We start from the raw sequence: 56247 nt of genomic DNA on the forward strand, positions 1-56247 counted from the left end.
TCATCGCGTCTCATATGGTCGAAATGTCCATTCATGGACATGTAGGGCCAGGAAAAGACAAGGGACGACCGATGCCTGACACCTCCTCCCGGAAGCCCACCCGCATCCGCTTCCTGATGCTGTTTCTCGTGTTCGTCGGCACGGTCGTCAACTACGTCGATCGCGCGAACCTGTCGGTCGCGGCGCCGCTGCTCAAGCACGAATTCGGGCTCGACCCGGTGGCGATCGGCGTACTGTTCTCCGCGTACTCGTGGACCTACGTGCTGGCCAACCTGCCGGGCGGCTGGGTCGTCGACCGTTTCGGCTCGCGCGTGATGTACGCGGTGGCGCTGCTGACCTGGTCGAGCTTCACGCTGCTGCAGGGTTTCGCGGGCCGCTTCGCGACGCTGTTCGGGCTGCGCCTGGGCGTCGGCATCGCGGAGGCGCCGACCTTCCCGATCAACAACCGCGTCGTGTCGATCTGGTTTGCGCAGCGCGAACGCGGCATCGCGACCAGCGTGTATCTGGTCGGCCAGTACGTCGGCATGGCCGCGCTGACGCCGGTGCTGTTCTGGATCGCCGGCACGTTCGGTTGGCGCGAGATATTCTTCGCGACGGGCCTCGTCGGCGTCCTGTGGGCCGGCGTCTGGTATCTGCTGTATCGCGACCCCGAGCAGTGCAAGTGGGCGAACGATGCCGAACTCGAGCACATCCGCACCGGCGGCGCGGTGGTCGAGATCGGCAAGCCCGCGCGCGGCGAGCCGTTCCCGTGGCGCAAGCTCGCGATCGTGTTCCGCAACCGCCAGATCATCGCGATCTGCGCGGGCAAATTCGCGTCGCTATCGTCGTTGTATTTCTTCCTGACGTGGTTCCCGAGCTACCTGATCACCGAGCGTCACATGACCGTGCTGAAAGCGGGCGGCGCGGCGTCGGTCCCGTTCATCTCCGCATCGGTCGGCGTGCTTGCGGGCGGCGCATTGTCCGACTGGCTGCTGCGGCGCGGCGCGAGCGTCGGTGCCGCGCGCAAGACGCCGATCATCACCGGTCTGCTGCTGGTCCCGACGATGTCGTTGGCGGTGCTGACGGACACCAACTGGGTCGTGATCGCGATCATGTCGTTCGCGTTCTTTGCGCAGGGCGTCGCGTCGGCATCGTGGTCACTGATCGGCGACATCGCGCCGCGCAGCATGCTCGGGGTCACGGGCGGCGCGGTCAACTTCGTCGGCAACCTGTCTGGTATCGTTACGCCCATCGCCATCGGCTTCATCGTTCGCGAGACGGGTTCGTTCGGATGGGCGCTCGGGTTGATCAGCGTGTTCGCGGTGATCGGCGCGTTGTGCTACACGTTCCTGCTCGGCGAGGTCAAGCGCATCGAGCTCGATCCGCCGGCCACGGGCGGCAGCGCGCCCGAACCGCTGAAGTCGACGGTGCAGGACTGACGACGCAAGGCCACGATGAACCCAGATACGCCCGATACCACCGGCACGCTTTCCGACGACGACACCTATCTCGTTCCCGCGCTCGAGCGCGGCCTGCGGATCCTCGAACTGTTCAACGCACGCGATCCGGTTCTGACGCCGAACCTGATCGCGCAGCGGCTGGGCTTGCCGCGCACTACGGCGCTGCGACTCGTGCAGACGCTGCAGACGCTCGGCTATCTTGAACGCGCGAACCGCGATCGCGACGTGCGGCTCGGCGCGCGCGTCATGAAGCTCGGCTTCGATTACCTGAGCTCGCTCGCGTTGACCGACATCGGCACGCCGGTGATCGAGCGGCTGCGTGATGCGACCGGTTTCGCGAGTCATCTGGTGGTGCGCGACGGCCGCGACGTCGTGTTCGTCGCGAAGGCGTGGACGCACGATTCGGTGATGAGCGCGATCAAGGTCAACATCGGTACGCGCATTCCCGCACATGCTTCGGTGCACGGCCACGTGCTGCTTGGCGATCTCGACCAGGCGGAACTCGACGCGCTGTTCCCGGAGCCGATGCTGCCGACCTATACGCCGCACACGCCGCGTACCGCGACGGAAGTATATGCGCGCGCGCAGAAGTATGCGGCCGACGGCTACGCGCTCAGCGAATCGTCGTTCGAGCCCGGCATCTCGGTGATCAGCGCGCCGGTGCGCGACAGCAGCGGCTTGATCGTCGCCGCGGTCACGCTGACGGTCGCGCGGCCGTTCCTCGAGAAGTCGATGATCGACCAGGGGCTCGTCGGGCAGGTCCGGCAGGCGGCCGCCGATCTGTCGGCGCGGCTCAACTACCACGCTGCCGAGCACGGCGCCGACCACGACTGAGCCGGCGACCGGGCTGGTGCCCCGCGTCGCCCCGCGCTCACCGCCCCGTTTTCAACTGCGCCCACAACCGGTTCTGCAGCCGGCGAATCTCGGGCGGCATCGGCTTGAGCAACGTCATCCTGCTCAATACCTCGTCGGACGGATACACCGACGGATCGCGCGCGATCGCGGGCTTCACGTACTGACGCGCGGCCTTGTTCGCGGTCGGGTAGAACACCGCGTTGGTGATGCCCGCATTGACCTTCGGGTCCTGCAGGTAGTTGATCCACTTCAGCGCGGCATCGCGGTTCGGCGCGTCCTTCGGGATCACCATCATGTCGAACCACAGCAGGCCGCCTTCCTTCGGATTCGCGAAGCGGATCTCGTACGGGCGTTTCGCTTCGGCCGCGCGGCGGTGCGCGATGCCGACGTCGCCCGAGTAGCCGAACGACACGCACAGGTCGTTGTTCGCGAGATCGTTGATGTAGCCCGACGAGTTGAACTGCGTGATGTACGGGCGCACCTTCTTCAGCACGTCGTAGGCGGCGCGGTAGTCGGCCGGGTTCGTGCTGTTCGGGTCCTTGCCCATGTACTGCAGCGTCGCGGCGAACACATCGACGGCCTGGTCGAGGAACGACACGCCGCACCCCTTCAGCTTCGCCATGTTGGCCGGATCGAACACCAGCGCCCAACTGTCGACCGGCGCCTTGTCGCCGAGCGCCTTCTTCACGGCCCGCACGTTGTAGCCGATGCCGTCGGTGCCGTAGGCCCACGGCACGCCGTACTGGTTGCCCGGGTCGGCGTCGGCGACCATCTTCATCAGCAGCGGGTCGAGATTCGACAGGTTCGGCAGCTTCGATTTGTCGAGCGGCTGGTAGACGCTCGCCTGAATCTGCTTGGCCATGTAGTTCGACGTCGGCACGACGATGTCGTAGCCGGAGTTGCCGGACAGCAGCTTCGCCTGCAGCGTGTCGTCGCTGTCGTAGTTGTCGTAGCGAACGTGAAGGCCGGTCTGTTTCTGGAAGTTCGGGATCGTGTCCGGCGCGATGTAGTCGGACCAGTTGTAGATGTTCAGTTCGCCGGCTGCGTGGGCGGCAGTGCCGGCGGTGGCGATCGACAGGATGGCGGCGGCTGAAAGGGTACGGTGGAGCGGGCGGATTCGCATGACGAAGTCTTTCCTGGCGGAGCGCGTCGAGCCCGGCGTACGGGCCATCGCGCGACGGTTCATCGGATGGAACAGGCGTGCATGATCCGTGCTGTCGACGAGCACGGGCAGTGCAATGCAATCAGGAGTGCGTTCGATGTCGCGCGGGGCTTGCGGCCAAACGCGGCGCGAGCCGATCCCGTCGCCGCTCAGGCGACACGATGCGCAGGTCGAACGGACACGAAGAAGGGGAAAGGCGCGCTAAGGCAGCAGCGACGCCACGTCGTCGGTATGGATCGCGACGGACGCACGGGCGGCGACGGCGTTGTGACGGCGAACGGAACGGCGGGACAGGATGGTGTAGATCGACAGAGACAGGCGAGGACTTCGCCAGCCGTCACGGTCGTCGAGGGACGGCAGCGCGGCGCGCAGGTTTCGCGCATCGCCTCGTCTCCATCGCACCAGCGGGCCACGGATTCTCACGATTACTCTCGACCGGGTTGTTGAAAGTATTGAACACCCGACGCTTCGCCAACGGCTGCCGTTTCAGGCTGCGGTCATCGCGATTGCCGCGGGGCGGCATCGGCTGCATGGCGCGGACTGAAAGCTTGGCATTCAGCGAAATCGCCGAAACATGACGCTCCCGTGAATCATCGGATAAATCGCTGTAAGGATGTCTCCGGATTTTCCCTAGTGATGGGCAGGATGGCGACGCGGTGCGGCAGCGTGCACATCGCGCTTGCGAGCGTACTGGCGGCGGCCGGAATGCGGTCGAAGTGATGAGAATATTAGACGGCTGGATAGCCCGCGCCGTCTCGCGACGACGAAGCGGGCGCGGGTGTGGCGGCGCGTTATGCGACCCGAATCCCGAAGTTCTCGATCAGCATGGCCGCCTGATCGTAGGAGACGGTCGCGCCGCGTAGCACGCCGGACGCGAGCAGCCTGGGCGTGCCGCCCAGGTCCACGTCGCGCAGGTCGGCACCCTCGAAGCGAGCGTCGTTCAGATGTGCGTTGCGCAGGCTGCCGCCTTCGAACACGGCATCGCGGAAGTCCGCGCCGGCGAGATCGGCGTCCGAGAAATCGAGCGCCACGAGCCGGGTTTTACGGAACGAAAAGCGCCGCAGGCTCGCACCGACCAGCAGCGTGCTGGCGAATTCGAGTCCAAGCGATTTGCATTCCTCAAAATCGGCACCGGTCAGCCGGCATTCGTTGAAGCGGACCGATCCGAGCTTGCTGCGCCGCCAGCTCGTATTGTTGAGGTCGCACGACCGGAACGCGGCGTCCTCGAGATCCGACGACGCAAAGTCGGTTTGGCGGGCCCGGCAGCGAATCCACGTGGTGTGCGCGAGCGTGGCGCCGACGAACGACGCTTCCGCGAGCGCGCAGCGCTCGAATCGCGCGCCGCGCAGATCCAGGCGCGACAGATCGGCGCTTTCGAGGTCGCAATCCTCCAGGTGGAGGGGCGCAGGTGAGCCTTCGATGAGCTGCATCAATTTGGCGCGATCCAGCGTGCGGCCGGTCACGAGGACACCGGGAGTCATGAGCGGATCCATTGTCGGGCGAATGTTCGGGGCAGACATTATCCGGATTTCGCGCGCGTCGTGCATCGGGCGGCGTGCGACAGCTAACGCCGGGCTGCTGCCCCCCACGCACGGCGAAGCTGTCCGCCGATATCAATCGCCGGACGGCCCGGGCCGGCTGAAGCGCTGCTCGACGACCTCGGTTCCCCAGTGCGTGCCTGCCGACTCGTTCGTCAACGCAAAGCCGAACGACTCGTACAGATGGCGCGCCGCATCGAGCCCCTTGAAGGTCCACAGGTAGGTTTCGCGAAACCGGTGTTCGTCGACGAAACGCATCGCCAGCGTCATCAATTGACGCCCGACGCCCGAGCCGCGCAACGCGTCGTTGACGATGAACCAGCGCAGGTGCGCGACGCCCGTCGTCGGGTCGCCGTCGATCGCGAGCGACGCGAGTGTCCGGCCGTCTTCCTGGCACAGCCACAGCGCCTTGCCCGCGGCCGGCAGCGTGCCCGCGAAGGCGGCCAGCTCGGTCGCCACCCGCTGTTCGAAGAAGGCGCCGAAACCCCAGTGTTCCGCATAGAAGCGCGCATGCAGGCTCGCGATGTCGCCGATGCAGCCCGGCTGATAGCCTTCGCGAATCGACGGCGCGTCGGCGGGTGCGACGGGCGCGCGGGCCGCGTTGTCCTGGGCGAGTGCATCGGCATACAGCGCGAGCGAACGCAGCAGCGCCTGCTGGTCGGCCGGAATCATCCGGCGCAGCGCGTTCGACACCTGATCGGTCGCGAACGTATCGATTCTTTTTCGGAGCTTTTTGCCTTCGGCGGTCAGGTACAGCTCGATCGCCCGCGCGTCTTCGCTCGACACGCGCCGCTCCACGATACCGGCGGCTTCGAGCCGCGCGAGTTGCCGGCTCGTGTTCGATTTGTCGAGCCGCAGGATGGCGCCCAGATCCTTCGCGTTGATGCCGGGCGCCATCCCGATCTCGAGGATCGCGTGCACGGCCGACGGCGCCCAGTCGCTGTCGGCCAGCGTCGCGCGCATGAAGCCGAGCTCGCGTACCAGTTTGCGCGAGAAGTCGCGCAATTCGAGGATGGTCGCGTCGCGCGGCTTGGCCGGCGCGTCGATGAGGTCCATGGTCTGCCCCTGAAAGGTTGCGTATCGCAATCGATAATAGTTGCGGGTCGCAACTTGATCAAGGCGGATTTTCACGTAATCGATTGCTTCGGGGCGGCGCATCCGTGCGGCCGCCACCGCGACGGGTACTGAAGCGGATGGCCGGGCGCGGCGAAGTGGCTGCATACTGGGCGGCGTTGGCAGAGCTGCGAGCAGGGGCATCGGCCGACCCTCGATCGACGACCGCGGACCACGGAGATCACCATGAACAAGCTGTTGCCGATGACGATCGCGTTGCTGGCCGGGAGTGGCCTCGGCGCGGTGCCGCTCCATGCGGCCGGCGTGATGGATGCGGCGCCGTGCAGCGCCGCGCATGCGGCGGATCAGCGCGGCGGGAACGCCGCGATGCCGGGCACGTCGGTCCGCAGCTTCTCGACCGCCGGTTGTTCGGGTGCGGTTTTGCAGGGCGACCGGGCCACGGCGACCGTCAACGGCGACAGGGTGGAGTTGCGCGACGGCGTCGTCTATGTGAACGGCCGATCGTATGGTGCCGTCACGCCCGCGCAGACCGTCGAATACGAAGTCGCGCGCGATCGGCGCACATTGAAGGTCGACGGAAAAACGCGAGCGCCGCTGCGCTGATGCGTCTGGTTGCTTTCTGCAACGCGCGATGTCGATTCACTTCCCGAAGCCGGTGCAACGAAGCACCGGCCCGGGCGCGACTCAGGACGTGGCGACCGAGGCGACCGTCTCGGCCGGGCTGCCCGGCGGCTGGCCGGTTTGCCGGCGCGAGCGGCCCGAGCTGAGGTACGCGGCGATCGAGTCCTGCGTGATCTCGCCGAGCCACGCACCGTCGGGGTCGAGCACCGGCATCCACGACGCGCTGTACTGGTACATCTTCGACAGCACGATGCGCAGGTTGTCGTCCGCCGCGACGCCGGCCGGGAACGGCGTCACACGTTCGCCGCATACGCCGCCGTCGGTGCGTGCCGCGCGGCGCGTCACGTAGCCGAGCGCCCGGCCCGCGTCGTCGAGCACGGTCAGGTAGCGGCAGTCGGTTTCGTCCATCACCGCCAGTGCGTGTGCGAGCGGCGTATCGACGCGCGCGGTTTCGGGTTGCGTGGCGGCGTCGCCGGCCTTCACGAGCAGCAGGCGCTTGAGCGTGCTGTCCTGGCCGACGAACTGCGCGACGAACTCGTCGCGCGGGCGGGCGAGCAGCGTGTCGGGGTGATCGTACTGAACGAGCTGGCCGCGCCGGAACACGGCGATGCGATCGCCGAGCTTGATCGCTTCGTCGATGTCGTGGCTCACCATGATCACGGTCTTGTTCAGTTGCCGCTGCATCTGGAAGAACTCGTTCTGGATCGATTCGCGATTGATCGGATCGACCGCGCCGAACGGCTCGTCCATCAGCAGCACGGGCGGATCGGCGGCCAGCGCGCGAATCACGCCGATGCGCTGCTGCTGCCCGCCCGACAGCTCGCGCGGATAGCGCTTCAGGTACAGCTTCGGATCGAGCGCGACCATCGACATCAGGTCGCGCGCGCGTTCGGCGCAGCGCTTCTTGTCCCAGCCGAGCAGGCGCGGCACGACGGTGATGTTCTCCTCGATCGTCATGTTCGGGAACAGGCCGATCTGCTGGATCACGTAGCCGATGTGGCGCCGCAGGTCGACTTCGTTCAGCTGCGCCGTGTCCTCGCCGTTGATGAGCACGCGGCCCGACGTGGCGGCGATGAGCCGGTTGATCATCTTGAGCGTGGTGGTCTTGCCGCAGCCCGACGGGCCGAGGAACACGCAGATTTCCCCTTCGGGCACCGACAGGCTCACGGAGTCGACCGCGCGCACGGCCTGGCCGTCCTTGCGCGTGAAGGTCTTGGTCAGTTGGTCGAGTTCGATCATGTCTTCTGCACTCCCTTCGGTGTCAATGCACGTTGCAGCATCTGCAGCAGCCGGTCGGCGACGATCGCGAGCAGGCTCACGAGCACCGCGCCCACCAGCAGCTTCATCATGCTGCTCTGCCCGATCGCACGCAGGATCAGCGTGCCGAGGCCGCCCGCGCCGATCACGGCGGCGATCGTCATCACGCCGATGTTCATCACGACCGCGGTGCGCACGCCCGCGAGAATCACCGGCACCGCGAGCGGCAAGTCGACGAGACGCAGGCGCTGCCACGAGGTCATCCCGATGCCGGTGCCGGCTTCCTTGATCCCCGCATCCACGTTGTGCAAGGCCAGGTACGTGTTGCGCATGATCGGCAGCAGCGAGTAGAGGAATACGGCCGTGATCGCGGGCGCGGCGCCGATGCCCTGGCCGAAGCGCGAGAAGAACGGGATCATCAGGCCGAACAGCGCGATGGACGGCAGCGTGAGCACGAGCGTGGCGATGCCGAGCAGCGGCCCGGCGAGCCAGTCGTGGCGATTGATCAGGATGCCGAGCGGTACGCCGGCGACGATCGCGCAACCTACGGCGATCGCGACGAGCCACACGTGCTGCAGCGTGAGCTGCAGCAACTCGGGCCAGCTCGAAGCGAGATAGTCGAATACGTTCATCGGTTCTCCTTCAGGGCAGCGGGTGGGTGCGCAGGAACGCATCGGCGACGTCGCGCGGCGACTTGCCGTCGAGATCGACGGCCTTGGCCATCGCCTGCATCGCGTCGTTGTCGAGCGCGGCCGACAGCGCGTTGAGCTGCGTCGCGAGCTTCGGATTGCTTTCAAGCGTGCCCTTGCGGACCACGGGCGTCGCGTTGTACGGCGGGAAGAAGTGCTTGTCGTCCTCGAGCGGCACGATGCCGAAGCCCTTCACGCGGCCGTCGGTCGTGTAGACGAGGCCGATCTTCAACTGATTGTTGTGCAGGGCCGTATAGACGAGCCCCGGATCCATCTGCTTCAGTTGCGCGCGGCTGAACTGCATGCCGTAGGCGGCGAGCAGCGGCTTCAGGCCGTCGGGGCGATTCGCGAATTCCGCATCCATGCCGAATACGTAATGCTTCGCGGCGGGATCGTTCTTCAGGTGCTCGGCGAGCTGCGACACCGTGCGGATGCCGGTGGCCTGCGCGAGTTCGCTCGGCAGGCCGATCGCATAGGTGTCGTTGAGCGGCGACGCATCGAGCCACACGAGCCCGCGCGGCACGTCGAGCGCCTTGACGCGCCGGTACATCTCCTCGGGCGACAGCTTGTCCTGGATCTTGTTGTAGACGAGCGCCGCCGTGCCCGTGTAGTCCCACATCAGGTCGAACTGGCCGTTCTCCAGCGCGCTGCGCGCGAGCGTGCTGCCGAGCCCGGCGCGGACTTCGACGTCGTAGCCGCGCGAGCGCAGGTATTGCGATGTGAGTTCCGCCAGCACGTACTGCTCGGTGAAGTTCTTCGCGCCCAGCACGAGCTTCGCGGCGAACGCCGGCGTGCTCGCGGCGACGCACAGCGCGCCGACGGTGCACAGGCGTGCGAACGATCGAAGGATGCGATGAAGCGTCATGCGGCACCTCCGTGGCGTGCGAGCCAGTGACGGCTGCCGGCTGCGACGATGCCGTCCAGCACCAGTGCCAGGATCGCGGTGAGCGATGCGCCGAGCAGCAGCAGCGGCTGGTTGTCGAGGTAGATGCCGGGAAAGATCAGCGAGCCGAGACTGTCCGCGCCGATCAGGTACGCGAGCGGCGCCGTGCCGACGTTGATCGCGAGCGCGGTGCGCACGCCGCCGACGATGATCGGCAAGGCGTTGGGCAATTCCACGCGAACCAGCGATTGCCAGCCCGTCATGCCGATGCCCTTGGCGGCTTCGCGCAGCGCGGCCGGTACGTTCTTCATCCCTTCGTAGGCGTTACGCGTGACGGGCAGCAGCGAGGCGAGAAACAGCGCGACGATCGCCGGCACGTTGCCGATGCCGAAGATGCCGAGCGCGATGGCGAGCACCGCGAGCGACGGGATCGTATTGCCGATGTTGAAGACCTGCATGAAGCGCTCGGCCTGGCGCTGGAATCGCGGCCGGCTCAGCAGTACGCCGGCCGGCACGCCCACGGCGATGGCCAGTGTCATCGAATAGACGACCAGCAGCATGTGCTGGCCCGCGTAGTAGGCGAGATCGTCCGAGCGCTGCTTGAACGTCTCGGCGCCGATGCCGCGCGCCAATGCCCATCCCACGGCGATGATGGCCACCAGGCTGCCCACCAGCTGGACAGTGCGTCGAGTCATGAAGATACGCCTCCTCGATTCGGTGCGACGCGCGCAGGCGCACGCCGCGATGACGCCGCATGGCGTCGCGATGGAAGTTCGTGATCCCGGCATGGCCGCGATTGAACTGACGGAAACAGTGCTGCCGGCTGCACCGAGGTGCGGCTGGCGGTCGGTTGAACGCGACGACGCGTTCGTCTGATTGTCAGGTTCAGCCCGGCGGCGCCGTAACGGCGAGGCGCGTTCGAGCAGGGCACCGTCCTGTGAAGACGGCATGGATGCGGGCGGCTTGGCGACGACCGCTGGGGCCGGAGGCCCCTTTGACGTGGCGAAACGGATGCATGCGCAACGAAGTGCGAAATGACATCACGTTGCGCACGAGATCATGCGTTTTGTGATGAAGTTGAGGCGAGTATAGAACAATCGATCGAACGCGTCTACCGTGGGGAGCGATCGCGGCGATGCGTGGCCGGTCGTGCGAGGGCCACGAGCAGGGTGCGTGAAAATTGATTCGAAGCCCGAATCAGTGGACGAGACCGGCGTGGCGACGGGCGATGCGCGAGCGGTCTCGCCGCATGAAATCGTTACCGCGCGATGCGGCGCGCGGTGGTGCCGATCACGTTGGTCAGCAGCCGCACGATCGTCAGCGCGGTCATCTCGCGCACATCGAGCGCCGGGTGATATTCGACGACGTCGATTCCCGCGAGGCGCGTGTTCGCGCACAGGTGCCGCAGTACGCCGCGCGTCTGGTGGAACGTCAGGCCGCCCGGCATCGGCGCGACCACGCCCGGCGCGATGCTCGGGTCGAGGCCGTCGATGTCGACGGTCACGAACCACGGCGCGTCGTCCACGAGGTGCCGCGTGACGGCTTCGATGCCTTCATCGTGCACGACGTCGGCCGGCACGAGCACGTTGCCCGAGCGCAGCGCGTCCTCCACGTCGCTCGGGCGCGCGCTGCCGCTGCCGCGCAGGCCGACCTGGACGATCCGCCTGACGAACGGCATCTCGCGGATGCGCCGGATCGGGCTCGAATAGCCGTGCCGTTCGCCGTTCACCTCGTCGCGGAAGTCGAGATGCGCGTCGAACTGCAGCACGTTCAGCGGTCCGTACGCCTCGAACGCGCGCACGCACAGCGCCGGAATCGAATCGTCGCCGCCGAGCACCACCGGAATCGCGCCGCGCTCGAGCAGCGACGCGACGGCGGACGTCACGGCCGCCGCGTTGCGCGCGACGTCCAGCGTGCCGGGCAGGTTGCCGCAATCGACGCAGGTCGCGCCCGTGTCGCCGAACAGCGTGCCCTGCAGGTCGAAGTCATAGTGTCCGATCTGGCGCCCGTAGCGGAAGCTGCGCTCGCGCACTTTGTCGGGCGCGTTGGACGCGTCGCAGTGCAGCAGCGCCGGGCCGTACGGCACGCCGTACGGCGCGCCGAGGACGGCGAACGTGGCGGAGACTCGCTCCGTATCCGGCTCGCAACCCTGAGCAAGAAACGGCACCTTCGGTGAATCGCAAAGCATGTTTTCCTCGTTGAATAAGCGGGCCGAACGCGTGTGAACGTGTGACCGTCAGTCGGCGACCACGTGTTCGAGCACGTCGGAGCGGATCGGCCCGAGCATGAAGATGTAGATCAGGCATCCGATGATCGCCATGATCGACGCCGAGATCAGGCCGGGCGTGAACGAGCCGGTCGCGTCCTTCAGCAGGCCGATCACGGCCGGGCTCGCGATGCCCGCGAGATTGGAGATGCAGTTCTGGAACCCGGCGACCGTGCCGGCCACCGAGCGTTCGCCGCGTGCGGACACGTCGGCCGGCAGCGCGAGAATGCTCGACGTGGCGACCGACACGCCGAAGAACGCGATCGACAGGAGCAGCAGCGCGAGCCAAGCCTGCGACGCGAGCCCCGCCAGACCGATCGTCGCGCTCAGCGCCATCCCGACGACGATGCAGAACTTGCGCGCAAAGTTCAGGCCGTAGTGGCTTGCCGCGATGCGGTCGGAGATCCAGCCGCCGACCCACGAGCCGACCAGCCCCGCGAGGCCCGGCAGGATGCCGTAGAAACCGAGCTGCAGCAGGCTGAAACCGCGTTCCTTCACCAGGTAGGTCGGGTACCACGTGATGAAGAAGTAGACGACGTAGCCCTGGCAGGCGAAGCCGAGCGACATTGCCCACACCACACGCGACGTGAACAGCCGGCCCCACTTGATGCGGACCGGTGCGTGCTTTTCGGTGGGTGCGTCCTGGTCGACGTGCTTGGCTTCGGCCGCGTTGACGAAGCGGTTCTGCGACGGAAACTCGCTCGCGACCAGCAGCCAGACGACGACCCACACGAGGCCGATCGCGCCGGTGAAGATGAACGACGCGCGCCAGCCGTACGCGGTGATGATCGCGGTGCAGATCGGCAGCGCGATCAGTGTGCCGCCGCGCGCGCCGCAATCGTAGATGCCGGACGCGAGGCCGCGTTCGGTCGGCGGGAACCAGCGCTCGACGAATTTCGTCGCGGACGGGAACGCGCCGGCTTCGCCGACGCCGAGGAGGAAACGCAGGCCGAGCAGCGACGCGCCGCCGCGCGCGAGGCTCGTCGCCATCGTGAATGCCGACCACCACACGACCGCGCCCGCGAACACGAGTTTCGCGCCGAACCGGTCGACGAGCATGCCGGCCGGGATCTGGCAGGCAGCATAAGTCCAGAAGAACGCGCCGAGGATCAGGCCCGATTCGGCGGACGACAGGTGCAGCTCCGTATTCATGTACGGCAGCGCGACCGCCAGGTTGGCGCGGTCCATGTAGTTGGTGACGATCGCGAGAAACGCGAGGAACACCATGAACCAGCGGAATTTGGTGGGCTTGTGCGCCCGTGAGCTCGACATTGTCTGCATCGTTGTGTCCCCTGACCTGCCCGTTGCGGCCGCTTTTGTGTTCAAAGCCGTGATTTCATCGAATTCCGGCCTGTTCCGCCAATACATTGTCGGACCGCGACCTATAACCGTGGGTTATGCTCTCGCGATCGTGCGGCGTCGAAAGGAGGGGAACATGGCAAGGCGAACGCTGAACTATCACCAGGTCGAACTGCTGTACGAGGTGGTCCGGTGCCGGACGCTGACGGCGGCGGCGCGCAATCTGCACATCTCTCAGCCGGCGGTCACGAAGCAGTTGAAGGTGCTGGAAGAAAGCCTCGGCGTCGAGCTGTTCAAGCGCGAGAAAGGCCGGTTGCTGCCGACGGCCGAAGCGATCCTGCTGTTCGAGCAGACCGAGCGGACCAACGCGAGCCTGCATGCGCTCAACGAACTCGCGGACGGCTTGCGCGCGGGCACGCTCGGCCGCCTCGGCATCTGCGCGTATCCGGCGGTCACCGAACGGCTGCTGCCGGAAGCGATCACCGTGTTCCAGGCGAAGTACCCGAAGGTGTTCGTCGAAGTCGCGATCGAGAACGCGGAGCGGATGCTCGATCTCGTCGAGAGCCAGCAAGTGGATCTCGGCATCTGCGCGCCGTTTCGCGCGATGCGCAACGTCACCGAACAGCATCTGCTCGATTCGACGATCGTCTGCGCGATGCGCGCCGACGATCCGCTGGCCGTGCGGCAGACGGTGACGCTCGCCGATCTCGAAGCCGGCGGGCTGACGAGCGTCGATGCGCTGGAGGGCATCCCCGAACTGGAGGCGCTGCTGTCGGCGTCCGAGAACCGGCACACGATTCACGCGCGCGTGTCGAGTTCGGCGCTCGCGTGCCGGATGGTGCAACTGGCCGGGCGGCGCGCGATCGTCGACAGCCTGACCGCCGCGTCGATCGATGCGGCCGGCCTCGCGTTCGTGCCGATCGACACGATTCCGCCGCGCCGTATCGCGATGCTGCGCCCGTCGCTGCGGCCGGGTAGTGCGTTCACCGAAGCGTTCTGCCGGATCCTCGAAAGCCAGGCGAAGCGACTTCAGGTCGACATGACGCGCCGGTGCGCGAGCCGGCGGCGCGTCAGGGCGAAGGGGTAACGCATCCGCGTCACGCGTCGGTGTCCGACGCCGAGCGCGGCGTCTTGCCGGTCCAGCGCCGGTACGCGTGACGAAAGCTGCGCGGTTCGCTGTAACCGAGTCGCTCGGCGATCGCGGCGACGCTCAACGCATGATCGTCGAGCAACCGCACGGCTTCGTCGCGACGCACGTCGTCGAGCAACGACTGGAACGTGATGCCGTCCTTGTCGAGCCGCCGGCGCAACGTGCGTTCGGTCAGGTGCAGCGCGCCGGCGAGCGCCGTCATCGACTTGAACCGCACGAGGTCGCGCGCCATCAATTCCTTCGCGCGATCGGCGAAGCGCGTGCCGACCGACGCGGCCCACTGCCGTTCGAGCACCTCGCACTGGCCGTGCAGCGCATTGAAGCTGACTTCGTTCGCGAGGCGCGGCGCTTCCGTGCCGTTCACCGACGTGAACACGAGCCGGTTGTCTGCCGCATTGAAGACGACCGGGCAGCCGAAGTGGCGCGCGTAGTCGGCCGCGTTGCGCGGCGTGCGGCGCGCGAGCTGAACCTGCTCGGGCCACACCGGCTTGCCGACGAGGTCGGACACGATCAGGCGCAGGCTCGACAGGCACATGTCGACCTGGAACACCTCGAGATCGGGCTCGCCGTTGTAGCGGCCGATGGTCACGCTCATGCCGCCGGCATGCGCGTCGATACGCACGTCGAAATACAGCCCCATGAATAGCGGAAACTGGCCCATGCAGCGGAACGCCTGCATCACCGAGCCGCTGATCAGCATCGCGTAGCCGGCGAGACCCAGCGTCGACACATGCAGCCGCGCGCCGATCGACAGCCCGATCGACGGCACGCCGCTGCAGCGCAGCAGGTTGCGAAAGCAACGTTGCTCCTGGCCGCGATTCACGTGCAGGTTCGGCGATGCGACTTCGTCCGCGCCGAGCCCCGTGCCTTCGAGCAGTGCGGCGCCGTCGATGCGCCGCACGCGGCACTCGTCCAGCGCGACCGCGATCGCGTGAACCGTGGCGGGAATATCCTCCTGGCGTCCGGCCGGACGCGCGAGGCCGAGCGCCGAACGCAGGCTGCGTTCGGCCCGGCTCTGGTTTCGTTGGGAACGGCTGTCCATGGTGCCGATGCGGTGACGGGGTCGCACAGAACATAGCCGGAATGTCCGCAAAACGCCAGTGCCGCACAGCAGCATGCAGGGCGGCAGGGCACCATGCCCGACGATGTGTCCGGAAATATCCCTCGATTACGTCCGCTTTTCTCATTCGTCGTCGATTTTTTGGCGCACCACACTTTCTGCCAGTCGTGCCCCGCCGGCAGCGCCGGACGCACGCGTGTTGAAGTCATGGACGCCACCCACGTGAGGACAGCATGGACAACGACAGGCCAGGTCGAACCGCATCAGCCGCCGCGATGCACGAGTTCGAGGCGTACGCGCCGCGCGGCGACACCGACGCACGCAAGCCGCACCTGCTCGGACTCTCGACGCTGGTGATCTTCGGCCTCGCGTACATGCTGCCGATGACGGTGTTCACGACCTACGGCCTCGTCACGAGCGAGACGAACGGGCATCTGACGGCCGCTTACGCGGTCACGCTGATCGCGATGCTGTTTACCGCGCGCAGCTACGGCCACATGGCGCGGCTGATGCCGAGCGCCGGCTCGGCCTACACGTTCGCGAGCCGCAACTTCGGCACGTCGGCCGGTTTCATGGTCGGCTGGGCGTTGCTGATGGATTACCTGTTCATTCCGATGATCAGCTATCTCGCGATCGGCATCTACATGAAACAGATTTTTCCGACGGTGCCGGCCAGCGTGTGGATCATCGGCAGCATCGCGCTGATCACCGGGCTGAACATCGTCGGCATCCGGCTCGTCAATCGCGTGAACCTGATCCTGATCGCGAGCCAGCTCGTATTCATCGCGGTCTTCGTGATCGCGTCGGCGCACGTCGCGGCGGGCGAAGGGCTGTCGATGGCCGTCGCGTTGCCGTCGTCCGGCGATGCGCGCGCGATCTTCGCCGGCGCCGCGATCCTGTGCCTGTCGTTCCTCGGCTTCGATGCGGTCACCACGCTGTCGGAGGAAACGCGCGAGCCGCGGCGCACGGTGCCGCGCGCGATCCTGCTCTGCACGCTCGCGAGCGGCCTGCTGTTCATGCTGATCGCGTATGTCGGTCAAGTGGTGTTTCCCGACTGGCACGCGTTCAAGGATCTCGATTCGGCGAGCCTCGAACTGATGCGGCGGGTCGGCGGCCGCACGCTGTCGGCGTTCTTCGTCGCGGTGTACGTGGCCGGCTGCTTCGCGAGCGCGATGGCGGGCCAGGCGAGCGTGACGCGCGTGCTGTTCGCGATGGGCCGCGACCGCGTGCTGCCCGAATGCGTGTTCGGCCATCTGCATGCGCGGTTGCATACGCCGGTGCGGGCGACGCTCGCGGTCGGCGTCGTGTCGCTGTCCGCGCTGTTCATCACGCTCGATCTCGCGTCGACGATGATCAGTTTCGGCGCGCTCGTCGCGTTCGCGATCGTGAACCTGTGCGTGATGCGCAGCTATCTGGGCCGGCCCGAGCATCGCCACGCAGCGGGCTGGATCGCGTATGGCCTGATGCCGGCGATCGGCTTCGCGATGAACGTGTGGCTCTGGTCGGGGCTGTCGCGCCAGACGTTCTACGTCGGCATCGGCTGGCTCGTGGTCGGGCTCTGCCAGCTCGTCTGGCTGACGCGCGGTTTCACGCGGCCGGCGCCGACGCTGTCGATGAATTGAAGGACCGGCTGCGCGATGCCGGTTTTGAAACCCTGAAGGAGGAGTGATCCATGCACGCTGTTGACGTCAATCTCGATGCGGACCTGCAGGCGCTCGGCAAGCGCCATCTGCTGATGCACTTCACGCATGCCGATGCATACCGCGAGAACGCGCTGACCGTGTTCGACCGCGGCGAAGGCTGCTGGCTCGTCGACCGCAGCGGCAAGCGCTATTTCGACGGGCTGGCCGGGCTGTACTGCGTGCAGGTCGGCTATAGCCACGGCGCGGAGATCGGCGATGCGATTCGCGAGCAGATGGTGCGGCTGCCATTCGCGACCAACTGGGGCTACGGGCACGAACCGGCGATCCGGCTCGCGCACCGGCTCGCGGCGCTCGCGCCCGAGGGCCTGAACCGCGTGTTCTTCACGTCGAGCGGCTCGGAGTCGAACGAATCGGCGATCAAGCTGGTGCGCCAGTATCACCAGTCTCGCGGCGAGCCGCAGCGGCGCAAGTTCATCGCGCGGCGCGTCGCGTATCACGGCACGTCGTTCGGCGCGCTCGCGCTGAACGGGATGACGAACTTCCGCAAGCATTTCGAGCCGCTGATGTCCGGCGTGCGGCACGTGGGTAACACGAAACGCTACGGCCGCCCGGCGGGCGAGACGGAGGCGCAGTTCACGCGCCATCTGCTCGACGAAATCGAATCGCTGATCGTGCAGGAGGGGCCGGACACGGTCGCCGCGATCGTCGTCGAGCCGCTGCAGAACGCGGGCGGCAGCCTGACGCCGCCGGCCGGCTACGCGGCCGGGCTGCGCGACATCTGCGACCGGCACGGCGTGCTGCTCGTGGCCGACGAGGTGATCTGCGGGTTCGGCCGGCTCGGCGAGTATTTCGGGTCGGCGCGCTACGGGCTGAAGCCGGACATCATCACGTTCGCGAAGGGCATCGCGTCGGGCTACGTGCCGCTCGGCGGCGTGATCGCGAGCGACGCGGTCGTCGACACGGTGCTCGACGGGCCGCAGCAGATGTTCCTGCACGGCGCGACCTACGGCGGCCATCCGGTCGCGTGCACGGCCGCGCTCGCGAACCTCGCGATCATGGAGCGCGAAGGGGTGCTCGCGAACGTTCGCGACAACGAAGCGGTGTTTCGCCGGACGCTCGACGGGCTGCTCGAACTGCCGTGCGTCGGCGACGTGCGCGGCGACGGCTATCACTATTCGCTCGAACTCGTGACCGACAAGGTCGCGCGCCGCTGGGCGGCCGGCATCAGCGCGCAGGCGTTCGTGTCGACGCTGCTCGCGCCGGCGATCTTCGACGCGGGGCTGCTGTGCCGCGCGGGCGTGGATCACGAAGGCACGCCGATCGTGCAGTTTTCGCCGCCGCTGGTGATGTCGCGCGACGAGATCGCATGGTTCGTCGCGCAGATCCGCGACATCCTCGTCGAGACCTACGCGCGGGCGACGCGCTGAGCGCGGCATCCGTCATTCCGGGAGCATTCGATGCGAACCTCACAGCAGTCCTATATCGACGGCCAGTGGCGCGATCCGGCCGAGGCGCGATCGATCGACGTGATCGATCCGGCCACCGCGCGGCCGTATGCACGGCTCGCGATCGGCGACGCGGCCGAGGTCGACCGTGCGGTCGGCGCGGCGAAGCACGCGTTCGACACGTATTCGCGCTGGTCGGTGGACGAGCGCGTCGCGTTGCTGAAGCGCGTCCTCGAGATCTACCAGCGCCGCTACGAAGAAGTCGCGCAGACGATCAGCCAGGAGATGGGCGCACCGATCGCGTTCGCGCGGGCGATGCAGGCCGCGGTCGGCACCGCGCATCTCGAACAGACGATCCGCGCGCTGCAGTCGTTCCGCTTCAGCACGCAGACCGGCTCGCTGCTGGTGTCGCACGAGCCGATCGGCGTGTGCGCGCTGATCACGCCGTGGAACTGGCCGATCAACCAGATCGTGTGCAAGGTCGCGCCGGCGCTCGCGGCCGGCTGCACGATGGTGCTCAAGCCGAGCGAGATCGCGCCGTTCAGCGCGATCCTGTTCGCGGAGATCCTGCACGAAGCCGGTGTGCCGGCCGGCGTGTTCAACCTCGTGCACGGCTACGGACAGGAAGTGGGCGACGCGCTGTCGCGGCATCCGGACGTCGACATGGTGTCGTTCACGGGCTCGACGCGCGCGGGCGTCGAGGTCGCGAAGGCGGCGGCCGATACCGTGAAGCGCGTGCACCAGGAGCTCGGCAGCAAGAGCCCGAACCTGATCCTGCCCGATGCCGACATCGAGGATGCCGTCACGCGCGGCGCGCGCAGCTGCTTCAGCAACAGCGGCCAGTCGTGCAACGCGCCGACGCGCATGCTGGTGCACGTCGATCATCTGGCGCGGGCCGAGCAGGCGGCGCGCCGGGAAGCGGAACGCACCGTCGTCGGCGATCCGCGTTCGACGGAAACCGGCATCGGGCCGGTGGTCAGCCGCACGCAGTTCGAGCGCATCCGGCACTTCATCCGGCTCGGGATCGAAGAGGGCGCGACGCTCGTCGCCGGCGGCCCCGGCCGGCCGGAGGGGCTCGCGGACGGGTTCTACGTGCGGCCGACGGTGTTTTCGAACGTCACGCCGGGCATGACGATCGCCACGGAGGAAATCTTCGGACCGGTGCTGTCGATCATGACCTACCGGACCGAGGACGAGGCCGTCGCGCTCGCGAACGATTCGGTCTACGGGCTCGCGGCGTACGTGCAGTCGAAGGATCTCGAGCGCGCGCGCCGGATCGCCGCGCGGTTGCGCGTCGGCAACGTCCACATCAACTACCCGGCATGGAACCCGGCCGCGCCGTTCGGCGGCTACAAGCGCTCGGGGAACGGGCGCGAGTACGCGGAGTTCGGCCTCGTCGAGTATCTGGAAACGAAGGGCACGACCGGGTACACGGAAGGCGACGCGCGATGATGGCCTGAGCGCGCGGAAGAAGTCCGCGGGGTCGCCGCGCAGCGGCCGGCCCCGACGCCACGCCGCCGGTGCCGCCGCTCAGCGCTCTTCCGCGTCCGCCTCGGCCGCATCGGGTCCCGCAACCGGCGCGGCGGCGGCCCGCCGGCGAATCTCGGAATCGAGGATCAACCGCCCGCGCAGCTTCCCTTTCATCCGCTTCACATGCTTGGGCGCCTCGGTCATGTGCTCGACCATCAGCGCCCGGACGCGCTCGACGTCGCGCTCGCGCGCGGCCTGCAGGATCGCCTTGTGGATCGACACGTTCGCCTCGCCGAAGCGCTTGTGCTCGGCGAGCGGCGTATCGTTCCGGAACTCGATCAATTGCCGGATCATCTCGTTGATCAGTTCGCAGCTGAAGCGCAGGAACGGATTGGGATTCGCGGCCGCGAGGATGTCGTGGAACGTCGTGTCCTCCTGCCGCTGACGCAGCATGTGGCCGCGGTCGTGCACGCCCGACCCGCCGTCGCAGCACGCGATGTTGGATTCCAGCGCCGCGAAGTCGCGCTCGGTCAGGTGCGGCACGGCGCCGGCAGCGAGCTCGGGTTCGAGCAGCTTGCGCACCGTATAGATGTCGTCGATCGTCACGTCCTTGAAGAACAGGTAGTTCTGCAGCAGCTGAAGCGTGCGGTCGAGCGGCACCTCGACGACCATCCCGCCGCCCGACGGCCCTGTCGTGACCTTGATGAGCCCCTGCACCTCGAGCGATTTCAGCGCCTCCCGGATCGTGCTCTTGCTCACCGCATAGAGCTGCTGCAGTTCGGCCTCGCGCGGCAGGCGGTCGCCCGGCTTCAGGTCCTTCTCGGTGATCAGCCGCTTGATCTCCTCGGCGACGAGGTCGGCCCGCTTCGGCTGCTTGATTTCGACCGCGAGGCCCGCCCTGGCTCGGTCCATGACCATCTTCACGACTCCTTTGTCTGACCGCGCGCCCGCGTCATCGTCGACGATCGGTCCCGGCGCGGGTACGGAATTTTGCCTGATTGACACCAATTTTGATCAACTCTAGCATCAGGTTCATTCTATTTATCATGATAAATAGGATCAACCGGCGGCGCGCATCGAAGAGTGGCGTGGGCACGGTTTGGCAGTCGGTCGTATCGCGTGTGTCCCCCTCATGAGGAGCGTCAACTTGAATCGCCGAGAACTGTTGAAACTGGCCGCGCTGTCGGCCGTGCCGGGCGCGCTCGGCAGCATGTCGTCCCGGGTCGCGTTCGCGCAGGGCGCGTCCATCCAGCTTGCCTGCCCGGTGCCGATGTCCGGCCCGTTCGCCGCCAACGGCAAGTACGCCGATCTCGGCATGCAGCTCGCCGTCAAGCAGTACGGCAAGGTGCTCGGCGCGCCGCTCGCCTATACGGCGCTCGACACCGAGGGCAAGCCCGCGACGGCCGTGCGGCGCGTGCAGGAGATCGCGCAGCAGAAGGGCGTGCGTTTCTTCGCGGGCGGCATCCTGTCGTCCGAATCGCTGGCGATGGGCAAGGAAGTCCAGAAGGCGGACGGCGTGTTCATCACGACGGCCGGCGCGGACGAGATCACCGGCAAGGACTGCAACGCGGCGACGTTCCGTTGGTCCGTGCCGACCTTCGGCGCGATCGAGCAGACGGTGCGCCCGTTGATCCAGATGCTGCCGAAGGCGAAGCGCTGGTACACGATCACGCCGCAATACGTGTTCGGCGATGGCCTGCTGTCGGCCGCGAAGGCGGTCTTCAAGGAGAAGGGCATCGAGCACGTCGGCAACAGCTATCACTCGCTCGCCGAAAAGGAGTTCAGCGGCTACCTGACGAATGCGGCGGCCGCGCAGCCGGACGTGCTGCTGATCCTGAACTTCGGCTCGCAATCGTCGGACACGCTGCGCCAGGCCGTCAGCTTCGGGATGAAGCGCAACTGCACGATCCTGCTCGCGTGGGCATCGGGCCTCGAGCAGTTCGAGGCGCTCGGGCCGGACATCTGCGATGGCGTGTATTTCGGCGCGCAGTACTGGCACGGCATCGATTCGCCGCTGAACCGCGATCTCGTGAAGCGCGCGAACGCCGCGTTCAAGGCGAACCCGAACTACAGCCTCGCGGGCTCGTACATCTGCTCGAAGATCCTGATCGACGCGATGGTGAAGGCCGGCAGCGCCGATCCGAAGAAGGTCGTCGCGGCGATGGAAGGGATGAAGTACGACGGCCTCACGGGCCCGGAGGAAATCCGCAAGGGCGACCACCAGGTGCTGAAGAACTACTACCTGCTGAAGGGCAAGCCGAAGAGCCGGATGAAGAACGCGGACGACTATGCCGACATCGTCAGCTCCGGCCAGTCGTTCCTGCCGCTCGACAAGACGGGCTGCAAGCTCGCGTGACACCGTGCATGCGTTCGCGGCGCAGCGCGCGCCGCGGGCGTCCGTTACCTTCCTCTCCGACACGGAAGCCATGAACGTCTATCTGCTGCAGATCGTCAACGGCATCGGCGTGGGCATGCTGTATTTCCTGCTCGCCGTCGGCCTGTCGATCGTGTTCGGCCTGCTGCGCTTCGTGAATTTCGCTCACGGCGCGTTCTATCTGCTTGGCGCGTATCTCTGCTACCAGGCGCTGCAATGGTCGGCGAATTTCTGGGTCGCGCTCGCGCTCGTGCCGCTCGTCGTCGGCGTGTTCGCATGGATCGTCGAGAAGCTGGTGCTGCGCCATGTGTACGCGCAGCAGCACGAATTCCATATTCTTGCGACGGTCGGCCTCGCGCTCGTGCTGCAGGAGTGCGCGATCCTCGCGTGGGGGCCGCTCGGCGACAACGTGCCGCCGCCCGACGCGCTGAACGGCGTCGTGATCTGGGGCGGCTTCGTCTACCCGAAGTACCGGCTGTTCGTGATCGGCTTCACGGCCGTGCTCGCCGCGCTGCTGTGGTGGGTGCTCGAAGGCACGCGGCTCGGCAGTACGGTGCGCGCGGGCAGCGAGTCGACGGAGATGGTGTCGCTGCTCGGCATCAACGTGACGCGCGTGTTCAGCCTCGTGTTCGCGCTCGGCGCGGCGACGGCCGCGCTGGCCGGCGTGCTCGCCGCACCGATCCGCGGCGTCGATCCGTTCATGGGGATCGAGGCGCTCGGCGTCGCGTTCGTCGTGGTCGTCGTCGGCGGGATGGGGAATTTTCTCGGCGCGCTCGTCGGCGGGCTGCTGGTCGGCATCGTGCAGAGCCTGATGAGCACGCTGTGGCCGGAAGGCGCGCGATTGATGATCTACGTCGCGATGGCGGCCGTGCTGCTGCTGCGTCCGAACGGTTTGCTGGGGAGGGCCGCATGATCGATTCGTCGAAACCGTTGCCGCCGGGCGCGGCGGCGTCGCAACGCCCGCGGCCGTGGCGCGGCGTGCTGCAGCGGCCGGAAGGCTGGCTCGCGGTGGTCGCCGCGTGCGTGTTGCCGCTCGTGTTGGGTTCGGGCTCACTCGCGACCGAAGTGCTGGTGTTCGCGCTCGCCGCGCTCGGCTGCAACCTGCTGCTCGGGTACACGGGCCTGCTGTCGTTCGGGCAGGGCATCTTCTTCGGGCTCGGCAGCTACGCGGCGGGGCTGGTGCTGACGCGCGGTGTCGCATCGGTGAGCGTCGCGCTGCTGGCGGCGGCGGTGCTCGGCGCCGTCGCGGCCGCACTCGTCGGCTGGTTCTCGATCCGGCAGCGCGGCACCTATTTCGTGATGCTGACGCTCGCGTTCGGGCAGTTGTTCTACTTCCTCGCGTATACGACGCCGGATGTGACGGGCGGCGACAACGGGCTGCTCGACATCCCGCGCCCCGCGCTCGCCGCGTTCGGGCATCCGCTCGTCGCGCTGGATTCGCCGTGGCGCTACTACGGCTTCGTCGCGGTGCTGTTCGTCGCGGTGTTCTGGCTGCTGCTGCGCGTGTCGCGCTCGGTGTTCGGCCGCACGCTGCTCGCGATTCGCGACAACGAGGCGCGCGCGGCGGCGGCCGGCTACGACGTGAAGCGCTTCAAGCTCGCGGCGTTCGTGATCTCGGGCGCGGTCACGGGCCTGGCGGGCGCGCTGCACGCGCTGATGACGGGCATCGCGCCGCTGTCGAACATCGACTATCACACGAGCGAGATGATCCTCGTGATGACGGTGATCGGCGGCACGGGCAACCTGTTCGCGTCGGTGCTCGGCGCGGCGTTCTACGTGCTGTTCGCGGACTGGCTGTCGACGCTGTGGCCGCGCTGGCTGCTGCTGCTCGGCCTCGTGCTGATCGCGGTCAGCCTGTTCATGCAGCGCGGGTTGTGGGGGCTGGGCGAACGCGTCGTGGCGTCGCTGCGGCGTGGCGATCGCACGGTGGTCACGGTCAAGGAGCGGCAATGAGCGAAGCGATTCTCGAAGCGCGCGGCATCGTCAAGCGCTACGGCAAGTTCACCGCGCTGGGCGGCGTCGATCTGCGCATCATGCCGCGCACCGTGCATTCGGTGATCGGCCCGAACGGCGCGGGCAAGACGACGCTGTTCCATACGCTGACCGGCACGCTGCCGATCACGTCGGGCTCGATCCTGTTCGACGGGCACGACGTGTCGCACGAACCCGATCACAAGCGCGTGCGGCGCGGCATCGCCCGCTCGTTCCAGGTGACGAGCCTGTTTCCGAACCTGAGCGTGCGCGAAAACCTGCGCGTCGCCGCGCAGGGCGTCGAATCGCGGCGGGCGCTCAATCCGTGGACGCCGCCGCGCGGGGCGCTCGCGCACGACGGCATCATCGACGACGTACTCGAGCGGCTCGGCCTGCAGCGCTTCGCCGACACGGCGTCCGGCGTGCTGTCGCATGGGCAGCAGCGCCGGCTCGAGGTCGGCATGGCGCTGGCGGCGCGGCCGCGCGCGATCTTTCTCGACGAGCCGACGTCGGGCATGGGCATCGACGATCTCGACGACATGAAGGCGCTGATCCGCGGCCTGCGCGACGACTACACGGTCGTGCTGATCGAACACAACATGGGCATCGTGATGGACATCTCGGACACGATCACGGTGATGCAGCAGGGACGCGTGCTGGTCGAAGGCCGACCCGATGCGATTCGCGGCGACGCGCGCGTGCGCAGCGCCTATCTCGGCAACATGATCACCGGAGGCCGCGCATGATGCTCGACGTGAAGGAGGTGCATGCCTGCTACGGCAAGAGCCACGTGCTGCAGGGCATTTCGCTGAACGTGAACGAAGGCGAGACGGTGACGCTGCTCGGCCGCAACGGCGCGGGCAAGTCGACGACGCTCAAGACGATCGCCGGAGTCGTCGCGCCGACCGGCGGCACGGTGACGTTCGCGGGCCGGCCGGTGTCCGGGCAGCCGGCGCACCGGATCGCCGCGCGCGGCCTGTGCTTCGTGCCCGAGCATCGAGGGATTTTCCGGCTGCTGTCGGTCGAGGAAAACCTGCGGCTCGGCGCGCGTCGCGATTCGCCGTGGCAGCTCGACGACATCTACCGGATCTTTCCGCGGCTGAAGGAGCGTCGCCGCAACGGCGGCGCGCAGTTGTCGGGCGGCGAGCAGCAGATGCTCGCGATCGGCCGCGCGTTGATGAATCATCCGCGGCTGCTGATGCTCGACGAACCGGTCGAGGGGCTTGCGCCGGTGATCGTCGAGGAGATCGTCGCGCAGTTGAAGCAGATCAAGGCGGCCGGTGTCGCGATCCTGCTCGTCGAACAGAACCTCGAAGTGTGCACGCAGCTCGCGGATCGCCACTTCGTGATCGAACAGGGCGTGATCGTCTACGAAGGCAGCAACGCGGCGTTCGCGGCCGACCATGACGTGAAGGACCGCTACCTGGGCGTCGGTGTCGCATGAGCGCCGGGCCCTTTCAATGCGAGGAATGGCAACGATGCAAGTACAGGATGTGACTCCGGGCGTCGCGGCGTCCGGCTTGCGCGTCGATGGCGCGCGGCTGTGGGACAGTCTGATGCGGCTCGCGCGGATCGGCGCGACCGACAAGGGCGGCGTGTGCCGCCTCGCGCTCACGGACCTCGATCGCCAGGCGCGCGACCTGTTCGTCGCGTGGGCGAAGGACATCGGTTGCACGGTGCGCGTCGATGCGATCGGCAATATCTTCGCGCGGCGCGCGGGCGAGCGGGACGACCTGCCGCCCGTGGCGACGGGCAGCCACATCGACACGCAGCCGACCGGCGGCAAGTTCGACGGCAACTACGGCGTGCTGGCCGGCCTCGAGGTGCTGCGTACGCTCGCCGCCGCCGGGGTGCGCACGCGCGCGCCGCTCGAGGTGGCCGTCTGGACCAACGAAGAAGGGCCGCGCTTCGTCCCGGTGATGATGGGCTCCGGCGTATTCGCGGGCGCGTTCACGCTCGACCATGCGCTCGCGCAATGCGATCGCGATGGCGTGTCGGTGCGCGATGCGCTGGCCGCGATCGGGTACGCGGGCAGTGCGGACGACGAGCGCGGCGCGCATCCCGTCGGCGCGTATTTCGAAGCGCATATCGAGCAGGGGCCGGTGCTGGAGGCGCACGACACGACGATCGGCGTGGTCGAAGGCGCGCTCGGACAACGCTGGTACGACGTGACCGTGCATGGGATGGAGGCGCATGCCGGCCCCACGCCGATGGAACTGCGCCGCGATGCGCTGCTGGTCGCGGCCGATCTCGTGCGTGCGGTGAACGGCATCGCGCGCGCGCATCCGCCGCACGGACGCGGCACGGTCGGCTGGGTCGACGTGCACCCGAATTCGCGCAACGTGATTCCCGGCCGCGTGACGCTGACCGTTGACCTGCGCGCGGCCGACGACGCGACGCTGACGGCGATGGACGCGCAACTGCGCGCGGCATGCGCCGACCTGGGCGCGGCGGCCGGGATGCGGATCGACATCGAGCCGGTCGTGTATTTTCCGCCGCAGCCGTTCGATCCGGCGCTGGTCGAGCAGGTCCGCGCCGGCGCGCGCGCGCTCGGGCTGTCGTCGATGAACGTGATCAGCGGCGCGGGCCACGATGCGGTGTATCTCGCGCGCGTGGCGCCGACCGCGATGATATTCGTGCCGTGCAAGGACGGGATCAGCCACAACGAGATCGAAGATGCCGATCCGGCGCATCTGGAAGCCGGCTGCAACGTGCTGCTGCATGCGATGCTCGGCGCGGCCGGGATTGCGGAGGGCCGTGCACGATGAAGATCCTGATCGCCCGGATGAACCACGAGACCAATACGTTCTCGCCGGTGCCGACGCCGCTCGCCGCGTTCGGCCGTAACGGCCCCGACTGGGGCGACGATGCGTATCGCGCGAATCGCGGGATGCGCACCGCGATGGCCGCGTTCATCGACGCGGCCGAGCGCGAAGGCGCCGATATCGTGACGCCGGTGTCGGCCGCCGCGAACCCGAGCGGGCCGGTCGCGGCCGACGCATATGCGGCGATCTGCGATGCGATCGTCGCCGCCGCGCCAGGCTGCGACGCGGTGATGCTCGACCTGCACGGCGCGATGGTTGCCGAGCAGAGCGCGGACGGCGAGGGCGACCTGCTCGCGCGGGTGCGCGCGGCGCTGCCGGCTGCGCCGATCGCGGTCGCGCTCGACCTGCATGCGAACGTCACGCAGAAGATGATCGACAACGCGGACGTGATCGTCAGTTTCAAGACGTATCCGCACGTCGACATGTACGAGACCGGCGAGCATGCGGCGCGGCTGCTGCTGGACCGACTGCACGGCCGCGCGCGGCCCGTGCTCGCGTGGCGGCAGCCGCCGCTGATGACGTCGACGCTGCGCAGCGCGAGCGCCGAAGGCGCGATGCGGCGCGCGGTGGAAGCCGCGTGCGCGGCCGAAGCGGACGGCATGCTCGCGGTCTCGGTGCTGCCCGGTTTCTCGCTCGCGGATATTCCCGCGCCGTGCATCAGCGTGGTCGTGGTAGCCGACGGCGACCGCGCCGCGGCCGACGCCGTCGCCGAACGCATCGCGCGGCAGATCTGGGATGCGCGCGACGAATTCGTCTATCGCAGCGCGCCGCTCGCCGAATCGGTCGCCCAGGCCGCGGCGCTCGCCGACGGCGCGGACCGCCCGGTGCTGATGCTCGATCACGGCGACAACTGCATGTCGGGCGGCCCGTGCGACACGATGGACCTGCTCGAAGCCGCGCTCGCGCACGGGCTCGACGGGATCGTCAGCGGGCCGTTGTGCGACCCCGAAGCCGTCGCGGCGCTGATCGACGCGGGCGTCGGCGCTACCGTCACGGTGCCGGTCGGCAACCGTCTGCCGTCGCACGGCGGCGTGCGGCGCGAACCGTTCCGCGCGACGGGCATCGTGCGCGCGATCACCGACGGCGAGTACGTGATCACGGGGCCGACGTACACCGGGCAGCGTGCGTACATGGGCCGTGCGGCGGTGCTCGACATCGGCACGGCCACGCTCGTCGTCACCGAGCGCACGCAGGAGCCGTGGGATCTCGGCGTGTTCGAGAGCGTGGGTGTCGATCCGCGGCGCGCGCGCTTCCTGCTGCTGAAGTCGCGGATGTATTGCCGGCCGGTGTTCGTGCCGATTTCGTCCGCGCTGGTCGAATGCGACAGCCGCGGCGTGACGGGCTCGGACTTCGGGCTGTTTCGCTACGCGCGGCTCGCGCGGCCGGTGTATCCGCTCGACGACGTCGTCGAGTGGTCATCGGGGATGCGACGCACGGATTGACGGAACCGGACCGGGCGCGAGACGCCGGGTCGGCCCGCTTTCGGGCATCATCCGATAGCGCCGGCCCGTCGAGCAGCAGGGCCGGGCAATCCATTGCGTCCGCAACCGATCCGGAGAACCGACCGCCATGCATTCGAATCCTTTCCGCCTGCGCAGCGCGCGCCTGCTCGCCGCGCTGACCCTCGCCACGACGGCCGTTGCCGTGCACGCCGCCGACTGGATCGTGTCCGGCAACGACGGCAAGTACCAGCGCGTCGAGGGCCGCGACACCTATCTGCCTGCCCCGCCCGCCGACACGCTGACGCTGCTCGACGTCAGCACCTTCCCGCCGAAGGTCGCCCTGCAGGTCGACGTCGAGAACGGTATCCAGGGGCCGCCGCAGGCCGTCGCGATCACGCCCGACGCGAAGCTCGCGCTCGTCGGTGCGCCGACGCGCTACGACACGGCCGCGAAGCAGCTCGTATTCGACACGTTTCTACAAGTCGTGAATCTCGACAGCGCGCTGCCGGCGATCACGCGCATCGAGCTCGGCACGCATCCGCAAGGGATCGCGATCGACCGCTCGGGCCGGCTCGCGCTCGTCGCCAACGTCGACGGCAGCGTGTCGATCGTGCGTATCGACGGCACCCACGTGACGCTCGACGGCAACCTGAAAATCGGCAAGAAGCGGCTGGCCGGGATCAGCTTCACGCACGACGGCAAGCATGCGCTCGTGTCGCTGCGCGACGAGCAGGGCATCGCGGTACTGAACGTCGACGACGGCAAGGTGACCGACAGCGGCACGCGCCTGAGCACCGGCGTCGCGCCGTACACGATCGACGTGTCGAGCGACAACCGCTGGGCCGTCGTCAGCAACGTCGGGCTCGCGGGGCTGCCCGGTTACTCCGGCACGCTCGCGGGCGACGCCGATTCGGTCGCGCTGATCGACGTGTCGCGCGTGCCGTTCCGCACGGTCCAGTACCTGACGGTGCCGTCGCTGCCGGAAGGCGTCGCGATTTCGCCGAACGGCAAGTGGATCGCCGTGCAGGCGATGGACGGTTCGAACCTGACGGCCGACAACCCGGGCCGCCACAAACTCGGCAAGGTGCTGCTGTTCGAGATCCGCGACGGGCAGGCCGTGAAGGTGAGCGAGGCGCCCGGCGGCGAAGCCGCGCAGGGCATCGTGTTTACCGCCGACAGCCGGCACGTGATCGTGCAGTTCAACGTCGAACGGCAGCTTGCGCTGTATGCGGTCGACGGCGGCAAGCTGCGCGATACGGGCAAGCGGATCGCGCTGACCGGCGGCCCGTCTTCGCTGAGGACGTTGCCGCGCTGACGCGCCGTCGCGCGCTTCGTCAATTCTTTCGCATCCCTGAGTGAACGGGGCGCCCGGAGTCGCCGGGCGCCCGTCGCCGCACATCCCGCTCCGGCTGGTTGCAACGCAACAAACGCCGGCAATTTGTGCTCAAAGCCACTTAACTCCCAATTGTTTAGTTAAACAAACTGAAAATTCGGGAAACTTCTTGTGGCGAATAAACAGTCGTTACGGCACTGTAAGTCCCCGGGAAGGGAGCGCCGGATGCGGTGGCGATTCGGTGGGCAGCACGCCCGCGCCCGCCGCGGTAGCGGCAGGCGCCGGAAATTCGCAAGCGGAAGTCTGCGCGGCGCCGATTAGGGGGGCAGCCGGCGTCGCGCCGCGCAAGGTGGCAAGCCTGGCGGCGCGTCGGAACATCGTCGACGCCGGATGATTCGTTTAATTAACGGTACTAAACGAAAATGAAAAATCCACGACTCTTGATCGTCGCTGCACTGACGTGTGCGGCGCTCGCCGCGTGTGGCGGCGATGACGTGAACGGTACGTCGACCGCCGGCAATGGCGGCACGGACGGGCCATCGACATCGGGGCCATCGCAACCGGGACAACCGGGGCAGCCAGCGCAACCGGGCCAGCCGTCCACGCCGACGCCCACGCGTACCAATATGCAATTGACGCAGTTCGTCAACCCGCTGATCGGCACGCAGGTCAACGGCGACTCCGGCTACGCGGGCAACGTGAACCCGGGCGCCACGGTGCCGTTCGGGATGGTCGATTTCGGGCCGAACACGCCGCGCTACAACTTCAACGGGTCGGGCGGCTACCTGTCGTCGGGCGGATCGACCGGTACGATCGATTTCTTCAGCGTCACGCACCTGAGCGGCGTCGGCTGCCCGGGGCAGGGCGCAGTCGCGATGCTGCCCACCGACGGGGCGAACGCCATCGCGCCGGGCGGCAGACCGGCCGGCGTCGGATACAGCTATGCGGATGAAGTGGCTCAACCGGGTTACTACAAGGTGCGCCTCGCGAACGGCATCACGACGGAACTGAGCGCGACCGCGCGTTCCGGCCTCGCGCGCTTCACGTACACGGACAAGAACAAGGGCTTTTTCTCGATCGATGCGAAGCTGAACGGCAACAGCGATTCGGGCAGCACGAGCATCACCGCGAACAACGTGGCGCTCGCACTCGCCAGCGACGGCCGGTCGATGAGCGGGCAGGCGGTCGCGCCGGCGTTCTGCACGCCGTACGGCACGATCTGGAATGCTCCCGTGTATTTCTATGCGACCTTCGACAAGCCGCTGCGCAAGCAAACGGGTACGTCGTCGGTGAATACCGCGAGCAACGGTGCGGCGACACTGCAGTTCGACCTGACCGATGCGGACAAGACCGTCACCGTGAAGGTCGGCATCTCGTCCGTCAGCGTGTCGAACGCGCAGGCCAACCTCGCGGCCGAGGGCGAAAAACTGGCGTTCGACGATGCGCGGACGAAGGCCTCCGCGGCGTGGAACGACCGGCTCAACACGATCCAGATCGATCAGGCGAAGGACCCGGCTGCGCTGAACGCCACGCAGAAGGCGAATCTCACGAAGTTCTACACGGCGCTGTATCACGTATTCAGCGCGCCGACGCTCTACAGCGACACGAATGGCGAGTTCCGCAGCATGCGTCAGCCGAAGAACGCGAACGGCAGCTATCCGACCTCGGTGGACCGGACCGGCACCGTCCCGCAGCGTGCCACCGCGAACGTCAAGGACTATGCGTACAAACGTCCGGACGGCTCGCAAGGCGGCGGCGCCAATCACTACACGGGTTTCTCGCTGTGGGATACGTATCGCTCCCAGGCGCAGTTGCTTGCGATGCTCGCGCCGCAGGAAGCGAGCGACATGATGCAGTCGCTCGTTGTCGACGGGCTGCAGTGCGGCGCGTTTCCGCACTGGGTCGACGGCAGTGACGATTCGACGCCGATGGCGGGCGACAACGCGCTGAACGTGATTGCCGGTTCCTACAAATTCGGCGCGACCGATTTCGATCTGGTGTCGGCCGCGCGCCTGACGAAGCAGTCGGTGTTCGATCCGTCGAGCGCGTGCAACGACCGCGCGAGCGCGCCGGGGCTCGCCAATTTCCTGACGGCCCATTATCTGTCGCAGAGCGACGACGGCCATTCGTCGTCGGCGACCATCGAGCGCGTGCTGAGCGACCGCTCGGCGGCCGCGTTCCTGCAGGCGCTGCCTGCCAGCGTGCTGAACGCGCCGTCGGTCGGCGTGACGGCGGACAACATCGGCACGCTGTACACGCGCGCATCGTGGTGGCGCAACATCTTCGACTACCCGAACAAGGTGATCGCCGCGCGTAACGCGCCGCCGGCCGGTGCGGCGCCCGGCACGCTGGGCGCGCTCGTGCCGGGTTCGTTCCACGAATCGACGGAGCCGAACTACTTCTGGTCCTTCGCGCAGGACTGGTCCGCGCTGATCGATGCGATCGGCGGCAAGCAGGCGGCCGTCGCGCGGCTGAACAAGCTGTTCGCGATCACGACGCCGTATTCGACGGTGCCGACTTCCGGCAGCCTGAACGGCGGCGAATCGTCGAACGGCCTCTATATCGGCAACGAACCGTCGTTCCAGTCGCCATGGGGCTACAACTGGGCCGGGCAACCGAGCGGGGCGCAGTACATCCTGCCGATCATCATGGCGCAGACGTTCGGCACCGGCCGCGACGGCCTGCCGGGCAACGACGACATGGGCGCGACGTCGAGCTGGTACGTGTGGGCGACGCTCGGCATGTTCCCGGTCATTCCGTCGGAAGCGGGTCTTGCGTTGTCCACGCCGCAATTCAGCGGCATCACGGTCTGGCTCGGCAACGGCAAGACGCTGCGGCTCGAAAGCGACCAGCAGGTCGCGGCGGACGATACCGGCCGTGCCGCGTTCCCGTATATCCAGTCGCTGAAGGTCAATGGAGCCGACTATGCCGGGTCATGGCTGCCGCTGGGCAAGATCGCCAACGGTGGGACGATGCGCTACGCGCTGTCCGCGACGCCGACGCAATGGGCGGCCGCCGACAACCTGACGCCGCCGTCCGGGCCGAACGCGGACTATACGCAGATGGCCGCCGGCGGCGCGTCGACTGCGATGCGCACGCAGCGCCAGGTCGGCGTGCGATAAAGGCAGGGATGCCCGCAGGGCAGCTGCGCTGCGCGCATCCGCGGAGACGATGCCATCATGGAGGACAACTACAATCCTGCCGGCGTTCTGCAGCGACAACTATCTGAACCTGATGCCGGGCGCGAAGCGGCAGATCACGATCGACCTGCCGCATGCGAACGGCGCCCCGATATCGCGCGTCGCGTTGCGGATCGACGGGCGACTCGATCGGCCGCCCTGCAGGCTCGGGCTCGGCGGTGTGCCGGTCGGGTTCAACGAGCGCGCGCTGGCGGTCGATCAGGCGGTGGCGACGTTCGCGAGTGCCCGCGTCGCGACGTGCGTCAGGGACGCAGCAGATCGAACCCGCCGAAGACCACGACACCGCTGAGCACGATCATCGCGACGGAGTGCTGGCCGAAGTAGAGAATCGCGGCGGCAAGCCACGTCGTGATGCAGAAGGCGCCGATGCGGGCCATCGTGTGTTCCTCGAATGCGTGATGAAGCGAATGCATGCCGCACGGCGTTCGCCGCTCGCGTGGATGAGCGGGGGGACGCAGGGCAGACGAACGGAAAAGGCGACCCGGAAAGCCGCGATTGCGGCGTCGGCACAGGTTGCATGCCGCGTGCAACGGCGCGGAGAGTCGAAGCCGGCGGCCGTGGCGCGTTCGGGCCCGACGGAGGCGGTCGACGTGCGTATCCAGCCGGCGAAGCAGCGATTCTACCAGCGCCGCCCGCCTGCCAATCTGGCCCTTTCGCGGTCGATTGGAGTGCGCGCGGGGCAATCCACCCGGCCCCGATATTCAAGTTTCGTGTGACGAATGCCGTAAACGAACTGGAAGGCGATTTTCGCCCTTGTCACTTCGTTTACCGACACACGGACCGACACGATGCAGATCGATTTCTCCACGACCGCGCGATCCCCGCTCGCGGACAGCGGCGTGACCGCGAACGCACCCGCCGCGACGTCGTCCAGCGGCGGCACGACGGATGCAGCGAGCACGACGGGCACGACCGGCGCCACGGGCGCGACCGACACGACCCGTACCACCGGCACGAAGGATTCGACCGGCGCCACCGGCGAAACGCTCGGCGCGGCGGGCGCATCGTCGGAAGACCCGGCGGTCGCGCAGTTGAAGGCGCTGATCGAGCGGCTGCAGAAGCAGCTCGCGACGCTGGAGCGGCAGATGGCCACCGCGGCGCAGCGCGCGAAGGACGACCCGGCCGCGGCCGTCGAACAGCAGTCGCTGAGCGCGGAAGCCAGCGCGATTTCGGCTGCGCTCGCGACGGCCATCTCGCAACTCGCGGCGGCGCTCGAAAAATCCGGCGGCTCGCCGTCGGGCGGGCTGGTGTCGACGCAGGCCTGAGCGCCCGCGGCGGCACGTCGGCCGCCCGCATTACAATCGCAAGCTCGTCTCCCTCTCGAGGACGGCTGAACGATGCATGCGGAACCCGACGACGAACTCGTTCGCTTCGACGCGCACGGCGGCACGCCGCTGCCGGCGGCCGACGCGGAAGGATGGATCGACCACGACGGCGCACGCATGTGGCACGCGTCGTTCGGCCAGGGGCCGGCGGTCGTGCTGCTGCACGGCGGCCTCGGCCACGGCGGCAACTGGGGCAACCAGGTGCCGGCGCTGCTCGCGGCCGGCTACCGCGCGATCGTGATCGACAGCCGCGGGCACGGTCGCAGCACGCGCGACGACCGACCCTATTCGTACGAACGCATGGCATCGGACGTGCTGGCCGTGCTCGACGCGCTGCACGTCGACCGTGCACGCTTCGTCGGCTGGAGCGACGGCGCGTGCATCGCGCTCGTGCTGGCCGCCCGCGCACCGGAACGCGCGGCCGGCGTGTTCTTCTTCGCGTGCAACATGGATCCGGGCGGCACGAAGGAGATGGTGCCGAGCCCGCTGATCGACCGCTGTTTCGCGCGGCATCGCAAGGACTATGCGCGACTGTCCGCGACACCGGACCAGTTCGATGCGTTCGTCGCGGCCGTCAGCGAAATGATGCGCACGCAACCCGATTACACCGCGCAGGACCTCGCGGCGATCGCCGTGCCGGTGGCGATCGTGCAGGGCGAGCACGACGAATTCATCCGGCCCGAGCATGCGGCGTACTTGGCACGCACGATCCCCGGCGCGACGCTGACGATCCTGCCCGGCGTGAGCCATTTCGCGCCGCTGCAGCGGCCCGAACGGTTCAACGCGGCGATGCTGGCGTTTCTCGAGCGGCTGCCGGGATGATGCACGCACGGCCCGCCGGCGAGCGGGCGCGTGCGTCGGCCCGGGTTCAGACCATCGCGTTGTCGGTGCCCGGAATTTCGTGCGCCTTGATCTGCTTGCGCTGCAGCTTGTAGCGCAGCTTCCCGAGCATGCCGTCCTCGTGGCTGACGCGCGTGATGTTCTGCACGTATTCGTCGTCCGGTGCGATGGCCTGCGCGCCCATGATCCATCGCACGCTTTCGCGATAGTCGTACAGCGACTTGTCGTTGATGTCCGCAAGGAAGAACGACAGCGCGGCCATCGCGGCAGGGTGACCGCCTTCGGCATGTCGGCGCAGTTCGTCGACGTAGCGATGGCGCGACGGATAATCCTCGATGTCGCCGATGAACATCAGCATGCACTCGAGGCCGTCCGTATGCCCCATCTCGTGCGCCTTGCGCGCGGCCTCGACGGCCTCGGCCTGCATGCGCACGCGTTCGGCACGGTCCGTGCTGGTCTGCCCGATGTGATGGTACGTGTAGCCGAGCCGGTACGCAGCCATGTTGCCGCCGGCCTCCATCGATTCGCGGAAGTAGTGGGCGGCGCGGTACGGGTCGGGCTCGACATGCGTGCCGTCCTTGTAGAAGCAGCCGAGCAGGTAGCCGCACGAATCGCCGCCCGCCTCGTAGCCGAGCTTGCAGATGGCGAGGGCATCGGCGGGGCGCCGGTTCTCATACTCGAACGCGGTGGCGATCTGGTTCCATGCGAGCGAGCCGGGCTCGTTCTCGCGCGCGGCTTCGAGCCAGGCGTCGCCGCGCGCGTCGTCCCGCGCGAAGCCGAACGTGCCGGTGCGATGCGCATAGCCGCGCAGGATCATCGCCGACGTGCAGGCGCGCGCGTCCGATGCACGTTCGATCGCGCGGGGCAGCCAGTCGCCCTGTGGATCGAGGCCGAGCGCCAGCCGCAAGCCCATCGCCATCGCGCGGTTGTCGTCGATCGGCTCGTTGCGTTCGGCTTCCTGCAGCCGCGCGTAGGCTTGTTCGTACTCGCTGCGCTTGAAGTGGCTGTACGCGAGCCAGTGCAGCGTTTCCCACCGGTGATACGGATGCAGCGCGGCCTGCGCACGCGCGAGCGTCGCGGTCATCGCGTGGCGTGCGTCGTCTTCGTCGTCGTTCGCATCGAGCGTGTTGCCGGCGTAGTCGTCGCGCCAGATCTCGTGCAGCAGCCGGTCCTTCTCGACCGCATCGAGGTGCGCGCACGCGTCGGACGCGACGAACGCGCGGATGTGATCGTGCGAGCCGCCCCAGCGCGGCTGCATGTACCAGATGAACGTGCGCATCGGGAAGAACAGCTTCGGGTGGACGTGCAGCGTCGCCTCCATCCAGTACCACTTCTCCTTGCGCAGCTTCTTGCCCTGGACCGGGCCCGGCAACGCGTCCGGAAATGCCGGCGGGCAGGCGACCGGCACGTCGGGATTCAGCCCCGAACGCGCGAACATCTGCTGCAGTTCGGCGTGCGTGGCTTCGTCGTCGGCGCCGGCGTTCAGCTGCAGTTCGGTGACGGGCCAGCGGCGCTCGCGCACGAGCTGCGCGAGCCACTCGGGTTCGCCGAACGACGACACGCTCGTGAAGATCACCATCGGCGCGCTCCACATCGTCGGCGCGAGCGCCAGCGCGCGCAGCGCGGCGACGAGCGTCAGCGTCGCGCACGCATGCGCGCCGATCCAGCCGGCTTCGGTCACCGTTTCGGCCCAGCCGCCGCCGCGGTATTCGTAGGCCCAGTGGTGCCAGTAATGCGCTTCGCACAGCCACGCGTGCGCGGAGCGCGGGTTCGCGGCCTGCCACGCGCGCAGGCGCGCGAGGCCCTCGGCGCCGGCGTCGAGGCACGGCTGCACGTCGGCCGGCAGCGCGTCGACGTACCGCCCTTCGGCGATGCGATCGTCGAAGCTCGCGGCGAGCGCGGCATCGAGTTGCGCGTCGAGCGCGGCGAACTCGCCCGCGCGCAGCAGCGCGTCGACGTCGCAAATGAACCAGCGGGATGTCGCGGGCGGAATCAGGTCGGCGGAGGCGGAGGACATGTCGGTATCGGCGGTCATGACGAAACGGGTTGAGGATCGAAGATGCGGTAGCGCTTCCACGGCAGCGAAAGCCAGTTTCCGGACGGATTGCGCAGGTACTCGCGCACTTCCTGCGTGGCGCGCGACGACGCGGGGCCGTCCTGGCCGCTGCCGCGCAGCCACTGCTGGCGCGCCCGCGCATACGCGAGTCCGAAGTCTTCCCAGCTGTCGAAGCTGTCCTGCGCGCGCTGGGCGTTGAGCAGCAGCACGACCCACGCGTGCTGTTCGGACGTCCAGCCGAGCAGCGCGATGCAGCGCACGAGAAATGCGGTGCGCGCGCAGTCGAACGCGAGTGCGTCGCGCACGCGCCCGACGGCGGCGAGTTGTTCGTAGAAGCCGTCGTGCGAGCGGCCGACGCCGCGGATCCAGCCCGCAAGGATCGACGGCACGCGCTGCACGATCTGCCACTCGGGCAGGTCGGCCGGCAGGTCGAGTTCGCGCCTGACCTGGCGCGCGAGCCGTTCGCGCTGCGAATCGGGCAGCGCATGGACGAGATCGTCGCAATCGCAGCGCAGCCCGTTGCGGATCAACAGGATGTCGGCCAGCGCGAGCGCCCAGCGACGGCGGTTCGGCGGCGCCTGCTCGGCCTGCGCATGCGCGAGACGAACGGCCGTGGTTTGCCGTACCGGCACCGCGCTGTCGGCGCCCGCGGCCTGGTCGGCGTCGACTTCGCGCACCATCCGCGCGGCGACCCGGAACGAGCGCCACACGTACCACACGAGCCACAGCGCGACCGCGCCGAGCAGCAGTTTCAGCATGACGGGCTCCCGTCCGCCGGCACGGGCAACGCGAACGCCGCGCACAGCGCGGGATCGATCGCGATGCCTTCGATCTCGAATGCGGTCGTGGCCGGTGGTGCATTCGGTGCGCGCGCGGCCGGCAGCGCATCGGCCGGCAATGCGTGGCGCGCGGCCGCCGCGACGGCCGGATCGATCTGCCGCAGCTGGCCGAGCGCATAGGGCGCGTTGCGCAGCAGCAGCCATTGCAGCACGGCCGGCGGCTGCTCGAAATGCTCGATCAGGTGGAAGTTGTCGCTCATCACGCTCAGCAGATGGTCGGGCGAGCGCACGTCGGTGACGAAGGTCCAGGCGCCGGTGGCCGCGCCCGGCGCGTCCGGCTCGAACACGAGGCCCATGCCCTCGCAATCCGGATGGCGCTCGCCGCGCGGCGCGAGCGCGCGCAGGAACTGGCGGACGTCGTCGGCATAGCGGCGCACCGGATGACGATTCTGCTTGCCCTTGATCTGGTCGATGCGCAGGCCGTCGCCGCTGACCTGCAGGCTGATCGTCACGTGCGGCTGATTGCCCGCGCCGCGCAGCGTGAACAGGCGCAGCCGGCCGTCCTGCGCGGCTTGCGCGTACTGCTCGCCGTAGCCGCCGCGCAACCGGCGGCGATCCGCGAACTGGCCGAGGCAGTGCTGCATGTAGTACGACTCGTACGCGAGCTCCTCGCGCAGCGCCGCATGGCTGCCGACGAATTCGAACACGATTCCGTTCGGTGTGCGCAGCACCTCGCGCAGCGCGAGGCCGCTGCTCGGCACCCAGCCCTTGTCGCGGCGCGCCTGCATCCGCTGGTGCTCGCGTTCCCACATGTCGAGCGCCATCGCGCAGGTGATGCGCTGCAGTTTCTGCGCGAGCCGCGTGCCGGCGCGCGAGCGCAGGAATTCGACCAGCACGCGTTCGCGGTCGATCAGCAGCATGTGCTCGGGATCGATGAAGTAGAGCCGCGCGGGCTCGGCGGCGAGTGGCGGCGCAGCGTCGGCCACCTGGCCGGGTGCCGCGGACGCCGCGGACGCCGGTTGCGCGCGGAACCGGCGCACGAGCCATTCGGGTGCCGGCCGGTCGGCGCCGGCGAGTGCGCGGTAATCGGCGAGCGAATCGAGCGGCTGCGCCTGCTCGAACGCACCGACGACCCAGCGGAAGAAATGGTTGCCGAGCCACGCACGGATCTCGGCGGGATCGTCGCGCTCGGTGCTGCGGCGGGCGATCGCCGCCTTGATGTCGGGTGCATTGACGACGTCGCGCGGCCGATAGGCCGACGCGGCCACGGTTTCGGTCACGGGCTCACTCTCCGGTCGGGCAGGGCGTGCGCGGGCGGTGCGCGCAGGACCCTGGCGGTTCTTTTGGCTCAACGGCGAAACGGCGAACGTGCGCGCACAAGAACGCGCTGGCGTCGCGTATTCCGGTTCAGGTCGATCAGTGCGTGAACGTCACGCGAGCGCGCGGGAGCCGATGACGCGGGAGCGGGCGAGCGGGATAGGGCGATTCATGGATTCTCTCAGGTCGGATTTTATTTTTGGCTTTCGCGAGTCTACTTCGATCCGTGCGGATGAATCAATCACGCGGCTGGCCGGCGCCGCTGGATCTGACAAGACTTATCTCTTTTTCATCGATTTTCGACGCGGCGCCACCCGGCCGCCGGATTCGATGCTGTTAAAACCGGCAGGTTTTCCCGGAAAACGGGTGAGTGGCCCGGCCATGACGGCGGCCTCGTTCCCGCCTTCCACTTATCTCATAAGTTTTTCTTTCGGCTCGCGCAACATATCGTCGATTGTTGGCGGCCGGGCGGTATCGGATAGTCCTGCTTCGACAGGCCGGTCGCCACCTTTTTCGCGCGGCGCGGCCGGATCTGTTGTCCATGCAACCATCGGAAAGAGAAGGAACCGCCCCCATGCGATTCAATGCGACACGTTTCGCCGCGACCCTGTTGGTCGCCGCATGCGCGACCGCCACGGCCGGTCGCGCGGCCGCCGTCACGCAGGACGACCTCCGCGACACCGTCACGCGCCAGATCGCGCCGCTGATGAAGCAGTACGCGATTCCCGGCATGGCGATCGGCATCGTCGCCGACGGCAAGCCGTACGTGTTCGACTACGGTGTGATGTCCAAGCAAACCGGCAAGCCGGTGACCGGCGACACGCTGTTCGAGATCGGCTCGGTCAGCAAGACGCTGACCGCGACATTGGCGTCGGACGCGCAGGAGGGCGGCGAACTGTCGCTCGCGGACCCCGCGGGCAAATATCTGCCCGAGCTGCAGGGCAAGCCGTTCGGCGTCGTGACGCTGCTCCAGCTCGGCACGCACACGCCCGGCGGAACGCCCCTGCAGGTGCCGGACAGCATCCGCGACGACGCGGGCCTGATCCGCTATCTCGACGCGTGGCGGCCCGCGTATGCGCCGGGCACGCACCGCAAGTATTCGAACGTCGCGATCGGCATGCTCGGCTGGCTCACCGCGAAGGCGATGCACCAGGATTTCGCGACGCTGATGGAGCAGCGGCTCTTTCCCGCGATCGGGATGACGCATACGTACATCAACGTGCCCGCCGCGCGCATGGCCGACTATGCGCAGGGCTACACGAAGGACGGCAAGCCGGTGCGGATGACGGAAGGCATGCTGTGGCAACCGGCTTACGGCGTGCGGACCACGGCGGCCGACCTGCTGCGCTTCGTGCAGGCGAACATGGGGATGATCCACACCGCGCCGCGCTTGCAGCGCGCGATCGAACGCACGCACACCGGCTACTTCCGCGCGGGGCCGCTGACGCAGGACCTGATCTGGGAACAGTACCCGTACCCGGTCGCGCTGCCGACGCTGCTGGCGGGCAACGCGCCGAAGATGCTGTTCGATGCGGTGCCGGCCAGCGCGATCCAGCCGCCGCTCGCGCCGAACCCGGCGACCTGGATCAACAAGACGGGCTCGACCGGCGGTTTCAGCACGTACGTCGCGTTCGTTCCCGCGAAGCGGATCGGGATCGTGATGCTCGCGAACGGCAACGTGCCGATCGAGGAGCGCGTGAAGGCCGCCTACCGGATTCTCGGGTCGCTCGGCGACGCGCGGTAACGTTGTCGCGCCCGCCCGTCGGGAAATGCTTATGATGGGCGGGCAATCCGGTGGTTGGTGGGCGAGACGCCGGGCGACGGAGGACAGCCGATTGAGCATCGCATGGGACGGAATCACGGGCGCGGACGTGCTCGACGACGCGCAACTGGCGAGCCGGCATGCGCTGGCCGACGCGGCGCGCGATGGCGCATGGGCGACGCTGCTCGCGCGTATCGCGCAACAGCCCGCGCTCGTCAACGCGACGCGGCCGGGCGGCACGTCGCTTGATGCGCCGCTGCATCAGGCCGCGTATGGCGGCGCGCCGCAGGAGGTCGTCGCCGAACTGCTGCGGCTCGGTGCATCGCGCATGCTGCGCGATGCGCGCCGCGAGCGCGCGGTCGATATCGCCGCGCGGTGCGGACATCGGCATCTGGTCGAGCCGTTGACGCCGCAACCGCGACGCTTCGTGTCCGACGACACGCTGCGCGCCATTCAACGCCATTTCCACGACATGATCGTCGGCCGCATCGCACACCTGCGGGTCGACGCGCTGCGCTTGCCCGAACTCGAACCGCTGCTCGAATACGACGAGCAGGCCGACCGCATGTGGTTCGCGGTGCCCGGCATGTACGGCGGATTCGACTACGCGCTGCGCACGGACGGCGATGCCGCTGTGCTCGTGTCCGCGAGCTGGAGCCGCGTGGTCGGCGGCTCGGGCCAGCGACACGAGATCACGGCCGACGGCTGCACGCTGGTCGAAGAAGGATTCGTCTGACGCGCCCCCTCGTTGCGCCGGGCAGTGTCGCGCGATGCATTCGCGCACGTCGTCAACCGTCTGCGTTCCTCTCTTTGTATTTCAAGCCTGACGGTGTGCTGCCCACGGCATTCCACCACGCACGACGCGCGGCCCGAATGCCTGTTCAGGCAATTCGGGCCGGCACTACGGACGGCATGGACGAGTGTCTGCGCGCGTTGAGGCGACTCAATGCCCGCGATAGATCGAGTCGCGGCCGTTGACCGACATCGCGCGGCCGGATTCGCCGGTCGTGCGGGTTTCGCTGCCGTAACCGGTCGTGTCCGCGGCCGGGGTGGCGTTCGGGGCGGATTGCGCGACGGCGTTTTCGCGCACACGCTGTTCGGCGGCGAGGATCGCGGCCGGATACTGGTTGTGGTCCAGCGCCGGGGTATAGCCGACGGCCGCGAGGCGGGCCATCTCGGCCTTCACTTCGGCGCGGGTCAGCTGATGGTCGGCCTGCTGCGCGAACGACAGCGCCGGTGCGGCAAGGATCAGGGCGGCAAGGGTGGAAGAAACGAGCGTTTTCATCATGGGTACCTGTGTGGTTGAGTGAGCCGCAACCAACGTCGACCACGTCGATGTCGTTGCGCGTGCAGCCAATATAGGTACGCCGACGCCCGGGAAAAACGGCTGCCGGACCAAATCATTTTTGATTCTGAGTCACGAATCGAACGTGAATTCGGTCGGCAGCCTTGCCGGCCGGGCGTCTGGCCCGAACAGTGGCTAGGGGCCGGTGATCGAAACAGGCCGCCAATCGGCCCATTAGACCTCGCGGGACTCAAGTGTGTCGAATTCCGTCTTGGACAGACTTAACCGGTCTCCCTAGACTGAACTCGCTTTCCTTTACTCCCTGGAGAAAATCATGAGTCTCAAAGACAAGCTGCCCGGCAACAAGATCCTCGGTTTCGGTACCGCCCCGCTCGGCAACATGTTCCGCGACATCCCCGACGCGGAAGCCGCGGCCACCGTCGAAGCCGCGTGGCAACACGGCATCCGCTATTTCGATTCGGCCCCGTTCTACGGCGCCGGCCTGGCGGAAATCCGCCTCGGCGACGCGCTCGCGAACCATCCGCGTGACGAGTACGTGCTGAGCACGAAGGTCGGCCGCGTGATCCTCGACGAAATCGAAGACGTGTCGGCGCGCGATCTCGGCGAAAAGGGCGGCCTGTTCGAACACGGCCGGCCGAACCGCATCGTCAACGACTACTCGGCCGACGCGACGCTGCGCTCGATCGAGGACAGCCTGAAGCGTCTGCGCACCGACCGCCTCGATATCGTGTGGGTGCACGACATCGCGCAGGACTTCTACGGCGACGAATGGCTCGCGCAATTCGAAGTGGCGCGCAAGGGCGCATTCCGCGTGCTGAGCAAGCTGCGCGAGGAAGGCGTGATCAAGGCGTGGGGCCTCGGCGTGAACCGCGTCGAACCGATCGAACTGGTGCTCGACCTCGCCGAACCTCAACCGGACGGCATGCTGCTGGCCGGCCGCTACACGCTGCTCGATCATGAGCGCGCGCTGCAACGCGTGATGCCGGCGGCGGCCGCGCAGAACGTCGGGATCGTCGTCGGCGGCCCGTACAGCTCGGGCGTGCTCGCGGGCGGCACGCACTTCGAATACCAGAAGGCGTCGCCGGAAATCCTCGCGAAGGTCGACCGGATCAAGGCGATCGCCGCGCGCTACGACGTGCCGGTCAAGGCCGCCGCGCTGCAGTTCTCGATGTCGCATCCGGCGACCGTCGCGGTGATCCCGGGCGCGAGCCGTCCGGAGCGGATCGCGGAAGACCAGGCCGCGCTGAACGTGGCGATTCCGGCCGACTTCTGGCGCGAGATGCGTGAACAAGGCCTGATCGCGGCCAATGCGCCGCTGCCGACCGATCGTTGATCCTGAAAGGTGATGACATGGTACAGGCACATGCAAGTATCGAGATCGCGGCTTCGGCCGACACGGTCTGGCAACTGATCGGCGGCTTCGGCTCACTGCCCGACTGGCTGTCGTACATTCCGGCCAGCGAGCTGAGCGAGGGCGGGCGCGTGCGGCGTCTCGCGAATCCGGCGGGCGATGCGATCGTCGAGCGGCTGGTTGCGTTCGACGAAGGGGAGCGCAGCTATACGTACGCGATCCTCGAAGCACCGTTTCCGGTCGTGAACTATCGCTCCACGCTGCGCGTGCGCGAGAACGGCCCGAACGCGTCGAAGGTCGAGTGGTCCGGCACGTTCACGCCGCACGGCGCGACCGACGACGAAACGATCCGGCTGTTCCGCGGCATCTACGAAGACGGCCTCGCGGAACTGGCGAAGCGCTTCGCGGTGGCCTGACGGCGACACGTCGCATCGTGTGACGGAGGCGGGGCGTCCGGCTCCCGCCACGCCTTCGCCGCGGGTGTCGCCTGCGGCGCAGGTGTGGGCGCAGGTGTGAGCGCGTCGGCGTGGTTCTACACCGACGGGCCGCCGCCATCGGCGTGCAGCTCGTCGATCAGCAGCCGCGCGCCCGGCGAGATCGGCGCGCCCTTGCGCGTGACGAGTTCGTAAGGCTCGCTGCGCGAACCGATCCGCAGCGGCAGGATGCGCGTCATGTCGTGCCGCGCGAAGAATTCGGCGACGTCGATCGACACCAGCGCGACGAACGACGGATTGCCCTGCAACAGCGCGAGCGTCGCGAATGCCGACGTCGTTTCGAGCAGATGCGGCGGAAAGCGGATGTCGGCTTCGAGGAATTCGCGTTCCAGGAGCAGCCGCATCGGCATGTTCGCGCGATACACGACCCACCGGTATTCGGCGAGGTCGCGCAGCGCGAGCTTCTTTGCGCCCTTGAGCGGATGGCGCACGTTCGCGACCACCGCGAGCGTCTCGTCCTGCAGCTTCACGCTGTCGTAGAGCTGTGGCGTGCGGCTGATCGTCGTGCGGCAGATTGCAAGATCGAGCCGGCCTGCGTCGATCTCGCTCAGCAGCGCTTCGCTGGTGTCCTCGACGATCTCGACGGACATCTCCGGATGGCGTGCGACGAGCGTCGAGATCGCATCGGTCAGCCGCGGCACCGCGCCCATGATCACGCCGACGCTCACGCGCCCGCCATGTCCGCGCAGGATGCCGACGATTTCCTCGCGCAGATGTGCGAGATCGGTATGAATCAGCCGCGCGTAGCGGATCACGCAATCGCCGACCTCGGTCGGTTCGAGCCCGCGGTTGGTGCGATTGAAAAGCGGCGTGCCGAAGGTCGTCTCGATCTCCTGCAGCGCCTTGCTCGCGCCCGGCTGCGTGAGCGCGACCTGCTGCGCGGCCTTGAGCAGCGAGCCCTGGTCGGCGAGCGCGATCAGCAGGCGCAGCTGCTTCAGGTGAAGGCGGGAAATGATGGAGTGAAGCGGCGGGGTCATGGATGTGACGAAAAGTTATACCGGTATCACGTCCCGTCAATTGTCTCGACGATTGCGATTCCTTATGCTGGCCCGTCGAGCCTTTTTATCAAGCTGTTTTTGGATGGGTGAACCGGGATGCCGCCGACGTGCGGCGGAAAGCGGGTGCACTCACTATAACTTGAACTTATTGCCGTGTCGATTGCGGTCGCACCCGGACGACACGCGCTGGATGCCAGGAGCGAAGCACACATGGATCTGAACATCGAAGGCCGCTGGGCGCTGGTTTGCGCGGCCAGCAAGGGGCTGGGCAAGGGGTGCGCGCAGGCGCTCGTCGCCGAGGGCGTGAACGTCGTGATCACCGCGCGCGGCAGCGACGCGCTCGACGCGACCGCCCGCGAACTGCGCGCGCTCAACCCGGCCGTCACGGTGGTGGCCGTGGCCGGCGACATCACGACGAGCGCGGGCCGCACGGCGGCGCTCGCGGCCGCGCCGCAAGTCGACATCCTCGTGAACAACGCGGGCGGCCCGCCGCCGGGCGATTTCCGCGAATGGACGCGCGACGACTGGATCGCGGCGCTCGACGCGAACATGCTGACGGCGATCGAGCTGATCAAGGCGACCGTCGACGGGATGACCGAGCGCGGCTTCGGGCGCATCGTCAACATCACGTCGAGCGCCGTGAAAGCGCCGATCGACGTGCTCGGCCTGTCGAACGGCGCCCGCACGGGGCTGACCGGCTTCATCGCGGGCATCGCGCGGCAGAAGCGCATCGCGGCGCGCAACGTGACGATCAACAACCTGCTGCCGGGGCTGTTCGATACCGACCGTCTGAAGAAGGCGACCGAAGCGTCCGCGCAGGCAGAAGGGACGGACTACGAAGCGACGCGTGAAGCGAAGCGCCGCAACGTGCCGGCCGGGCGTTTCGGCACGGCCGACGAATTCGGCGCGGTCTGCGCGTTCCTGTGCAGCGCGCACGCCGGTTACCTGACCGGGCAGAACGTGCTGCTCGACGGCGGCGCATATCCGGGCACGTTCTGATCGCGCGGCGTTCGTCGCGGGATGCCCGGGCCGCACGGTGCGCCCGGGCATGGCTTGCCCGCGTTACTTGATCACCAGCGGATTGACCGGCGCACCGGTGCCGCCGACGATCTTCAGCGGCGCGGCGGTGTACAGGAATTGCCACTGGCCGTCGCGCGCGCAATCTTCCGCGAGCGCATCGAGCAGCACGACCTCGGTGAACACGACGCCGAGGTTGCGCATCAGCGCGTTGTGCAGCGGAATCATCACGCCCGACACGGGGTCGACCGTCACTTCGTTGCCCATCGTATCGGTGACGAGGTTCGGAATCTCCATCTCGCGGAACCATTCGACGAGCTCGCGGCTGAACGTGAGCCCCGGCTCGACGTAGTCGCGATAGAACTCGGCTTCGTCGCGCTCGTAGAACGATCCGATCCAGCCGGTGCGGATCAGCAGGATGTCGCGCGGCTCGATCGTCACGTTCTGCGCGCGCGCCGCGTCGAGCAGGTCGTGATGATCGAACGTCTCGCCCTTGTCGAGCACGCGCTTGTTGCGATGGCGCGCGATGTCGATCAGCACCGCGCGGCCCGCGATACCGCGCTCGGCGATCGGCAGGATGCTCGCGCGTTCGAGGCCGCCGACCGTGCTCAGCGCGTCGTAGCCGTTCCACAGCGTATCGTCGTACCACACGTGCCCGAGCGCGTCGCACTGCGTCGAGCCCTGCACGTGCATGAAGATCACGTCGTCCGCGTATTCGACGTTGCCGTCGAAGTGCGCCTTGCCCGCGAGGAAATGGCCCTTGTCGAGCACGTTCATCCGCATCGACGGGCGCCGGCCCGGAAACAGCGGCTCGCCCTTCGCGTGGCCGATGTCCACCTGCAGCGTGAAGGTGCGGCCCTGGCGCACGGCGGCGATGCCGCGCATCACCTGTTCGGATTGCAGATAATTCAGCGCGCCGACTTCATCGTCGGGGCCCCACTTGCCCCAGTTGGTCGGCAGGCCGTCGAGCAGGCGCTTGACGTCGGGGCCATCGGCCGGTTTCTGCACACACATGTTCGTCTCCATCGTTGTGATCGACGCGAACCCGGGGGCGATTTGCCGTGCGGGCATTCGGCATCGGACGGGCGCGCCCGGTGCGGCGCGACGTCGGGCCAGTATAGAAATCGCGCCGCGCATCCGGTATTGAGAGCCGCTCATAGCGCTATGAAAAGCTGTCATGCGCGAAGTATTGACGCGGGTCGGGCGGGTTTGAAACCATCGTGGTCGATCGTGGCGGCGCCGCATGCGCGTCGACGCCAACGCATCCAGTCGATTGATCCACACAGGAAACGGAAATGAACATCGCAGGCAACTTGCTGATCGGTCAGCGCGCGCGGCGCGGCACCCAGGGCGTCACGTATGCGATCGACGCGGCGAGCGGCGAACGCATGGAGCCGGCTTTCGGCGGCGCGACCGTCGTCGATCTCGACGAAGCGTGCGCGCTGGCCTGGGCGGCCTTCGACGCGTATCGCGAGACCCCGCCCGAAGCACGCGCGCAGTTTCTCGAAGCGATCGCGGCGAACATCCTCGCGCTCGGCGATGCGCTGGTCGAGCGCTGCGTCGCCGAATCGGGCCTGCCGCGCGCGCGTGTCGAAGGCGAGCGCGGCCGCACGGTCGGCCAGTTGCGCCTGTTCGCCGGCGTGGTGCGCGCGGGCGACTACCTCGAAGCGCGCATCGATCCGGCGCAGCCGGAACGCCAACCCGCGCCGCGCCCCGATCTGCGCCTGCGTCATATCGGCGTCGGCCCGGTCGCGGTATTCGGCGCGAGCAACTTCCCGCTCGCGTTCTCGGTGGCGGGCGGCGATACGGCGTCCGCGCTCGCGGCCGGCTGCCCGGTGATCGTGAAGGCGCACTCGGCGCACCCCGGCACGTCGGAACTCGTCGGGATGGCCGTGCAGCAGGCCGTGAAAGCATGCGGGATGCCGGAAGGCACGTTCTCGCTGCTGTTCGGCAGCGGCCTTGAAATCGGCCAGGGGCTCGTGCGCGACCGCCGCATCAAGGCGGTCGGCTTCACCGGTTCGCGCCATGCGGGGACCGAACTGATCGCGATCGCGAACGCGCGGCCCGAACCGATCCCCGTCTATGCGGAGATGAGCAGCATCAACCCCGTGCTGTTGTTCCCGCACGCGCTGGAACAACGCGGCGACGCGATCGCGCAGGCATTCGTGCAGTCGCTGACGCTCGGTGCCGGCCAGTTCTGCACGAACCCCGGGCTGATCTTCGCGGTGGAAGGGCCGGCGCTCGAACGCTTCATCGCGGCGGCGGCCGGGCGGCTCGCGCAGGCGCCGGCCGCGACGATGCTCACGCCCGGTATTCACCAGGCGTTCGAGCGTGCGGTCGCGGTGTTCGCGCAGCATCCTCAGGTGCGGACCGTCGCGCGCGCCCAGGCGCCTGCCGGTGCGAACCAGGGGCAGGGCGCGCTGTTCGTGACGAGCGCCGACGCATTCCGCGAATCGAAGGCGTTGCACGAGGAGATTTTCGGCGCGGCGTCGCTGATCGTTCGGTGTCCGGACCTGAACACGATGCTCGCGCTGGTCGAGTCGCTGGAAGGGCAGCTGACGGCGGCGATTCATCTCGACGAAGCCGATTACGCGGACGCGCGCCGATTCCTCCCGGCGCTGGAGCGGCGCGCGGGCCGCGTGCTGGTCAACGGCTTCGGCACCGGCGTCGAGGTCGCGCATGCGATGGTGCACGGCGGCCCGTATCCGTCCACCGCGGACGGGCGTTCGACGTCGGTCGGCAGCCTCGCGATCCGCCGCTTCCTGCGGCCGGTCAGCTATCAGGACATGCCGGATGCGCTGCTTCCCGACGCATTGCGAACGAGCAACCCGTGGGCGCTGAACCGCCTGCTCGACGGCAAGCTCACGCTCGCGCGGTAAGCGGCGAGCGAATGGCAGGCGGGGCGTCGCGACGCACCGGCGCCCCGCGTTTTCACGGCCTTATTTGCCGACTGCCGCGACGACCTCCTCGCCGGTCAGGATCTCGCGGAAGATGCCCACCAGCGGGCGCAGGTTGACCTTGTGCCACGCGGCCCACAGCGGCGTGCGGTAGCTGAACCACGGCAGCTCGCGCAGCACGACGCCTTCCGGCACCTGGTGACGCAGGCTTTGCTGGATCATCGTCACGCCGAGCCCGGCGGCGACGAGCCCGAGCGCGGCGAGCGGCTCGGTCGCTTCCACCGAGATGTCCGGCGAAAAACCGGCCTTCGCACAGGCCGCGACGAACGCGCCGTGCCGCGGCGCGCTTTCCTGCTGCGTGACGCCGATCCACGCCTGCGCGGCAAGATCGTCGGCGACCAGCGTCTTCTTCTTCGCGAGCGGATGCCCGTCGGGCAGCGCGAGCAGCATCGGATCGTTCAGCACCATCGTCGAATCGAGTTCGGGATCGTCCGGTGCGGGCGGCTCGGTCACGAGCGCGATGTCGAGGCTGCGTTCGCGCAGGCCTTCGAGCTGCGCGGCGCAGGGATAGTTGTACAGCGCGATATGCACCGACGGGCGCTCCGCGCGCAGCGTTTTCAGCGCGCGCGGCAGCACGCCCGAGTGCGTGGCCGTTTCCAGATAGCCGATGCACAGACCGCCTTCGTCGCCGCGACCGAGCCGGCGCGCGAGCGATTCGAGCCGGTTCGCATGGCGCAGGAACGCATGCGCTTCGCTGAGGAACGTGCGCCCGTCACGCGTCAGACGAATGCGCTGCTGGCTGCGTTCGAACAGCGTCAGGCCGAGCTTCTCCTCGAGCTGCGCGATCTGGCGGCTGAGCGGCGACTGCGAAATGTGCAGGCGTTCGGCCGCGCGGCCGACGTGTTCCTCTTCCGCGACCGCGATGAAATATTGAAGCTGGCGGATGTCGAGCATGTAAGACCTTATGGGACTCAAGTGTGATGAATTATGTCTTGGACAGACTTATTCATGCAACCTAGACTGGGCGCACTTTCCTGTCCCATCCGGAGAAACGCATGGCTCTCAACGACACGCTGCCCGCCGACAACCGGCTCGGTTTCGGCGCGGCGCCGCTCGGCAACATGTTCCGCGACATTCCCGACGCGGAAGCGCACGCGACCGTCGAAGCCGCGTGGGCACGCGGCATCCGCTACTTCGACACCGCGCCGTCGTATGGCGCGGGGCTCGCGGAAGCGCGTCTCGGCGACGCGCTGGCCGGCCGGCGCCGCGACGACTACTTCATCAGCACGAAGGTGGGCCGCATCGTGCTCGACGATCTGGAGGAAGCGGCCACCCGCGACTACGGCGAGAAGAGCGGGATCTTCGCGCACGGCCGCGCGAACCGGCTGGTGAGCGACTACTCGGCCGACGCGACGCTGCGCTCGATCGAGGACAGCCTGAAGCGGCTGCGCACCGATCGTCTCGACGTCGTGTGGGTGCACGACGTCGCGCAGGACATCTACGGCGACGAATGGCTCGCGCAGTTCGAGGTGGCGCGCAAGGGCGCATTTCGCGTACTGGGCAAGCTGCGCGAGGAAGGCGTGATCGGCGCGTGGGGCCTCGGCGTGAACCGTGTCGAGCCGATCGAGTTGCTGCTCGACCTCGCCGAACCGCAACCGGACGGCATGCTGCTGGCCGGCCGCTACACGCTGCTCGATCACGAACGCGCGCTGCAGCGCGTGATGCCGGCCGCCGCGGCCCGTCACGTCGGGATCGTCGTCGGCGGCCCGTACAGCTCGGGCGTGCTCGTCGGCGGCGCGCACTTCGAATACCGGAAGGCGCCGCCCGAGGTCGTCGCGAAGGTCGAGCGGATCAACGCGATCGCCGCGCGCCACGACGTGCCGGTCAAGGCCGCCGCGCTGCAGTTCGTGCTCGCGCATCCGGCGACGGCCGCGGTGATTCCGGGCGCGAGCCGCCCGGAGCGCATCGCGGAAGATGCCGCGGCGCTGACGTTCGAGATCCCCGCCGATTTCTGGTGCGAGATGCGCGAGCAGCAGCTCGTCGCGGCCGATGCGCCGCTGCCGATCGATCATTGATTCCGTCAGCGCCGCCGAGTCCGTCTGGCCGCTGACGACGCGACGAGGCCCGCTCGCGCGGGCCTCATCGTTTCGGCAGAAGGAAAGCTCGGCTGCGTGACCGTCAGCCGTGCGTGCGCGGCCGGTAATCGATCAGGCTGGAGAACACCGCGATCAGCACGGCCATCGCGACGAAGAACAGCAGCGCGAGGAAGTACGAGCCCGACCACTGGACGATCACGCCGATCAGGATCGGCACCACGACGCCGACCATGCTGCCGCAGAAGTTCATCGTGCCGCCGAGCACGCCGGCGCGTTCCGGGCCGCCGACGATCGCCGGCAGGCTCCAGTACATCCCGCAGAAGCGGATGAAGAACATCGCGATGCTCAGCAGCAGCACCACGGCGTTTGCGTTCGCGATATAGGCCGCCGCGAGGATGCACGCGGCCGCGATCAGCGAAGAGCCGCTGAACATCGTGCGCATCACCAGGTTCGGCGACGCGCCCGACGCCTTCCAGCGATCGCCGATGGTGCCGCCGATCAGTTCGCCGACGAAGCCCGACATGAAGATGATGAAGGTCGCGCCGCCCGTCGTCGCGATGTTGAAGCCGTAGGTCTTGTGCAGGTAGCTCGGCATCCACGTCAGCAGCCCGTAGAACACCGCGAGGATGCAGCTGTAGCCGGCGAACATCGCGAGCACCGAGCGATCCTTCACCAGTTCGCGCAGCGGCACGCGTTCGCCCGTGGTTTGCGTCGGCGCATTCGCGCGCGTGATGTGTTCGAGCTCGGCCGCATTCACGCCCGGATGCTCGGACGGATGGTTGCGGATGTAGCGCCATACGAGCACGCCCACCAGCATCGTGCCGACGCCCGCGATCACGAACGCGATGCGCCACGATCCGAACCACGCGATCAGCCCGGAAATCAGGATCGCGCCGAGCGCGCTGCCGAGCGGCGCGCCGCCGTCGACCAGCACCGCGCCGCGGCCGCGTTCGTGCGGCGTCAGCCACGTGCCGATCAGCTTCGCGCCGGCCGGGAACACCGGCGATTCGGAGAAGCCGAGGCCCATGCGCGTGAGCATCAGCAGGATCCAGTTGTGCGATGCCGCGCCGAGCGCCTGGAACGCGCCCCATGCGAGCGTCGCGGTCGCGATGATGCCGCGCGTGTGATAGCGGTCGAGCATCACGCCGACCGGGATCTGCATCAGCGCGTACGACCAGAAGAACGCGCTCAGCATCAGCCCTTCGAGCGCCGGCGACAGGTTGAATTCCGGTGCGATCAGCGGCATCGCGACCGACAGCGACGCGCGGTCGATGTAGTTGATCGCGACCAGCAGCAGCATGAGCAGGAAGATGCGCCAGCGGACGTTGGTCGGCCGCGCCGACGCGTCGAGCGAAGTCGGCGCGGCGGCCGGGACGGCGGGGGAAGTCGAGGGGGGCATGCGTGTCTCCGTCGTTATGGTTGCGGGGGCGATGGCATCGTCGCCGTGCAGCGACTGTAGGGGCATGGCCGCGTCTTGCCTAATGACGCTTCGTGATCGCGTGATAACCAAACGGCGCGGCGTGCGCGGGGAATAAGCGGACGTTATCGGGCGATCCGGTTTTTTCATTACCGGCGGCAATCGGCCGCTTGTAGTGTTCGGTGCGGAGACTTCACACGGAGAAAGCACCATGAGCCCATTCCAATATTTCTTTCCCACCACGCTGAAATTCGGCAACGGCCTCGCGCGGCAGGCCGGCGAACTGCTGAAGCCGCTGTTCAGCGGCAAGCTGCTGGTCGTGACCGACGAAGGCCTGATCAAGAGCGGCGTGCTCGAAGGATTCTTCGCATCGCTGCGCGACGCGGACGTCGCCTACGAAATCTTCTCGGGCGTCGAGGCGAACCCGAGCACGGCCGTGCTCGACAGCGCGCTGACGTTCCTGAAGGAGCATCGCTGCACCGCCGTGATCGGCGTCGGCGGTGGCAGCAGCATCGACACGGCGAAGGGTGTGGCCGCGATGGCCACCAACGGCGGCACGATTCTCGACTACGAGGGCTACAACAAGATCCCGGACGAACCGCTGCCGATCTTCGCGATCCCGACCACGTCGGGCACCGGCAGCGAATGCACGGCGTCGACGGTGTTCACGAACCAGGAAACGCTGTTCAAGACCGTGATCGTCAGCCACAAGCTGTTCCCGAAGCTCGCGATCCTCGACGCGGAGCTCACGCTGAAGCTGCCGGCCGCGATCACCGCGGCCACCGGCATGGACGCGCTGACGCATGCGATCGAATCGTATGTGTCGAAGCAGGCGAACCCGGTGAGCCAGTCGCTCGCGCTGGGCGCGATCCGCCTGATCGGGCGCAGCCTGCGCAACGCGTTCTACGTCGGCTCCGATCTCGCGGCGCGCGAGGACATGCTGCTCGGCTCGTTCCTGGCCGGCGTCGCGTTTTCGCAGTCGAAGCTCGGCAACGTGCACGCGATCTCGCACACGATGGGCGGCGTGTTCAACATCGCGCACGGCATCGCGAACGCGGCGCTGCTGCCGTACGTGATCGAATTCAACCGGCCGGCCTGCCCGGCGCTGTATCGCGACATCGCGGCAGCGCTCGGCGGCGACGTGACCGGCGTCGATGCGGAAACGGCCGCGCGCGCACTGGTCGAGCAGATCGTCGAACTCAATCGCGCGCTCGCGATTCCGTCGAACATCCGCGAGCTCGGCGTCGATCTCGCGCACCTGCCGCAGATGGTGGCCGACTCGATGCGCAGCGGCAACGTGCTGGTCAACCCGCGGCTGACGACCGCGCGCGACGTCGAAGGCATCATCCGCGCCGCGTACGGCGGCGAACTCTGATCGCGCGACCCGCGCGAAGTGCGATTACCCGAATCGATTCAACCAGGAGCAGTCATGTATTACGAAATGCGGACCTACACGGTCCAGATCGGCAAGATGAACGAATACCTGCGGCACTTCGAGAAGGAAGGGCTGCCGGTGATCTCCCGCTATGCGACGCTGGTCGGCTGGTGGTACACGGAAATCGGCGAACTGAACCAGGTCGTCCACATCTGGGCATACGAAAGCCTCGACGATCGCATCAAGCGCCGTACCGCGCTGTACGAGGATCCGGACTGGCTCGAGAAGTTCGTGCCGAAGGCGTTCCCGATGCTCGAGAAGATGGAGTCGAAGCTGCTGCGCCCGGCCGCGTTCTCGCCGATCAGGTAAGCAGGGGACCTTGCAGCGTTTCGACGAGCAGGCGCGCACCCGGCGACAGGTGCGCGAAGGTACGGGCGACGACGCCGTACGGCTCGTCGAGCGCCGGGATCGCGACGGGCAGGCACGCAATCAGGCCGAAGCGCTCGCCGAACTCGGCGACTTCGCGCGGGATCACGGCCACCAGCTCGGGGTCCGCCTGCAGCAGCGTGAGCGTCGCGAACGTCGACGCGGTTTCGATCGGATAGCGCGGCACCTCGATGCCGGCGTCGGCCAGTGCGCGTTCGAGCGCGAGCCGCATCGGCGTGTTGACCGGATACGCGACCCATTCCGCATCGGTGAGATCGCGCAGCGTCAGCGTGTCGCGCCCGGCGAGCGCATGCGTGCGCGCGGTCACGACCGCGAGCGGTTCGGATTTCAGCGGCAGGTAGTCATACGCTTCCGGGCGGCGGCTGTTGCCGTTGCGGCAGATCGCGAGGTCGATGCGGCCGTCGTCGATCAGCGCGAGCAGGCTCGCGCTGGTGCCTTCGACGATCTCGACCGACAGGTTCGGCTGGCGGCGGCGCAGGTCGGTCAGCGCGCGCGTGAGCAGCGGCACCGCGCCCATGATGACGCCGACCGCGAGATGGCCGCCATGCCCCTGCGTGAGCGCGAGGACTTCGGTGTGCAGGTGTTCGAGGTCGCTGTAGATGAGGCGCGCGTAGCGCGTGACGCAGCGGCCGAGGTCGTTCGCGACGAGGCCCTTCGGTTGCCGCTCGAACAGCGGCATGCCGAGGATGTCCTCGATCTCGCGCAGCACCTTGGTGGCGCCGGGCTGCGAGATCGCGATCTCTTCGGCGGCCTTGTGCAGCGAACCGTGGTTTTCGAGCGCGATCAGCAGTTTGAGCTGCTTGAGGCGAAGGCGCGACGCGATATTGGCGAGGGAGGGAACGGCCAGCGGCTTCATGGCAACGACCAAACCGAAAGCGCGCATTATAGCCTGTCCGGCCCATAAACGATCCTGAGGATCACCAAGAAATCGCGGGTTTTCCGGCCTTCGGATCACCCGCGCATGCGGTCAATTTCCGTACATGTCGAAGTCGAAATACTTCGACTGGATCGCGTTGTACGTGCCGTCGCCGCGAATCTGCGCGATGGCGCGATTCAGTGCGTCACGCAGGTCGGTGTCGGCCTTGCGCACGCCGGCCGCATCGCCGTTACCCATGATCTTCGCGTCGTACACCACGCCGCCCGCGAACGAGAAGCCCTTGCCGCGCGGCGTCGCCAGGAACCCGAGCTGGCCCTGCACGGCATCCATCAGCACGCCGTCGACGCGCCCGGTGACGAGATCCGCATACGCCTGGTCGTAGCTCGGATACGGCACGACCTCGACCTTCGCGGCCGCCCACTTCTCGCGCGCATAGGTTTCCTGGACCGTGCCCTGTTCGACCGCGACGCGCTTGCCGGCGAGCTTCGCCGCGTCCGGCAGCAGCCCCGACCCGGTACGCGCGATCAGCCGCGTCTGGTTGCGGTACAGGCGGTCGGTGAAGTCGATCTGCTGGCGCCGCTGTTCGGTCGCGGCCATCGACGACAGGATCACGTCGAACTTGCGCGCCTGCAGCCCCGGAATCAGCCCGTCGAAGCTGCTCGACACCCACACGCATTTCGCATTCAGCTTCGCGCACAGCGCGTTGCCGAGGTCGATGTCGAAGCCCTTCACGCTGCCGTCGGTCGCGGTCGACTCGAACGGCGGGTAGGTCGGGTCGACACCGATGCGGATGGTCGTCCATTCCTTCGCCGACGCCAGCGACGCGACAGCCATCGCGGCGGCGGAAAGGAGAATCGTGAGGCGCGTCTTCATGGTCTGGCTCCGTTCGTGTGGGGA

Annotated in this window: 52 protein-coding genes; 29 read left to right on the top strand and 23 right to left on the bottom strand. The window is 67.7% G+C overall.

Annotated features, from left to right (window positions below):
* The first annotated feature begins 71 nt into the window (after positions 1 to 71).
* On the top strand, positions 72 to 1418 hold the full coding sequence (locus tag H0X90_RS00705) for an MFS transporter (protein WP_227739750.1): 1347 nt from the start codon (positions 72 to 74) through the stop codon (positions 1416 to 1418).
* Between the two features lie 15 nt (positions 1419 to 1433).
* Positions 1434 to 2273, top strand: coding sequence for an IclR family transcriptional regulator (locus H0X90_RS00710; RefSeq protein ID WP_006484835.1), 840 nt, complete (start codon positions 1434 to 1436; stop codon positions 2271 to 2273).
* A gap of 37 nt (positions 2274 to 2310) precedes the next feature.
* On the opposite strand, the gene H0X90_RS00715 is transcribed toward H0X90_RS00710, so the two are convergent.
* The 4 genes from H0X90_RS00715 to H0X90_RS00725 all read right to left on the bottom strand — a co-directional run bounded on the left by H0X90_RS00715 (position 2311) and on the right by H0X90_RS00725 (position 6050).
* Positions 2311 to 3417, bottom strand: a complete 1107-nt coding sequence (locus H0X90_RS00715) for a polyamine ABC transporter substrate-binding protein (protein WP_048988618.1) — start codon at positions 3415 to 3417, stop codon at positions 2311 to 2313.
* A gap of 240 nt (positions 3418 to 3657) precedes the next feature.
* On the bottom strand, positions 3658 to 3879 hold the full coding sequence (locus tag H0X90_RS35655; protein WP_077020526.1) for a hypothetical protein: 222 nt from the start codon (positions 3877 to 3879) through the stop codon (positions 3658 to 3660).
* Between the two features lie 368 nt (positions 3880 to 4247).
* The gene (locus H0X90_RS00720) at positions 4248 to 4937 is read right to left on the bottom strand and encodes a pentapeptide repeat-containing protein (protein WP_227739751.1); all 690 of its coding nucleotides are present in this window, start codon (positions 4935 to 4937) and stop codon (positions 4248 to 4250) included.
* Positions 4938 to 5069: 132 nt separating this feature from the next.
* The gene (locus tag H0X90_RS00725; protein ID WP_077190558.1) at positions 5070 to 6050 is read right to left on the bottom strand and encodes a helix-turn-helix domain-containing GNAT family N-acetyltransferase; all 981 of its coding nucleotides are present in this window, start codon (positions 6048 to 6050) and stop codon (positions 5070 to 5072) included.
* Positions 6051 to 6293: 243 nt separating this feature from the next.
* Here H0X90_RS00725 and H0X90_RS00730 point away from each other — a divergent pair, with 243 nt between their 5' ends.
* Positions 6294 to 6671 (top strand): hypothetical protein, encoded by a 378-nt coding sequence (locus H0X90_RS00730; protein WP_006484823.1) that lies wholly within the window; start codon positions 6294 to 6296, stop codon positions 6669 to 6671.
* An 81-nt stretch (positions 6672 to 6752) separates the two neighbouring features.
* Here H0X90_RS00730 and H0X90_RS00735 read toward each other — a convergent pair whose 3' ends face one another.
* Genes H0X90_RS00735 through H0X90_RS00750 form a run of 4 tightly spaced genes read right to left on the bottom strand, consistent with a single transcriptional unit; the run spans position 6753 to position 10213 of the window.
* Positions 6753 to 7928, bottom strand: a complete 1176-nt coding sequence (locus H0X90_RS00735; protein WP_006484826.1) for an ABC transporter ATP-binding protein — start codon at positions 7926 to 7928, stop codon at positions 6753 to 6755.
* On the bottom strand, positions 7925 to 8578 hold the full coding sequence (locus H0X90_RS00740) for an ABC transporter permease (RefSeq protein ID WP_006484832.1): 654 nt from the start codon (positions 8576 to 8578) through the stop codon (positions 7925 to 7927). The genes H0X90_RS00735 and H0X90_RS00740 overlap by 4 nt, the downstream gene beginning before the upstream one ends.
* Before the next feature lie 10 nt (positions 8579 to 8588).
* Positions 8589 to 9500, bottom strand: a complete 912-nt coding sequence (locus H0X90_RS00745; RefSeq protein WP_006484838.1) for a glycine betaine ABC transporter substrate-binding protein — start codon at positions 9498 to 9500, stop codon at positions 8589 to 8591.
* Positions 9497 to 10213: an ABC transporter permease gene (locus H0X90_RS00750; RefSeq protein ID WP_006484827.1), complete on the bottom strand. Its 717-nt coding sequence runs from the start codon at positions 10211 to 10213 to the stop codon at positions 9497 to 9499. Before H0X90_RS00750 ends, H0X90_RS00745 begins: the two co-directional genes overlap by 4 nt.
* Between H0X90_RS00750 and H0X90_RS00755 the strand changes: the two genes are divergently transcribed.
* Entirely contained in the window at positions 10212 to 10394 is a 183-nt protein-coding gene (locus tag H0X90_RS00755; RefSeq protein WP_006484836.1) for a hypothetical protein, read from the top strand. The two genes, H0X90_RS00750 and H0X90_RS00755, sit on opposite strands and share 2 nt — an antisense overlap.
* A gap of 382 nt (positions 10395 to 10776) precedes the next feature.
* On the opposite strand, the gene H0X90_RS00760 is transcribed toward H0X90_RS00755, so the two are convergent.
* The gene (locus tag H0X90_RS00760) at positions 10777 to 11706 is read right to left on the bottom strand and encodes an agmatinase (RefSeq protein WP_006497931.1); all 930 of its coding nucleotides are present in this window, start codon (positions 11704 to 11706) and stop codon (positions 10777 to 10779) included.
* Positions 11707 to 11754: 48 nt separating this feature from the next.
* On the bottom strand, positions 11755 to 13056 hold the full coding sequence (locus H0X90_RS00765; protein ID WP_006484820.1) for an MFS transporter: 1302 nt from the start codon (positions 13054 to 13056) through the stop codon (positions 11755 to 11757).
* Between the two features lie 163 nt (positions 13057 to 13219).
* Between H0X90_RS00765 and H0X90_RS00770 the strand changes: the two genes are divergently transcribed.
* Positions 13220 to 14170 (top strand): LysR family transcriptional regulator, encoded by a 951-nt coding sequence (locus H0X90_RS00770; protein WP_062885933.1) that lies wholly within the window; start codon positions 13220 to 13222, stop codon positions 14168 to 14170.
* Positions 14171 to 14180: 10 nt separating this feature from the next.
* On the opposite strand, the gene H0X90_RS00775 is transcribed toward H0X90_RS00770, so the two are convergent.
* Entirely contained in the window at positions 14181 to 15275 is a 1095-nt protein-coding gene (locus H0X90_RS00775) for an AraC family transcriptional regulator (protein ID WP_077190560.1), read from the bottom strand.
* A gap of 251 nt (positions 15276 to 15526) precedes the next feature.
* On the opposite strand from H0X90_RS00775, the gene H0X90_RS00780 reads away from it, so the two are divergent.
* From H0X90_RS00780 to H0X90_RS00790, 3 genes are read left to right on the top strand one after another with little or no spacing between them, the layout of a single operon-like run.
* Entirely contained in the window at positions 15527 to 16915 is a 1389-nt protein-coding gene (locus H0X90_RS00780; RefSeq protein WP_077190562.1) for an APC family permease, read from the top strand.
* 50 nt (positions 16916 to 16965) lie between these two features.
* Positions 16966 to 18363 (top strand): aspartate aminotransferase family protein, encoded by a 1398-nt coding sequence (locus H0X90_RS00785; RefSeq protein ID WP_006484830.1) that lies wholly within the window; start codon positions 16966 to 16968, stop codon positions 18361 to 18363.
* A gap of 30 nt (positions 18364 to 18393) precedes the next feature.
* Positions 18394 to 19833, top strand: coding sequence for an aldehyde dehydrogenase family protein (locus H0X90_RS00790; RefSeq protein ID WP_077190564.1), 1440 nt, complete (start codon positions 18394 to 18396; stop codon positions 19831 to 19833).
* Between the two features lie 78 nt (positions 19834 to 19911).
* Here H0X90_RS00790 and H0X90_RS00795 read toward each other — a convergent pair whose 3' ends face one another.
* Complete coding sequence (locus H0X90_RS00795) at positions 19912 to 20769, bottom strand: FadR/GntR family transcriptional regulator (RefSeq protein ID WP_077190566.1); 858 nt, start codon at positions 20767 to 20769, stop codon at positions 19912 to 19914.
* A gap of 229 nt (positions 20770 to 20998) precedes the next feature.
* Here H0X90_RS00795 and H0X90_RS00800 point away from each other — a divergent pair, with 229 nt between their 5' ends.
* The 10 genes from H0X90_RS00800 to H0X90_RS00845 all read left to right on the top strand — a co-directional run bounded on the left by H0X90_RS00800 (position 20999) and on the right by H0X90_RS00845 (position 33285).
* Positions 20999 to 22207 carry an ABC transporter substrate-binding protein gene (locus H0X90_RS00800; RefSeq protein WP_077190568.1) on the top strand — a complete coding sequence of 403 codons (1209 nt, stop codon included), beginning with the start codon at positions 20999 to 21001 and terminating at the stop codon, positions 22205 to 22207.
* A 70-nt stretch (positions 22208 to 22277) separates the two neighbouring features.
* Positions 22278 to 23138 carry a branched-chain amino acid ABC transporter permease gene (locus tag H0X90_RS00805; protein ID WP_077190569.1) on the top strand — a complete coding sequence of 287 codons (861 nt, stop codon included), beginning with the start codon at positions 22278 to 22280 and terminating at the stop codon, positions 23136 to 23138.
* A complete protein-coding gene (locus H0X90_RS00810) occupies positions 23135 to 24178 on the top strand; it encodes a branched-chain amino acid ABC transporter permease (RefSeq protein WP_077190571.1) in 1044 nt (347 codons plus the stop codon). Before H0X90_RS00805 ends, H0X90_RS00810 begins: the two co-directional genes overlap by 4 nt.
* Positions 24175 to 24942 carry an ABC transporter ATP-binding protein gene (locus H0X90_RS00815; RefSeq protein ID WP_006485184.1) on the top strand — a complete coding sequence of 256 codons (768 nt, stop codon included), beginning with the start codon at positions 24175 to 24177 and terminating at the stop codon, positions 24940 to 24942. Before H0X90_RS00810 ends, H0X90_RS00815 begins: the two co-directional genes overlap by 4 nt.
* The gene (locus H0X90_RS00820; RefSeq protein ID WP_006485194.1) at positions 24939 to 25640 is read left to right on the top strand and encodes an ABC transporter ATP-binding protein; all 702 of its coding nucleotides are present in this window, start codon (positions 24939 to 24941) and stop codon (positions 25638 to 25640) included. The genes H0X90_RS00815 and H0X90_RS00820 overlap by 4 nt, the downstream gene beginning before the upstream one ends.
* A 34-nt stretch (positions 25641 to 25674) precedes the next feature.
* Positions 25675 to 26964, top strand: a complete 1290-nt coding sequence (locus H0X90_RS00825) for a Zn-dependent hydrolase (protein WP_077190620.1) — start codon at positions 25675 to 25677, stop codon at positions 26962 to 26964.
* Positions 26961 to 28463 carry a M81 family metallopeptidase gene (locus tag H0X90_RS00830; RefSeq protein WP_077190573.1) on the top strand — a complete coding sequence of 501 codons (1503 nt, stop codon included), beginning with the start codon at positions 26961 to 26963 and terminating at the stop codon, positions 28461 to 28463. Before H0X90_RS00825 ends, H0X90_RS00830 begins: the two co-directional genes overlap by 4 nt.
* Before the next feature lie 127 nt (positions 28464 to 28590).
* Positions 28591 to 29778 (top strand): beta-propeller fold lactonase family protein, encoded by a 1188-nt coding sequence (locus tag H0X90_RS00835; protein WP_077190575.1) that lies wholly within the window; start codon positions 28591 to 28593, stop codon positions 29776 to 29778.
* Positions 29779 to 30422: 644 nt separating this feature from the next.
* Positions 30423 to 32918, top strand: coding sequence for a glycoside hydrolase domain-containing protein (locus H0X90_RS00840; RefSeq protein ID WP_171984170.1), 2496 nt, complete (start codon positions 30423 to 30425; stop codon positions 32916 to 32918).
* A 49-nt stretch (positions 32919 to 32967) separates the two neighbouring features.
* Positions 32968 to 33285 carry a beta-mannosidase gene (locus H0X90_RS00845; RefSeq protein ID WP_171984171.1) on the top strand — a complete coding sequence of 106 codons (318 nt, stop codon included), beginning with the start codon at positions 32968 to 32970 and terminating at the stop codon, positions 33283 to 33285.
* Here the strand turns inward: H0X90_RS00845 and H0X90_RS36005 are convergent.
* Positions 33239 to 33373, bottom strand: coding sequence for a hypothetical protein (locus tag H0X90_RS36005; protein ID WP_006767081.1), 135 nt, complete (start codon positions 33371 to 33373; stop codon positions 33239 to 33241). The genes H0X90_RS00845 and H0X90_RS36005 overlap by 47 nt on opposite strands.
* 411 nt (positions 33374 to 33784) lie before the next feature.
* Here H0X90_RS36005 and H0X90_RS00850 point away from each other — a divergent pair, with 411 nt between their 5' ends.
* Entirely contained in the window at positions 33785 to 34261 is a 477-nt protein-coding gene (locus H0X90_RS00850; protein ID WP_006485202.1) for a hypothetical protein, read from the top strand.
* 72 nt (positions 34262 to 34333) lie between these two features.
* Positions 34334 to 35143 carry an alpha/beta fold hydrolase gene (locus H0X90_RS00855; protein ID WP_048988535.1) on the top strand — a complete coding sequence of 270 codons (810 nt, stop codon included), beginning with the start codon at positions 34334 to 34336 and terminating at the stop codon, positions 35141 to 35143.
* Between the two features lie 46 nt (positions 35144 to 35189).
* On the opposite strand, the gene H0X90_RS00860 is transcribed toward H0X90_RS00855, so the two are convergent.
* From H0X90_RS00860 to H0X90_RS00870, 3 genes are read right to left on the bottom strand one after another with little or no spacing between them, the layout of a single operon-like run.
* Positions 35190 to 37178 carry a DUF4034 domain-containing protein gene (locus H0X90_RS00860; RefSeq protein ID WP_227739752.1) on the bottom strand — a complete coding sequence of 663 codons (1989 nt, stop codon included), beginning with the start codon at positions 37176 to 37178 and terminating at the stop codon, positions 35190 to 35192.
* 14 nt (positions 37179 to 37192) lie between these two features.
* The gene (locus tag H0X90_RS00865) at positions 37193 to 37975 is read right to left on the bottom strand and encodes a DUF1266 domain-containing protein (RefSeq protein WP_006485199.1); all 783 of its coding nucleotides are present in this window, start codon (positions 37973 to 37975) and stop codon (positions 37193 to 37195) included.
* Complete coding sequence (locus H0X90_RS00870) at positions 37969 to 39276, bottom strand: hypothetical protein (RefSeq protein WP_077056929.1); 1308 nt, start codon at positions 39274 to 39276, stop codon at positions 37969 to 37971. The genes H0X90_RS00865 and H0X90_RS00870 overlap by 7 nt, the downstream gene beginning before the upstream one ends.
* Before the next feature lie 611 nt (positions 39277 to 39887).
* Between H0X90_RS00870 and ampC the strand changes: the two genes are divergently transcribed.
* Positions 39888 to 41057: a class C beta-lactamase gene (gene ampC, locus H0X90_RS00875; protein WP_006485212.1), complete on the top strand. Its 1170-nt coding sequence runs from the start codon at positions 39888 to 39890 to the stop codon at positions 41055 to 41057.
* A 91-nt stretch (positions 41058 to 41148) separates the two neighbouring features.
* Complete coding sequence (locus H0X90_RS00880; protein ID WP_077190583.1) at positions 41149 to 41811, top strand: ankyrin repeat domain-containing protein; 663 nt, start codon at positions 41149 to 41151, stop codon at positions 41809 to 41811.
* Between the two features lie 207 nt (positions 41812 to 42018).
* Here the strand turns inward: H0X90_RS00880 and H0X90_RS00885 are convergent, their stop codons facing one another.
* Complete coding sequence (locus tag H0X90_RS00885; protein ID WP_171984173.1) at positions 42019 to 42363, bottom strand: DUF4148 domain-containing protein; 345 nt, start codon at positions 42361 to 42363, stop codon at positions 42019 to 42021.
* A gap of 331 nt (positions 42364 to 42694) precedes the next feature.
* Between H0X90_RS00885 and H0X90_RS00890 the strand changes: the two genes are divergently transcribed.
* Both H0X90_RS00890 and H0X90_RS00895 read left to right on the top strand, forming a co-directional pair.
* A complete protein-coding gene (locus H0X90_RS00890) occupies positions 42695 to 43714 on the top strand; it encodes an aldo/keto reductase (RefSeq protein WP_058903840.1) in 1020 nt (339 codons plus the stop codon).
* Positions 43715 to 43731: 17 nt separating this feature from the next.
* Positions 43732 to 44148: an SRPBCC family protein gene (locus H0X90_RS00895; RefSeq protein ID WP_077190585.1), complete on the top strand. Its 417-nt coding sequence runs from the start codon at positions 43732 to 43734 to the stop codon at positions 44146 to 44148.
* Positions 44149 to 44264: 116 nt separating this feature from the next.
* Here H0X90_RS00895 and H0X90_RS00900 read toward each other — a convergent pair whose 3' ends face one another.
* Positions 44265 to 45203, bottom strand: a complete 939-nt coding sequence (locus tag H0X90_RS00900) for a LysR family transcriptional regulator (protein ID WP_006497959.1) — start codon at positions 45201 to 45203, stop codon at positions 44265 to 44267.
* Positions 45204 to 45434: 231 nt separating this feature from the next.
* Here H0X90_RS00900 and H0X90_RS00905 point away from each other — a divergent pair, with 231 nt between their 5' ends.
* On the top strand, positions 45435 to 46223 hold the full coding sequence (locus H0X90_RS00905; protein WP_034203932.1) for an SDR family oxidoreductase: 789 nt from the start codon (positions 45435 to 45437) through the stop codon (positions 46221 to 46223).
* A 63-nt stretch (positions 46224 to 46286) separates the two neighbouring features.
* Here the strand turns inward: H0X90_RS00905 and H0X90_RS00910 are convergent, their stop codons facing one another.
* Positions 46287 to 47255, bottom strand: coding sequence for a cyclase family protein (locus H0X90_RS00910; RefSeq protein ID WP_006497961.1), 969 nt, complete (start codon positions 47253 to 47255; stop codon positions 46287 to 46289).
* A gap of 281 nt (positions 47256 to 47536) precedes the next feature.
* On the opposite strand from H0X90_RS00910, the gene H0X90_RS00915 reads away from it, so the two are divergent.
* Positions 47537 to 49120, top strand: a complete 1584-nt coding sequence (locus tag H0X90_RS00915; protein WP_077190586.1) for an aldehyde dehydrogenase (NADP(+)) — start codon at positions 47537 to 47539, stop codon at positions 49118 to 49120.
* Between the two features lie 60 nt (positions 49121 to 49180).
* Here the strand turns inward: H0X90_RS00915 and H0X90_RS00920 are convergent, their stop codons facing one another.
* The gene (locus H0X90_RS00920; protein WP_006497963.1) at positions 49181 to 50092 is read right to left on the bottom strand and encodes a LysR family transcriptional regulator; all 912 of its coding nucleotides are present in this window, start codon (positions 50090 to 50092) and stop codon (positions 49181 to 49183) included.
* A gap of 101 nt (positions 50093 to 50193) precedes the next feature.
* On the opposite strand from H0X90_RS00920, the gene H0X90_RS00925 reads away from it, so the two are divergent.
* On the top strand, positions 50194 to 51213 hold the full coding sequence (locus H0X90_RS00925) for an aldo/keto reductase (RefSeq protein ID WP_077190588.1): 1020 nt from the start codon (positions 50194 to 50196) through the stop codon (positions 51211 to 51213).
* 103 nt (positions 51214 to 51316) lie between these two features.
* On the opposite strand, the gene H0X90_RS00930 is transcribed toward H0X90_RS00925, so the two are convergent.
* Positions 51317 to 52633 carry an MFS transporter gene (locus H0X90_RS00930; RefSeq protein WP_048988559.1) on the bottom strand — a complete coding sequence of 439 codons (1317 nt, stop codon included), beginning with the start codon at positions 52631 to 52633 and terminating at the stop codon, positions 51317 to 51319.
* Positions 52634 to 52862: 229 nt separating this feature from the next.
* Here H0X90_RS00930 and H0X90_RS00935 point away from each other — a divergent pair, with 229 nt between their 5' ends.
* Both H0X90_RS00935 and H0X90_RS00940 read left to right on the top strand, forming a co-directional pair.
* Positions 52863 to 54026 (top strand): iron-containing alcohol dehydrogenase, encoded by a 1164-nt coding sequence (locus H0X90_RS00935; protein WP_034203934.1) that lies wholly within the window; start codon positions 52863 to 52865, stop codon positions 54024 to 54026.
* A gap of 54 nt (positions 54027 to 54080) precedes the next feature.
* Positions 54081 to 54395, top strand: a complete 315-nt coding sequence (locus H0X90_RS00940) for an NIPSNAP family protein (protein WP_006497967.1) — start codon at positions 54081 to 54083, stop codon at positions 54393 to 54395.
* Here the strand turns inward: H0X90_RS00940 and H0X90_RS00945 are convergent.
* Entirely contained in the window at positions 54388 to 55329 is a 942-nt protein-coding gene (locus H0X90_RS00945) for a LysR family transcriptional regulator (protein ID WP_006497968.1), read from the bottom strand. The genes H0X90_RS00940 and H0X90_RS00945 overlap by 8 nt on opposite strands.
* 111 nt (positions 55330 to 55440) lie before the next feature.
* Entirely contained in the window at positions 55441 to 56223 is a 783-nt protein-coding gene (locus tag H0X90_RS00950; protein WP_006485210.1) for an ABC transporter substrate-binding protein, read from the bottom strand.
* Positions 56224 to 56247: the final 24 nt, after the last annotated feature.

This window comes from Burkholderia sp. 9775_39, assembly GCF_015712225.1.
Lineage (GTDB): Bacteria > Pseudomonadota > Gammaproteobacteria > Burkholderiales > Burkholderiaceae > Burkholderia > Burkholderia cenocepacia.

Excerpts from the sequence above, each read along its gene's own strand:
- H0X90_RS00705 (WP_227739750.1), top strand. The coding sequence starts at position 72 with ATGCCTGACACCTCCTCCCGGAAGCCCACCCGCATCCGCTTCCTGATG.
- H0X90_RS00710 (WP_006484835.1), top strand. The coding sequence starts at position 1,434 with ATGAACCCAGATACGCCCGATACCACCGGCACGCTTTCCGACGACGAC.
- H0X90_RS00715 (WP_048988618.1), bottom strand. The coding sequence starts at position 3,417 with ATGCGAATCCGCCCGCTCCACCGTACCCTTTCAGCCGCCGCCATCCTG.
- H0X90_RS00720 (WP_227739751.1), bottom strand. The coding sequence starts at position 4,937 with ATGACTCCCGGTGTCCTCGTGACCGGCCGCACGCTGGATCGCGCCAAA.
- H0X90_RS00725 (WP_077190558.1), bottom strand. The coding sequence starts at position 6,050 with ATGGACCTCATCGACGCGCCGGCCAAGCCGCGCGACGCGACCATCCTC.
- H0X90_RS00730 (WP_006484823.1), top strand. The coding sequence starts at position 6,294 with ATGAACAAGCTGTTGCCGATGACGATCGCGTTGCTGGCCGGGAGTGGC.
- H0X90_RS00735 (WP_006484826.1), bottom strand. The coding sequence starts at position 7,928 with ATGATCGAACTCGACCAACTGACCAAGACCTTCACGCGCAAGGACGGC.
- H0X90_RS00740 (WP_006484832.1), bottom strand. The coding sequence starts at position 8,578 with ATGAACGTATTCGACTATCTCGCTTCGAGCTGGCCCGAGTTGCTGCAG.
- H0X90_RS00745 (WP_006484838.1), bottom strand. The coding sequence starts at position 9,500 with ATGACGCTTCATCGCATCCTTCGATCGTTCGCACGCCTGTGCACCGTC.
- H0X90_RS00755 (WP_006484836.1), top strand. The coding sequence starts at position 10,212 with ATGAAGATACGCCTCCTCGATTCGGTGCGACGCGCGCAGGCGCACGCC.
- H0X90_RS00750 (WP_006484827.1), bottom strand. The coding sequence starts at position 10,213 with ATGACTCGACGCACTGTCCAGCTGGTGGGCAGCCTGGTGGCCATCATC.
- H0X90_RS00760 (WP_006497931.1), bottom strand. The coding sequence starts at position 11,706 with ATGCTTTGCGATTCACCGAAGGTGCCGTTTCTTGCTCAGGGTTGCGAG.
- H0X90_RS00765 (WP_006484820.1), bottom strand. The coding sequence starts at position 13,056 with ATGTCGAGCTCACGGGCGCACAAGCCCACCAAATTCCGCTGGTTCATG.
- H0X90_RS00770 (WP_062885933.1), top strand. The coding sequence starts at position 13,220 with ATGGCAAGGCGAACGCTGAACTATCACCAGGTCGAACTGCTGTACGAG.
- H0X90_RS00775 (WP_077190560.1), bottom strand. The coding sequence starts at position 15,275 with ATGGACAGCCGTTCCCAACGAAACCAGAGCCGGGCCGAACGCAGCCTG.
- H0X90_RS00780 (WP_077190562.1), top strand. The coding sequence starts at position 15,527 with ATGGACAACGACAGGCCAGGTCGAACCGCATCAGCCGCCGCGATGCAC.
- H0X90_RS00785 (WP_006484830.1), top strand. The coding sequence starts at position 16,966 with ATGCACGCTGTTGACGTCAATCTCGATGCGGACCTGCAGGCGCTCGGC.
- H0X90_RS00790 (WP_077190564.1), top strand. The coding sequence starts at position 18,394 with ATGCGAACCTCACAGCAGTCCTATATCGACGGCCAGTGGCGCGATCCG.
- H0X90_RS00795 (WP_077190566.1), bottom strand. The coding sequence starts at position 20,769 with ATGGTCATGGACCGAGCCAGGGCGGGCCTCGCGGTCGAAATCAAGCAG.
- H0X90_RS00805 (WP_077190569.1), top strand. The coding sequence starts at position 22,278 with ATGAACGTCTATCTGCTGCAGATCGTCAACGGCATCGGCGTGGGCATG.
- H0X90_RS00810 (WP_077190571.1), top strand. The coding sequence starts at position 23,135 with ATGATCGATTCGTCGAAACCGTTGCCGCCGGGCGCGGCGGCGTCGCAA.
- H0X90_RS00815 (WP_006485184.1), top strand. The coding sequence starts at position 24,175 with ATGAGCGAAGCGATTCTCGAAGCGCGCGGCATCGTCAAGCGCTACGGC.
- H0X90_RS00820 (WP_006485194.1), top strand. The coding sequence starts at position 24,939 with ATGATGCTCGACGTGAAGGAGGTGCATGCCTGCTACGGCAAGAGCCAC.
- H0X90_RS00825 (WP_077190620.1), top strand. The coding sequence starts at position 25,675 with ATGCAAGTACAGGATGTGACTCCGGGCGTCGCGGCGTCCGGCTTGCGC.
- H0X90_RS00830 (WP_077190573.1), top strand. The coding sequence starts at position 26,961 with ATGAAGATCCTGATCGCCCGGATGAACCACGAGACCAATACGTTCTCG.
- H0X90_RS00835 (WP_077190575.1), top strand. The coding sequence starts at position 28,591 with ATGCATTCGAATCCTTTCCGCCTGCGCAGCGCGCGCCTGCTCGCCGCG.
- H0X90_RS00840 (WP_171984170.1), top strand. The coding sequence starts at position 30,423 with ATGCAATTGACGCAGTTCGTCAACCCGCTGATCGGCACGCAGGTCAAC.
- H0X90_RS00845 (WP_171984171.1), top strand. The coding sequence starts at position 32,968 with ATGCCATCATGGAGGACAACTACAATCCTGCCGGCGTTCTGCAGCGAC.
- H0X90_RS36005 (WP_006767081.1), bottom strand. The coding sequence starts at position 33,373 with ATGGCCCGCATCGGCGCCTTCTGCATCACGACGTGGCTTGCCGCCGCG.
- H0X90_RS00850 (WP_006485202.1), top strand. The coding sequence starts at position 33,785 with ATGCAGATCGATTTCTCCACGACCGCGCGATCCCCGCTCGCGGACAGC.
- H0X90_RS00855 (WP_048988535.1), top strand. The coding sequence starts at position 34,334 with ATGCATGCGGAACCCGACGACGAACTCGTTCGCTTCGACGCGCACGGC.
- H0X90_RS00860 (WP_227739752.1), bottom strand. The coding sequence starts at position 37,178 with ATGTCCTCCGCCTCCGCCGACCTGATTCCGCCCGCGACATCCCGCTGG.
- H0X90_RS00865 (WP_006485199.1), bottom strand. The coding sequence starts at position 37,975 with ATGCTGAAACTGCTGCTCGGCGCGGTCGCGCTGTGGCTCGTGTGGTAC.
- ampC (WP_006485212.1), top strand. The coding sequence starts at position 39,888 with ATGCGATTCAATGCGACACGTTTCGCCGCGACCCTGTTGGTCGCCGCA.
- H0X90_RS00885 (WP_171984173.1), bottom strand. The coding sequence starts at position 42,363 with ATGATGAAAACGCTCGTTTCTTCCACCCTTGCCGCCCTGATCCTTGCC.
- H0X90_RS00890 (WP_058903840.1), top strand. The coding sequence starts at position 42,695 with ATGAGTCTCAAAGACAAGCTGCCCGGCAACAAGATCCTCGGTTTCGGT.
- H0X90_RS00895 (WP_077190585.1), top strand. The coding sequence starts at position 43,732 with ATGGTACAGGCACATGCAAGTATCGAGATCGCGGCTTCGGCCGACACG.
- H0X90_RS00900 (WP_006497959.1), bottom strand. The coding sequence starts at position 45,203 with ATGACCCCGCCGCTTCACTCCATCATTTCCCGCCTTCACCTGAAGCAG.
- H0X90_RS00905 (WP_034203932.1), top strand. The coding sequence starts at position 45,435 with ATGGATCTGAACATCGAAGGCCGCTGGGCGCTGGTTTGCGCGGCCAGC.
- H0X90_RS00910 (WP_006497961.1), bottom strand. The coding sequence starts at position 47,255 with ATGTGTGTGCAGAAACCGGCCGATGGCCCCGACGTCAAGCGCCTGCTC.
- H0X90_RS00915 (WP_077190586.1), top strand. The coding sequence starts at position 47,537 with ATGAACATCGCAGGCAACTTGCTGATCGGTCAGCGCGCGCGGCGCGGC.
- H0X90_RS00920 (WP_006497963.1), bottom strand. The coding sequence starts at position 50,092 with ATGCTCGACATCCGCCAGCTTCAATATTTCATCGCGGTCGCGGAAGAG.
- H0X90_RS00925 (WP_077190588.1), top strand. The coding sequence starts at position 50,194 with ATGGCTCTCAACGACACGCTGCCCGCCGACAACCGGCTCGGTTTCGGC.
- H0X90_RS00930 (WP_048988559.1), bottom strand. The coding sequence starts at position 52,633 with ATGCCCCCCTCGACTTCCCCCGCCGTCCCGGCCGCCGCGCCGACTTCG.
- H0X90_RS00935 (WP_034203934.1), top strand. The coding sequence starts at position 52,863 with ATGAGCCCATTCCAATATTTCTTTCCCACCACGCTGAAATTCGGCAAC.
- H0X90_RS00940 (WP_006497967.1), top strand. The coding sequence starts at position 54,081 with ATGTATTACGAAATGCGGACCTACACGGTCCAGATCGGCAAGATGAAC.
- H0X90_RS00945 (WP_006497968.1), bottom strand. The coding sequence starts at position 55,329 with ATGAAGCCGCTGGCCGTTCCCTCCCTCGCCAATATCGCGTCGCGCCTT.
- H0X90_RS00950 (WP_006485210.1), bottom strand. The coding sequence starts at position 56,223 with ATGAAGACGCGCCTCACGATTCTCCTTTCCGCCGCCGCGATGGCTGTC.